The organism is Nitrososphaera sp. (genome assembly GCA_039938515.1).
Taxonomy (GTDB): domain Archaea; phylum Thermoproteota; class Nitrososphaeria; order Nitrososphaerales; family Nitrososphaeraceae; genus Nitrososphaera.
In genome coordinates, this window is record JBDUUL010000015.1 from 170,731 (window position 1) to 228,401 (window position 57,671).

Consider the following 57,671-nt stretch of genomic DNA (forward strand, 5'->3'; position numbering starts at 1 on the left):
ATTGCAGCGTGCACGGGGTCGCTTGAGCGCGGCACCAGCAGCATCGTGATAAACCTGACCGGAGGGCGCGAGTCTGTTTATGACATCCTGGGCCACAGCGGCCAGAATGGCGCCGACGTGCTCCACAAGGTGCTGCGGACCGCGGCCGAGGTCGCCTCCGCAGCCGCAAGGCGCGAGGGCGAGGAGTCAGCCGGAATAGCAATGGTCTCCGATGACAGCAGCGCGCGGTTTGCAAGCCTTGACTCTGACAAGTTCGGCAAGGTTTCGCTCGCACAGCATGGCACTTACTCGCAGGGCCTCGTGCTTGCGGGCAAGGACGTGCTCGCCGACAAGGGCTCGCTGCTGCGCGACTGCGCGTCAACCGACAGGCTGCTTGGCGGAGGTTTTACCGTGACACTGGACGTCACCGAAATGTCACTTGCAGAAATCAGAAACTCGATCGATGCCGTGACGTCTCCAGCTGCGGAACTTCCGTTTATCCGGCCGCGGAGCCGGACGGTTTTGTGCTCGAGCTGCGGCAGGCGATCCAAGGCATCTCTGGAGCGCTGCGAGGCCTGCAAGTCGCCGCACAGGTTTACGACCTCGTTCTAGCCTGACAGAAGCTTTTTCCGGCGCAATTTTTTGCGCGCCGGTCATAGAGTTAGAGCCGCAAAATTTCGCCGGAAAACTTTTGCTGCCGGCGCAGCTGCACTGCATTGCTTCCCGCCGCACGCCGTTTTCACCGGGCGGCAAATCCCGGCGGCCGCCTGGGCACAATGGCAAATGACGATTGGCATTCTGCCAGTGCGAATGCAAAAATCTTCGTGATTTCAGCGTAAACTTGGTGCAACTTTATACCGGATGTGCGACTCCTAATACTGTGGTGTATATTTTCACTACTCAACAATGTACTATTCTTCTCATAAAAGGTATAAGTATTAGTCCTATTGTGTATCGGTGGGATGGCGGCACTTGACTACAGTTGACTCGAAAGAGAGCTTGATTTCACAGATACGAAAACGCGACGGCCGGATTGTCGACTTTGAACAATCAAAAATTTCTAACGCAGTATACAAGGCGCTTGTCGTAAACGGCAAGCCCGATTACCCGCTTGCCGAAAGGCTGGCGGCAAAAGTAGTGGGCAAGCTGATGGCCCACGGGTATGCAGCAGAAAAGCGGCTGCAGGTTCCGAGCGTAGAGGACGTGCAGGACATGGTAGAGTCGGTCCTGATTGAAGAGGGGCTTTCAGACACTGCCAAGTCGTACATTCTCTACAGGCACGAGCGCCGCAAGGTCCGCGACGAAAAGATGAAGATTCTGAACAAGAGGGACCTTGATGAGGTGGACAAGGCGTTTGACCTAAACTCGCTGCGCGTGCTTGCCGCGCGCTATTTGCTGCGCGACGACAGCAACGAGATTATCGAGGGGCCAAAGCAGATGTTCGAGCGCGTGGCTACGCTTGTGGCAGTCGCCGACGTGATGCACGACCCGGCGGTGTTCAGCGTTTCAGGCGGCTACACGCAGGATATTTCGGAGGCCGAGCGATATTACTCCAAGATTGCCGACTTTGACGGCAAGCTCAAGATAGGCGAGTACTACCTTAACAGGTACCACTTTGAGGCAGTGATCCGCCACTATATCGACTGCGCCAGAAGGGGCCAGATGAAGCTCGGCTTCAAGGAACTCCTGAGGCTCATAGTGGAGGGCAAGATGTCGGCATACGGCGAGAAGGTGAGGGAGTACTATAACCTGATGGTCTCGCGGGACTTTTTGCCAAACACGCCGACGCTGATGAACGCCGGCGCCAGGCTTGGCCAGCTGTCGGCCTGCTTTGTGCTCAGCATGCCGGACGACATGGAAGGCATCATGAAGTCGTCGACTGACGCCGCAATGATATTCAAATCGGGCGGGGGCGTGGGCATAAACTACTCTGACCTCAGGCCGGAAGGCGACATTGTCGCGTCCACATCCGGCGTGGCGTCCGGCCCGACGTCGTTTATGCGCATTATAGACACCATTACCGACGTTGTCAAACAGGGCGGCAAGAGGCGCGGGGCGAACATGGGCATCCTGGAGGCGTGGCACCCGGACATTGAAAAGTTTGTGACTGCCAAGACAAAGCCGGGCGTGTTTGAGAACTTTAACGTAAGCGTAGGCATCTGGGAGGACTTTTGGAAGGCGCTTGTAAGCAGGGATGGCAACCACAAGTACACGCTGCGAAACCCCCGCACCCACGAGCCGCTGCGCCACATCGACGCGCAGCAGCTCATAGACCTGATTTCGCTCAGCGCCTGGAAGAGCGCCGAGCCGGGAGTGATATTCTTTGACAACATCAACAAGTACAACCCGCTTGTAGCCGCCAAGGGCGGGCCGCTGCGCGCGACAAACCCCTGCGGCGAGCAGTCTCTCTACCCATACGAGTCGTGCAACCTGGGCTCAATCAACCTGGCAAACTTTGTCAAGCGCAAGGCCGACGGCATGTTCGAGTTTGACTGGCAGCGCTACGAGCAGGCAATCAGGCTGGCTACCAGGTTCCTGGACAACGTAATTGACATGAACAAGTACCCGGTAACCGAGATTGACGAGAACACCAAGGCCACCAGAAGAATCGGGCTGGGCATTATGGGCATCGCGGACCTGCTCTTCCTGCTGAAAATCCCGTACAACTCGCAAAAGGGCTATGACTTTATGAACAAGCTGGCAGAGGCGGTGTCGTACTTCAGCATGCAAGAAAGCGTGGCAATTTCCAAATCGCGCGGGCCATTCCCGATGTTCAAGGACACGGACTATGTCAAGGGCAGGATTCCGGTGGCCGGCTATTACGAGCTCCCAAGGGAAACCCACACCTACGACTGGGACACCCTGATAGAATCCATCAAGAAAAACGGCATACGCAACTCATGGACGTCGACCATCGCCCCTACCGGCACCCTTTCAATGATAGCCGACACGGCAAACGGCGTAGAGCCCGTGTTTGCGCTTGTATATGAAAAGCGCGTAACCGTGGGCAGGTTCTTTTACACCGACAAGGTGTTCGAAAACGCGCTCAAGGAGAACGGCCTGTACTCCGACGAGATACTCACAAAGATCGCAAACAACTACGGCTCTGTCCGCGGCCTCCCGGAGATCCCCGAGTGGATGCAGAGGATCTACGTGACTGCCATCGACGTCCACTGGACCGACCACGTTCTTGCACAGGCAGTGTGGCAAAAGTGGATAAGCAACGCGATTGCCAAGACGATAAACATGCCCGGCGACGTGACGGCGGAGGACGTGAAGTGCTCATATCTGCTCTCGCACGAGCTGGGGCTCAAGGGCGTGACCGTTTACAGGGACGGCTCGCGGCACGAGCAGGTCCTGCACATCACCGGCAAGAACACCGGCGAGAAGAGCTTTACGGTCAAGCCGAGCAGGGCAGTCTACGAGTACGTCAACTCGCAGATAAAAGAGCCGTACGTGCACGAGCAGATGCAAAAGATATTCAAAGAGTCCGGCGTCGAGGAGGACAGGCCGGCGATAGCGACAAAGCCCCTGGTACCTGCACAACAGGAGCCTCAAAAGAAGCCTCAGCAACAGCAGCAGGCCGGGGCGCAGTCGCTGCAAATGATGGAAATTGCCGACGAGGACAGGTGCCCTACCTGCAGTGCTAAACTTATCGTGACGGAGGGCTGCAACGTGTGCATCGAGTGCGGCTTTAGCGGCTGCGGCTCGGGCTAGGCCCTCTTTTTCCTTTTTCCGTACAATCTCGTCGTAGAATCTATTTACGGTTTGTTCCTGAAAGGCTGCCAGTTATTGCGTATATAGTGTGTCGTTTTTTCTGAAGCCGGATACAAATTGGGGCGCGCACCGGCGATTGCAATTACCGCTTTACTCTTGTCGCTGCTTGTCATTGCGGGAGGCAGGATGGCGTATGCCATGGGCCCCGGCCCCGGCGGATGCAGCTCGTATGACAAAAACGGCAGGGAATACGACGGAACCATTACTTCGCTCAAGATAAGCAACGGAACTACGACCGTGGACGCGCTGCATTCAGCGGCATCACTGGACGTTTACACCGACAAGACGTACACAGTAGCCCTCACGCTGCATGCACTTGACACAGGAACAGCTTACGACAACGCACATTATGATAAAGTGACATTTAGCGATCCAGCTCCGGGCTCCTTGTGGTTTGACGACAACGGCGCCAGGCTCTTCTGGCAAGGTCAATGCGCCACACGCATCCCGATGTACGGAAATACCACCATCAGCACAAACTTTGGATATCCGGCAGAAGGCAACTCGGTCTACATTGACAGCCAGCCGGTGACCTTTGAAACAACGAAATCCAGTGTCAATTTCAGCATAAACTGGGTAAACAGCGCGGTGACCGGCGCAAAAGCTCGCCTTACAATAATCACTCAAGACGCAAATGGGAATTCGCTGCCAGGCTATTTTACAAGCGTATACGAGTACAGGCCATCGAGTATTCCTGCCCTATTGGATACTGGCTTTTCGCCTGCAGCCTTTTCGCTTCTTTCAGGCCTGATGTACACAGTACAGGTACAAGACTACGGCGGCTACTACTTCAATCACTGGCTTGATACGGGCGGAGCCGACAGGCAGCGCGCCGTCTCCCTTAACAGCGATACTACACTAGTTGCGGTCTACAGCACCTCGCCGTCGGCATCTCCGGACTTTACGATTTCAGCCAATCCGCAGTCGGTAACAGTGCCGGCGGGAACCTCCGCAACAACGTCCATCAAAGTGAACGAAACAAACGGTTATGGGGCAAATTTGGCACTTTCAACCAGTTCTTCGGACCCTGGAATATCTGCTTCGCTATCGTCCAGTACCGCAATCGTCGGCCCATACGGGAGCCCCGCTATGATTACTGCGACAATTTCAACCTCTCCGGGCATTGCACCGGGCACATATCCGTTAACGATAACTGCTTCCGGACCCTATTCGCTGAGCCATTCAGTCACCATCACGATAACAGTACCTCCCAATAGTAGCGGAGGCAGCGGGTCGTCGGCCAGCGTCATTGTCAATTCAGTCGATTCGTCAAACAACCCAATAGCCGGCTACTACACTATACTGTATCAGAATGGCGCGGCAGTGACTTCCGGCTTTACGCCAGCAACCCTCTCAACAACCAGCGGTCAGTCATACACAATAGAAGTACAGGACTATGGCTCCTACCACTTTGACCACTGGTCTGATGGCTCGACAAACAGGGACAAGACGTTTACTGCAACATCTTCAGCTCAAACGTTTACTGCTGTCTACACTACAGGCTCGTCAAGTGGCAGCGGTGGGAGTGGAGGAGGCTCAGGCGGTACAACATCTCAGCTATCTGTACAAACGTTTGGTTCAGCAGGCAACCAAATCAATGGCTACTATGTGACATTATGGCAGAACGGCAATGTCATTGCAAGTGGCTTTTCTCCAACATCGTTTACCATAAACAACAACGAGCAGTACCAAGTAGCTGTGGCAGACTATGGCAGCGAATCGTTCAACCACTGGGAAGGCGGCAGTACAGACAGAATGTATCCAGTAGACATAACCGGAAGTGCAAGCACCAGCGTAATAGCGCATGCATATTACAGTTCCTAGATTGCAATCTATCATCGAGTGGCTTGCTACAGGCTTTGCGCGCTAGCAAGCTTTATTCTTTCAACGTGCAAGAATTCGCGAATCTGGGCAGCGAGTCTCAGCCCTGCTACTCTCTACTATTGTTTTATAATAGTTGTATGTTTTTCGGGTGAAATGATTCATTTCTCAAGTGCCAGGTCGTTGTCAGTCGCACTTGCCGCTCTTTTGGCAATCGGGCTCCTGACACCGCTTCTCGCATATGCAAAGCCACCAACAGTTGACCACACGTCGCTTTTTGTGGGCGATGTCGGCGACGGCACTGTCAAACTATTCAACAAGGCTATCCCTGCTGCACGGTCAAACGTCTCTGCGGACTATCAGGGCGTGTTTGCCAATGCCACAAGTGCCACGACAAGCAATAACGGAGTGAGCGGGCTTATTTTCGTAAACGGCACCCTGCTTGCTGCAAGTCCGTGTTTCTATCCTTGTGCCGACAACGGAACCATCCTTAAATTCGATGCCAGGACAGGCGCGTTCAAAGGCGTTCTTGTCAGCCCAACAGAATTCGGAGCCCCGTTTAACCCGCGCGGAATGGTGCTGGGCCCGCACAACGTTCTCTATGTAGCCGACCTTGGAGACTGCGGATTTCCAACAGGTCCGGAAAACTGCGGCCTAATCAGAACATATGACGCGACTTCCGGGGCATTTTTGAAGGCATACAACGCAACCTCGGTCTTGCAGCCACAGGGCGATCAGTTCAACCCGCGCGGCGTCGTCTTTGGTCCAAACGGCCTGCTCTACATTTCAGTGTATGACACGCAGAACCCGCTGACAGGAAACATCCTGACCCTAAATACCCACACCGGCAAGTTCAGTATCTTTGCCAGCAGCCACACCTGTGCCTGCAACCTCCACCGCCCAGAAGGTCTGGTCTTTGGCCACGACGGCAAGCTCTGGGTCACAAGCTTTAGGGCAAACTCGACCGACGTTGACAGGCTGCTTGCGTTTGACTCTAAGGGCAAGCTGGTTGACTCGATTAGCCTGGAAAAGCCCGGCTACAGCGTCAGAACATATGCGCAGGCAATCCTGTTTGGCCCCGGCAACCTGCTGTTTACGCCAACGTCTGCCGGTGAGCTTCGAGGCTACAACGTCGTGACTCACTCGTACAGCACTATCGTCAACTCGACTTCGACTCCGCTGGTAGCTCCGTGGTACCTGACCTTTAGGGGCACGGACCCAAGTACGCTAGAGTTCCACTAGGCCAGACGGCCTCTTTTTCTTTTTTAAGCGCTAGATGATCCCGGTAGAATACTGCCAGATTAATTAAATAAGTCGCCCCAGAAGCTTGCATATTTGCCTTGCACCTGCTCTTCAGAATCTGACTGCATGAAATTGAAAGACGCGCTAAAGCGGATGTTCAATGACAAACCGGTTATGGTGAACCTGCTGGAAAGAGCGGGCATGAGCTTCTCGATGCCGTGCTCGAGCCTTGAGGAAATCGAGACAAAACTTGAAGAGATGCTTGGCAAAAGGCCTGCCGAGACCATTATCGAGAGGTTAAGGCAGGAACTTGCCTAGCTCGGAAAACACGGAAACAGTTTAAATCGGCCGCCGATGCATAATTAATTAAAATGTCTTCCCAGAACAGGGTTGACGACAGCCCGAACCACTTTATGGTGATGGATGCGATTGCTAGAGGATTAAAGAGCCCCGACAAGATTTCCCGCGCGACCAACATCTCCAAACCAGAGGTCGAGTCTATAACAGACGACCTTGTGACCCAGCGGCTCGCGGTGCGCACCGAGAAGAAAGGATTGCTGGGCGGAAAAAAGGTAGAGCTTGGCATAACCGATATCGGGCTCAAGCTGCTAAACTCCAAAAAGGCGGAGCTCCAGAAAGAGGCTGAAAAGATTCAGCGCTGGTACAACAGCGGCAACACCGACCAGCTGCAGGGGTACATGGACAGCAACCGCGCCTGGATACCCATGATGATGTTCTCCGGCATAATGAACGCCATGTTCTTCATGTCAATGATGTCCATGATGGACATGGCCATGCTGCCCACGGAGAGTGCCTTCGCAGGCGACCCGAGCGGCGGTGCAGACATGAGTGGTGGCACCTATGACGCAGGCAGCGGCGGGGACATGGGAGGCGGCGACTTTGGTGGCGGCGGAGACGTCAGCTTTTAGTAAATGAACGTAAAAAAGATCGTCGAGACCTGCGTCTATCACACCGACCTGCACGCCATGAAGGACTTTTACACCCAGGCTCTCGGCCTGGAGTTTATTTCCGGCGAGCCGGGAAGAAGCGTTTTTCTGCGCGCCGGCCAGAGCATGCTCCTTATCTTCAACCCCGAGGCGACAAGAAGCCACCCAAAGTTTCCGCCGCATGGCGCATCAGCCCCGTCAGAGATCCACCTGGCCTTTGAGATACCCGACGGAGAATACGAGGCGGCAAAGGAAATGCTTTTGCAAAGCGAAGTCAAGATAGAGCGCGAGCTGACATGGGGAAGCGCAAGGTCGATTTATTTCCGAGACCCGGCGAACAACCTGGTGGAGCTGATAACGCCCGGCGCGTGGCCGGTTGACTAGAGGTATCATCCGGCTATTAGTTGTCAAAACCCTTGCCTATGGTTACGACGGAATTGCTAGCAGGCCTTATTCCGCTCCCCGGGCACTGGTAAGGCATGGAAACACTTGAAGCAATCATCTGCGTCGCGATTGGGTTTGCGCCAACGCTAATCGCGCTAAAGATAGGCGAAAAGATTGGGAAAAAGCGCGCCAGCCTGTCGATAGGCCCGGTACAGCCGGCCTTTGTCATGCAGGGAAGTGGCCTTGACCAAGCGGATTTTGAGGGGTTTGGAGATCTGCCAAAGCTGTGATTTATGCTAGCGCAAATCTTCAGGGAGCCAGCCTTTTCCGCCGCAGGCCATGCATCTGGCGAAATGTGCCGAGTCCAAAAGCCGCGCCGGCTTCCAGCCCGTTGCCCAGACACTATGGACAGAGCTTTGGCAATACGCCTTGATGCGTTAGGGCCCCACTATAACATTGATGGAATAGGTTCTGACAGGATTGTCGGGTTCCCACGGCCGGACGTACTGCAGCTCGATGGTGGTGGTGCCCTGCTTTAGCGCCTGGAACGTCAGTACCTGCTTGCCGCCGGCTCCCAGCGCGCTCGAGGTCGCGGGCATGTACTCGTCCAGAACCAACCTGGCCATTGAACCGTCAATCCTCTTTACCTGCCACGAATAGCCGGTCGTCGGGTTTGAGTCGAGGGCAACGGAGAAGCTGCCGCCGGCAGACGCGGATGCCGTCGCATTTGAAGCATGCGCACTTTCGGAAGAGCCGCCAATTTCAAAGGTCACATGCACGCTTGCAGAAACGTCCTGGCTGCCAGGTATTATAGGCGTCGTGGGACCGGCTCCGGAGGAGTACTGAAATCCCACCTTAGAGTACACGACCGGATAGCCGTCGATCTCTATGCTCTGCACGTCTGTGACGCTCATTCCAAGCGGCGCAAGCGCAGCCTGGGCCTTTGCCTGCGCGTTCGCAATAGCCTCTGAAATCAGCTCATTTCTTATCTGATCCTGCCTCTGGTCTGAAACGGAAAAGTACAGCGAGTCAATTCTGCTGACGCCGGCCTGACCTGCAGCGTCGATCCATTGCCCGACCCGGTCGAGCCGGGGGCTTTCAACCACTATCGAGTTGACCGCCTTGTAGCCTGACAACACCTGCTTTAGAGCCGGAGGGCAGTATGCCGGGCCGCTGTACTTGAGGCAGTCATCGGCTCCTTTCACATAGTCATAGACCGGATAAACGCTGTACTGCGACGTGCTTATCTCAGACTCTTTGACCCCGGCCTGCTCCAGGGCAGCGATTACCATGCTCGTGTTCTCGGCGTTTGCCCGAATTGCAGCAGACGCCGTTTTTTCCTGGCTTTCAACAGCAAAGGAAATGCTCAGTTGGTCAGGAGACGCCCTGCTGCTAGAGACGCCTGTAACTGAAAGCGTCCTTGTCCCGTTATACTGAAAAGCCGCACTGTGAGGCGCCATGCTCGCCAGCACTCCAAATGCAAGAAAGATGCAGGCAGCGCCTCCCAAAAGCGCCCCAAAAACTATGTTTGTTCTCATTTCAAGGCGATTGCTGGCGCGCATCTATAAGAGCGCCTAGCATTGCAAAGAGTGGCACTGCATTTTGCGCCGCCAATTCCCTAGAATGCAATTGCCTCGTCGACAGCCGACACAAAGATTATTCCAGTCGAGGAAGGACCAGCCGCGGCGTCCCTTATCACGTCTACAGCCTCCTTGAGCCTGGCGTCGTCGACTACGGTCACAACGGCCTTTCTGTCGGAGTAGAGCATCTTGGCACTGCCTGTGCCTAGTCCGTACTTGATCGTGTATTTCTCGCCCTTGCCCACTCCCTTTGCCTCATAGATTGTAGCAGGTATGCCTATCTTTTGGAGCGCAGTGACAGTCGAGTCCAGCTTTTCCGACCTGATTACGGCTTCGATTCTCTTCATGAACCTAGCAGCTGGCTGCGCTCGATATATTTTTTTGACCGGGCGGCAAAGCATATCTCTACTTCCCAAGAGCAGGCAATCGCGCCATTGTCAGAGCAAGTGATGTTTTTTGTCAGCCCAATCGGCCTTGGCCACGCGACGCGCAGCATCGCGATTGCCCGCGAGCTGTCATGCAAGGTGCATTTTGTCAGCGGCGGGCCGGCCGCAAGGATGATTGAAAACCACGGCTACCCTGCGGAGGACGTGTATCTGCCAAACAAGTTCGAGGTGGAGTCTGGCAGGCTGCAAAATTCCTTCAGGTGGCTCATGAGCTATTACTCGTATTACCGGAAATGCAGGGAAATTGCGGGCCGGATTCTTGACGGCTCTGACGCGCTGGTGGTAAGCGACGAGGACTTTGCATCGATTGGAGTCGCGCAGGAGGCAGGACGCAAGAGCGTGCTTGTCACCGACATCTTGGAGACGCACTTTACAAAAGGCGCCGCATCGATACTTGAAAAGAAGATGAACAGGGCGATGCAGGAGCTTATCGGCCGCTGCGACTCGGTGATTATCCCGGACCTGGGGCGCGACGTGAACAACCTGGTCCACGTCGGACCGATAGTGAGGCAGGCTAGCGCCAGCCGCGAAGAGCTGCGCAAGAAATTCGGCTTTACAAAAAAGACAATCCTTGTGAGCATCGGAGGGACGGATGCCGGCAGGTACCTCATAGAGCAGGCCGCAGCAGCTCACAAGAGACTCGGCGAGCTCGACTCTGACCTTGTCGTGGTTTCCGGCCCGTCGCTCAAGCTCGCACCGGGGGACTATCGCGACCTGGGCTTTGTCGACAACCTTCACGAGCTTGTCCTTGCAGCCGACCTTGTAGTCTCGCTTGCAGGCAGGTCAACCATGGACGAGTCGATCGCATACGGGACGCCGGGCATTTTCATTCCAATCAAGGGGCATTTTGAGCAGGAAGACGGCGCGGCGCGCCTTGGCTTCAAGTACGAGGACATCTACCGGCTTGAGGAGCTTATCACGGAAAAGATTTCCAGCCCGCGCGGCGCGCAGGCAAGGCCCGACGGCGCTGCCAGAGCCGCGGCCGTCATATCGCGGTACCTGTAGCCTCAGCCCCGCGGCTTTTTCAGCTGGAGCTTGGCGACTTCTGGTATTGCAAACGCAAACTGCACATGCTCGCACGTCTTTGACCGGTCAAGGTCGCAGTACAGCTGCTGGTCGTGAAGGTAAACCTCGGCGGTCCGGCCACTGCGCTGGTCCCTTATGAAAAGCATGGCAGGGCTTACGGCGGAAAGCGAGAGATGCGGCGCCATCTTTCTTACCATGTCATCCTTGTCCAGGACTTCTGTCAAAAGCTCGTTTACATAGCCGCCGAATTCTTGGCTGGTGTTTGGCACGACTTTCTTGGTCTCGTTCCAGCGTTCTGCCAGCCTGAGGACGAGAGCCGGCCTCAGAGGCACGTTCTTGGAGCCTTCTTTGAGTGGCATGTGAGAGTGCCTAGGGTAGGCCTAGGCGATCTTATAAGATCTAAGGTTTGGTGCGTGAAAACAAAAAAGAGGGGATTTTTGCCTAGCCCTGCGCGATTGCGGAAGGCCCGTCTACGGTGTCGTAGCTTTTGCGAGCAGCTCTCGGCTTGTGCTCCTCTTCGGGCCTTTTTTCCGAAGGGTGCATCAGGTGCTCTATCTGGTTTGCAATGGTGTGCTCGGGCTTGACAAAAAGCACCTCCTTCATCTGGTGGATGGTCTCATAGAGGCGCTTCTTCCTGCCGACGTGCACAATGCCCGCAGCCTTTTCTCGGGTCAGCAGAACCTCGTAGCACTCCCTGCAGATTCTCCGGCCGTCCCGGTCCCGGCGCCAGATCGCATAAACCCGGCCACTGTGGTGGTTCCTTAGCTCCTTGGGATCCTCAGAAAGGCACCAGCTGCAGAACCTTTCTGCAAGGTTTCCGTGGTGTGTTCCGCAGACGCTGCATTTACGACCTGCCATTTGCCCTGTCTACCCGCCTTGTGGATCGCAAGAAGCCCTTCCGTCCATACTGCTCTAAACCAGATTGCTTTGGACAAGATCGTCCAACTGACGAACTTGAGAATTGTTCCATCGGGGAAGGGCTGAATCCATGATTTTTAATTCCTATGCAATTCGCCTCTAGGACAAAGAGCCGCGCGAATTCACTATGATTTTTCAGCAGCGTATGCTCAGGGCGCCTGTCCAGAACCCCGGGCACGACTCGACGTCAACGCAGCGCAATTAATAACATTATCGCGAGCTTGGTTCTGTAAAGTCTGCCGTTGCTCACAAAGACCTTGATGTGGCGCTGCGCCTGGAGAATGCGATGACTGCAAAAATGGCCGGCCCTGCTAGAGCAGCCGTTATGCCCAAGGGAAACTCGGGCACCACGGTCACTATGCGGTCAAGGTTTGCGTCAACTGCACTTATCTTTGCGGCAAACTGGTCGGCCGGCACCCTGTCGCTTATCATCTGCCTAAGCTGGACCCTTATCATCTGCTCTGTCTGATTCTTGAGGCCCTGCGCCCCTTTCTGTACGAGTACCGGCTCTACGTTTTCAAAATTATCAAGATAGCCGGTGGTCACCAGCGAGTCTGCGGCCGTAAAGTTTCCTGCCCTGTATGCTTTGAGCGCGTCGTCGAGAGCCGCCCGGGTTTTTTCAACATATCCGACGGTCGCTTCGTCCGGGTTAGTCGCACCTTGCACGCCATTGCCTGCAAGATTGTTCAAGGCCTGCGCGAGGGCACCTGCATCCGCGCCGACCAGACTCGGATCGCCGACGCTGGCCATGTCTGACTTGAGCTTTGAAAACAGAGCGCTCACGCTGCTATTTCCAGCAAACGACGTACTGTTGAAAACTGCCTCGGCACTCTCTGCAAATGCCCTGGCGTTCCGGTATTCAAACTGCTCGCCTATGTGTCCGGCCGCCGTCACTGCCTCCTTGTACTCGCCACTTGCCTTTGAAACAATGCCCGAAGACACGCTCGCATTAAAGCGGGCATCAGAAGAAACGCCAGGAGGCAAAACCTTCAAGCGCGCAGAGTCGAGCTGATAGCTGATTTTCTGGACGCTTGAGCTAAACTCTTCAAGGCTGGAGCTATTCACCGCACCTGCAAGGTTGGCCAGACCCTGCATTAGCGTGGAGTTCAAGCCGGAATCGACTGCCTGTATTCTGGGCTCAAGTATCGCGGAATACCGTTCCGTCAGCGCTTCGGACACCTGGCTGGTCGCCAGTCCAGAATCGCCCTGCTTTTTGTCAGCTACTGCCTGCGAAAGGTGCGCCTTTACAAGCTCCACATTTGAGGCAAAGTCAATATCGGCCGAAGTAAATGCAGAGGCGTTGCCGCCCGCCTGGGCTGCGGCTGATTGAGAGAAGTGAAATGAGAAAGTGGCAATTACCAGAAATAATGCAACCGCTGCTCCGGCACCGGACCCGATAATCTGAATCTTTTTGCGCTTGGACTGCAGGTTTCGCATGAGCCAAGGGATATTTTTTCAACTTATAAACGACAGGGCGATTTTCATGTCTGGAAAGCATCGTTCTCTGTCATTCTGCCGGACTGTGCCAAGCCGGAGTTACCGGTACGGATAAAGAAGGTCGCTGGGTTCGCTCTATCCTGTCAAGCGCGTCAGTACAGTATTTTTTGAATCCAAACGAGCTTGCAGAATCTGCTACCTCGGCAAGGTAGGGAACAGCGTCCTTGCCAAACCGGGCAAGAGCCCTGACGGACTGAAACCTCGCGTGCTCTGAATCAGAAAAGAGGGCCGCGTCGCGCAAAAGCTTCATGCGTTGCTCGTCGGCAAAGAGGTTCTGCTTGGGCACCAGCCAAGGTTACTGGGGCAGAATAAAAGACTTTCCAGAACTGCGTCAGTACCTTGGGGTACAGGCCAGTTATTTTCGCGCTAGTCTGCGGATCAGGGTGCACTTCTCAAGTTCCAGACAGTAAATGTACCGGCAGCGCAAACAGCAGCGACTGTCGCAATGCGGATGCTTCTAGCGAGGCAAGAAGTTCATCGGGTGTCGGAAGCCTTGGCAACGGCGTCGTCTTAAAACGGGTGGCCAACTGTGGCACGCGGGATAGAAGAAAGATGATTCTTTAATCCATGAAGAGGTTAGGCGTTGTCATTTTTTTCCCGATGATCTTGACAGCTCTTTGAATATGGCGTCCGCCGAAACTCCGAGCATCCTTCTCAGGGTTCCCTCAAACCTTTCCGGGTCAGAAAGAATTTCGTCCTCGTCCATGTGATATACCAGCTTCAGGGTCTTGAAAACCAGGTCGGCTCCTTCCTGCCCTAGCATCTTTTCCAAGCCCGACCGAACTGCGGCTATCCTCACACTCTTGTCGGGCCCTTTCATGCTCATGGGGCTCAATGCAGTATCTTAAGCATGGAGCATTGCAAAGTAGTGCACTGCACAAACAATCCGATATGGCTGAAGGGCTGCTCGCTCTCAATCGATTTCTCAATTAAAGCCCGAGCGCTTTTTCATGTCGTCTAGCAGTGCTTTCAAACTGACATCTTGCCTGTAGGCGACAGGTTGAATTCCCAAGGATACTGATACCTGGCGAACCAGGTTGCTCAGGAGAAATCCGCCTGCAGAGCTAAACGCCGTCCAGAGCACAGGCGCAATCTTGTCAGCGTCAAAGTAAGCATTCTTGAGCGTTGTATCCTGCATCCTCAACTTGCTTTCTATCCACGTGTAAACATCGGGGCCGAGCATTTCAGAAATAAAACCAATAAAGACCGATGAAATGTGGCTGTTGAATTTTTGGTCTGGGGTTAGTTCTCTGACTGGTGATCTTGGGCCGGTTACATGTCTTTTATTTTCATCTTCTGCGAGTGCTTCGAGTTCCAGCCACATGTGCTCAAGCAATAGGTGGCCGCCGTCGGGGCCAAACAGGTCGTTGATGGCGGCCGTGACGCTCTCGAGGGTCAGAGTCCTTGATTTTATCGAAAGGCCGTATTTTTCTTCAAGCGTAAACAGTACCGCCTTCTTTGGCCCTTCTCCCAGGACGGAAAGAGCATTCTCAAGCGCATATGGCAGCATTACGCTAGCAGAAATAGAACGAGATCCCGAGTCTTTCACTTGGCATTGTCACCCTGTAGTTACGGAAATTGGCAATTCATGTAAAGAACCAGTGTATGTAGCTTGCAATAATCATTCTGCAATTACAGATGTGCTCGGGCAAATCCGCCAGCCGGGGCTTTAATCTTTGAAGGGATTGCCACAAGGGCGAAATCTGCACGACTCGTATGGAAGCTAGGCTAGATGCGGACGGAAATGACCTTCGCGACCAGGCAGAAGGGCCCCGCGCGTTATATCCCGGCCTTCAAAATGAAAGCCAGACTTTTGCAACCGCGGTGGCCGGATGCGTTATGTATCGAGATTTACATACAGTCGCTTTTACATCGCAGTCCGCTCATATCTTCATCGTGGTCTTGGTTGGCAATACATACAGGTCAGGACTCCAGCAAGGCAATTGATCTAATACTTCCAATGGCGCTTGACGAGGCTCTGGAGTGTGTTGGAGAGCCAGCAAAGCGAGAGCTACTAGCCCGATTGAAACTTCGGCACAGAATCTCCCTGCAAGGAGGCGCAGGCAAGCTCACCCTGGCCACAGTTGCAGAGATTTCGGAGGAAATCCTTGGACCGGCCGGAAGGCGACTTGTTATCGAACAAATCTGGCTGGTAATGGAAAAGATCGCCCAGGGCAAGTATGAAACGAGTATTCGCGGGTTGAAGGTAGCCGGGCACAGTCATGCGGCTTGATTCAACTAGGATTTCATAAGACTATAGAGCGAGATTGAAAACCCGGCCTGACTTGCAGCCGTAATGCCGTGTCTAACATGGGATCCACTGCCGCTAAAATGCGCCACATCTAAAGACGTTTTGCAAAACAATTTGGATAACACGGATGAGAAGCAATTTTGTTGTTAGGCAGGATAAACACTAGAGGAGGCTGGGATTTCAGCTCGCTTTTACTAGTAACGCTGCAAATCTGTTAAATCTGAACTACTCCTGTCGTGAGTCAGTTTATCTCTTCTCTTCTTAGTTCGTCTTCTACGATTGACATAATCGCTTTGGGAGTGCCAATACAGGCTGCATTTCTTCACTCCAACCTAGAACCGATCTTGGTAATGCCAATGTACATGAAGGCCGCCAACGAGTAATCTATCAAAAGTGAATTATGTGTACATTAGGAGTAGCGGTCGTCGGAATACAGGTCAAAATTGTGTCGAGCTTCTCGACTTTATCCTTGGTTCTTGGGTTCAAATGCTGAGAAGTGACCAATCCAGTCCATTCATCCTCCATGTTTAGTACCTTGGATTTTCAGTTAAGATTTGCAATAGTTGTCCTTGTAAATACCGGGTGTCTTAATCCCGCGCTTGTTTTATAGTACATCCTATATCTCAGTGCATGGCTGCTAGCAAGAACTGGAAAATCGAAGGCGATTACTTTGAAGCATGCAACTGCGACGTCCTGTGCCCATGCGTTTTCATGGGAGCTCCGGACCAAGGTGAATGTGACCTTACGATAGCATGGCATATTGAGAAAGGTCACTTCAATAACACCGCGCTTGATGGGCTAAATGTAGTTGGCGTGTTTCATACACCCGGTCACATGTTCACTGGACCGAAATGGAAAGTCGCACTATACTTGGACGAGCACGCAAGCAAAGAACAGGCCGACGCACTAGGCATGATTTTCTCCGGCCAAGCAGGCGGCTTCTTTGGGGTTATCTCTGGATTGATTGGCGAGGTTGCAGGCGTTAAATCTGTACCCATAAAATTTGTCATTGATGGCAAGAAACGAAATTTGAATATCCCATCAACCATAGATGTCTCTATTGAAGCAATGGAAAGTTCAGTAAATCCGGGGCAAGAAACTGTTCTGACCAATCCTCCGATGACAGTAACACCGGGATTTCCTGCAGTCGTGTCCAAGTCCACAAGAAACAGCTATAGCGATCACGGCATGAAATGGGACAACTCGGGCAAAAATGGACTTTACTCAAAGTTTGCGTATGGCCCATAGTGGCATACTAAATTAGAACGGTTGCGGCGGCCATTTGGATAAAGTTCAGAAGGTTATTCTGGCTTCGATTTTGTTAGTATCAGCCCTAACTTGGGGAGTCTCTGCGATTCAGCAGGACAACATGATGCATACAATGTCCTTTGGGACAATGACCTTAAGTCCAATCACGATTTCCCTGTTCACAACAATTTGGACAATTGGCATGGCTGCAATGATGTTTCCTGCCATTTCGCCAATGGTGCTACTCTACAATCGACTGATTAACAATGGTGGGATGGGCAGCCAGTCCAGTACGGTGGTTGTGGAGAGTCGAGCTCAGCCTCATTTGTCGTCTGCGGCAGTCAAGACAATACTTTTTGTCGGCGCATATCTTGTAGTTTGGGCGCTAACCGGAATTGCGCTGTTTCTTGGCTGGTCGGTTCTCATGGATCGAATAATGGCAATCTCAACGACGCAAACCAACCAGAACATGATCTACATCTACACTGCAATTCTAATCATTTCTGGCGTTTATCAATTTAGTCCGCTGAAAACTAAATGCCTTGGATACTGCGAATCACCATTGAGCTTCTTCATGCGCAGATGGCAACAAGGAAAATCCGGTGCTCTCAAAATGGGACTCTTCCACGGTTTGTATTGTCTTGGATGTTGCTGGCCTTACTTTCTTTTGATGGTAGCATTAGGATGGATGAATCTGCTTTGGATGGGATTATTTGCTGGGATAATATTTGTTGAAAAGATATGGTCTAGGGGCATTTGGGTTGCCAGAGTAGCGGGCATCGGTCTTGTAATTACGGGCTTGTCGGTCATATCCGGTATGGCAGGGGGTATTCTGCCTATGCAGTCTTCCACGGCTATGCAACCGAACTCAGGCATAGGAGGCATGAGCGACGGTCAAATACAGACCCCAAGCCCACAATCCTCTGTAAATAGCACTGTAATGCAAAATTCCAGTTCGGACTCTATGCAACCTATGAATATGAACTAGTGACGCGCCTAGGACGACGTCTCCTCGTACCCTTTTCCTCTGAATAAGGGTGTCGAAAAGCAGACAGGATGAGCGTTTGAACGAAAAAAATGGAAAGGCAGGCTATTTACCTGAAAATTCTTCCATCGCGTCAGGCTTCCAGACGCACTTCAACCGGCGTGGCATTGGTGATCATGTCAAAGACCGGTGATCGGGACTGTGCAAGTTCAACCAGCTTCTCCAGTTCGTCTCGCGGGACACCTCGTGCTTCGATCTTGAAGGATACACTGATCCGATTAAAACCGTTCCTGATTTTTTCCGAAAGACCGAGAAATCCCTGCAGATCAATATTTCCACTCAGCGTCGACTCCACCTGATCTATCTTAATTCCTCGGGCTGCGGCATGATAGATAAGGCTAGTCGTAAGGCATCCTGCCAACGCCGCCAGGGCATACTCGGTTGGATTTGCACCCTGGTCTTTTCCCAATAAAACCGCGGGCTCATCCTCCATATACTCAAACGACTTTGCATGGCTGTGCTCCTGGCATGCTCCGTAGAACTGACTTACGGTTGTTCGGTTGTTGCCTCCGCTGATCCAGTTGTTGCTGGCCTTGAAGGTGAATTTCGCTATCTCGGGATTTCCCTTCACCGCCATGATTGTGTTGAACAGGTTGTCGACGTTTACGCCATTTACGATTTTTTCAGTTGACATGTTTTGTGTCATACCAGTTAGCATACTGTCCGGGCGATATAGTCAGGACGGGAGTGTGACACCCGTGTTTTACAGCGTTGGTCTAAATGCTTATTGATTGGATAGGGGCGATGTAATTTGAGGCCAAATTGGATGCCAAGGATGTGAGGATATTCTGTGAAATGGCGTTCAAAGGCATAGAATATGAAACGTTTACTGACAGGCGAGTTAGCCCGCTTTCAATTGCCAGAAAGTTAGGATTGGACGAGAAAACGGTCAGATCAAGAGTTAGTAAAATGGAGGAGGAGGGATTTATCAAATACTACCAGGCGATTCCAAGTTTGTCATTTCTCAATGTGACTCTCATCTGCTCCTACAGGTTTGAAACCGTGAACATTGCCACAAAGCATAGAGTTATCGAAGATATCCGGAAGATACCGTTCATTGTAGAAGCTATTGATTACTTGGGGCATCATATCTCTGTAAACATTGCAGGCAGATCTGCCGAACTTGTTGAGGATACAGTTGCCAAATTGGCTAACAAATTTGAATTGAGCCGGATGTTGCTTGCCAAGTGGTCACCAAAACAAAACCCATTTCATCCAGATAGATTGGACTGGCAAATAATCCAGAAGCTTCGCTATGACGCCCTCTCCAGCACAAAAGCGATCTCCGAATCTCTATCTCTTACTCAAAGGATGGTCGATTACAGGATCCAGAAACTTCTTGATTCCCGCGTACTTTCCGTCAGGGCAGTAATCGACCCTCAAAAACAAAAGGGGCTAATCTTCTATGAACTTGAAATGGCCATAGTTGAGTCAATGCAGTTTGACGTTGTAAAGCGGTTGGGAGAAATTCACGGGGAAAAACTTTGGTCTGTTAAAAGTTCAGCAACAGTAGGCGTACTGATAGCAAATTTCTTCGCATTTAGTCTGGCAGAACCTGAGCAATCAGTAGTCAGTGCTCTGGGCATTGAGGGAGTCAAGTCTTGCTCAATGTTCATTATCAAGGAAACTATTGAGCCAGACAGGCCCAATTGGCTAGATGGTTTGATTGACGAAAGAATTCTCTCTTCTAATTAAGGAGTGACGTTAGGTGAAAAAGGGCTATACGCTCTTTATCATCTTTGTAAGGTCGTCTTGCGTCATTGTCATTCCGGGATGTGTATCTTGAACATGAATCATCGTGTGCTTCTTAATATCCTCATCACCTTGTGGAGATATTAAGGTCCATCCACAAGGGCAGCTGACCATCTTTGCCATTATCATATGTTCAAGCACGGTTTGCTATATCCTTTTATCGATTGAAGCCCGTACACTTAAATGATAAATCACTCATCCTCTGAACTACAGGCTCTTTAATCGAGCGCACATTGTGCACCTGGTGCAACGCCTGCCGAGAACTTATGGGTCAGGTATCCGAAGAAGAACTACCCTGATCAAGACGGCATCGCCTGTAATAAATGAAGTCGAGTGTGGGATTTCAACTCGTTTTAGCCCGCGTGTCACGCCTAGGGCTTCATAATTAGAAATAGCAACGTTTCCAAGAATGCCACTGAATTTCGAAACGGCAGATCTCTATTTCTTGCGCGTGTCGATTCAAATTCTTTGTGAAAATCTGATTGCGATGATGACTTGCATGATAGATTCAAAAAAATGGAAGGGCAAGTGGCCCCATTATCGTCGTATTTCTATCCGCTCATCCTATTCTCGCTGCTGTAAAGATGTCAAACAGATCGCACTTTTGCGTGACCTTGTGGCCGTTTACGTAATAGTAGCCTACGTCAACTCTCCAGCTGCCTGTCGAATTGTCCACGAACTTGAACATTATGGTGTTGCCCGGTGTGTACTTCATGAGCTTTGAGGTAAAGACCACGCCGTTTGGTCCTGTAATCCAGTACTTTACTCCATTGATGCCTGGCTGGTTGTCAGATGACTTGCACATTATCTTGCTGTTGAGCGGAACTATTGTGTTGTTGATGTTCTTTGATGTATAGTCGCTGCAGACCAGTACCTTGTGGATGTGTGTCGTGCTGTTGGTAAAAGTGTCTGTGATTGTACAGGTAAGGTGTGCGCCTACCTTTGCGCTAGATGCTGATATCACTCCGCTAGGAGCACAGTCGCCTGCAAATGTTGCCGTGTACTGGCTTGCTAGTGATGTCGGGTTGTATGATTCTGTTATTGTGTGTGTCTGGTTAGCGTTAACTGTTGTTGCAGTATTGTTGGCTACTGCGTTGCCGTCAATCATCAGGGTGATGTTGGCAAGTGTTGCTGTTCCACCGACAATGTGCTTGATTACAGTCACGTCAGGTGGTGAGCTTACTGTGCGCTCGCCTAGGACTGCAAGGCCTGCCAAGGCAGTGTTGGGAGCCGAACCAAAGCTTGCGAGAAGTGCTCCTGTGGCAATGTCAATGTGATAGATCATTCCGGTGCCAAGGTCACCCGTCCAGAAGGTTGTTCCGTCTGGGTCGACGTTGAGTGCAAACAGCTCGCTTGCGCCTCCTGCTGGCTCTGGATATCTTTGAACTACTGTGCCGTTGCTTGCAACTCTGTCAACTTCTGACGAGCAAGCTACCAGTTCGCCGCCGTCGCTTGTTATGCGATGGGCATAGCATGGAGTGTTAATTAGGCCGCCAAAAGTAGAGTTTGAAAAGTCTGGCATCTGTGTATTTGTGCATACGTTGAATCGGTGGATTGCGCCTGATTCTGATGTGTAGTGCATTGTGCACTGGTCAGAAGCTAGATCAATCCAGTCTGTTCCCCTGCTTCTCTCACTTACGGTAAAGTTAGCGAGTTGCTTCCCGGATGGGTCGAACTTGTAAATATAGGCAGTGCTGTCTGCGTCACCTACGTAGATGTTGCCTGACGCATCGACAATGCAGCTTTCCGGATCTTGTTGCAGGCCGCTTGCAAAGCTAGCATTTGCAAGATTGCCTGCGCTGTCAAACTTGCTAAGAATGCCGCTAGAGAATGTTGTGACATAGAGGTTATGGCTTGCGTCAAAGCACATTCCTGTGGTATAGGTGGAGCCTGTGGTGGTGTCGAGTGTCTGTACCAGAGCTCCTGTTCTATTGAACTCTTTTACTTGACCAGAGCCAACCGCTGCGAGCACGTCGCCGCCTTGGATTGGTGCATTAGTGGTATGCGTCTTGACTATGCCAGAATGAACTACTTGAGTGCTTTCATTCTTGGCAAGTAGAGATGTTGCTGCTGCAGATTTGGCTATAAGCGAAGGTGTAACTAGAGCGGACAAGAAAATTAGTCCAGCTATCATAGTTACAGCACCAAGCTTTGAGCCAAGATTGCTGTATCTATCAAACATGTTGAGAGTCTACAGAAATAAGTAGTATAAAAGAATTACATGTTTGAGCTGATGGTACGAACTAATCGAGCTATCTCTATTCTTTTGAATCAAGGCTACAAATTGCGACTGACCATGAGGGTGAGTACACAGGGAGATGCTCCGTAAACGCAACCAGCCTCGACACCGCGCCTATGCAGGTCTGCATCGATAAGAAGTCTGGACCATGAGCTCATAATGGGAAAGTGCGGATCTCCTCAGCCGACAATGCTGCACGGTATTGCTGGACGGCTGCAAACGCCGCATGAGTCGGTTATCGAAAACTTGGCAATTCGAATTTTCTTTACTAGATGCTTCAACTTCCGGTGTCGCCCTTTGCGTAATTGGCCCGAAGTATGAATTGATAATATATCATTATGAGCTATAGTACACGTGTCAATAACCGACGAAAAGGGTCTCAGGTATTATGAAGAGGTCATCAGGCTCATGAATGAGATGGTTGCATTGCTCAAGGAGAATAACAATATGCTTCAGCAGCACAATAATACAGTGACGGAATTAAATGAACGGGTTCGCAAGATCGGGATAAATACGAGCAATATCAGGTAGTAATGACACATTCTGAAATTGTGTTAGTATGCAGATTGGGTTCCTGTAACATAGCGGCGCTTTTGCACAAGTTAAACTATGTAAAATTTGCTTTGTCAAAAAGTCCGCTTCATCTCTCCGTAAGCTCGCGGTTTACCGGGTTTTAGGCAAAGACTGCTAAAGCTGCTCATATTTGGACGAGGGACCAAAGGGTATTTTCTTGAATTTTACCGCCGCCTAAACGCAATGTAAGCGGTGGGGTACATCGCCAAGTTGGCCACGACGAGTATGACGATTGTCGGAAGCCAATCTGAATCATGACCCGAACCGTCATATTTTAGTACGTGTCCAAGGTAGCTCAGAACTCCAAAGTAAAGGACAATTAGGCTCCAAATGCCAAGTGCAAGTATCGGTAAATATCGCCCATGCTCACCAACCTTGAGAAACAGGTATGTCGAGACAGCAGACGGGAGTGAAAAAAATACAAAAACGACTAAAAAGGCCACATCTGAGCTCGTCGTCGAAGGCCCAACCGGCGCCAGGGGAGCGAGCAAATAGAACCAGAATGTCACAGTCATCGCCGCGAAATAAGAAAGTAAGATTATCTGCGGAAGAGTGAGTTTGCGGCGAGTATTTTCGATACTAGGCGCCCTTATCGCCAATGTCGACCTAGCATAAGATACTCCGCGCTTTTAGTTAAGGATTCTCAACGACCATAACAACAGGATGGAGAAGCTAAATGCCGAGGCAAGCGACAGAGAAGGTATTGAGGGGAATGAAAAAGATGGACTCGCAAATCTTCAAGAGCTGGCAGCAATACCACGATTACTTTAGAGCATGAAGGGCTAGAGGAAAAACACCTGCAGAAGCGGCTATCATCAAGATTGAAGGTAGGAACAAGTGGATAACAGTGATTCAAAACGCCGTTCAACTGTCTATGAACTGACTCTATTTTCCTCTCGACGGACGATTTATAACAAACTCTACCTTTTGGTCGAGATTTTTTCTAAAGAGGTTTTCGCACATGGCAATATCCTGCCCTGCAAGAATCCACAGGTCGAGGTCTTTAGTAGGGGACCCAAATGAGTCATGCTTCTCCCTCGAGTACCCAATATGTAAATCACCGATTATGGATTCGTCTCCCGACAGCTTCCTGTTAATGAAATCGTCCTGTCCAACCTCCTCAAGTCGTATCGAATAAATTTTGTCATACATAATCTGGTAGTTATTATTGTCCCAACTTAGGACAGAATCAATTGTCTTATTGAAAGCAACCTGATCACTGCTGTCTGAAATCAACTTGATCTCCTCCTCCAATTTGTTCTGACTCCGCCTGTCGTGTCTGAACTTCAGCTGTTGTGCGAATATAAACAGGAATGCTGACACCACAACCAAACCAATGCCAAAGCCTGTAATTCCAAGGTCTTGAAACTTCAGAAAGGAGGCAATGAACCCCATGCCGATTGCACCCAGCAGTGCGCCTAGGAGACGTAACGGACCTACGTACAACGCTTGTTTGTTAAACGCTACTACCAGCAGTCGATCGTGAAGAAACATTATTGAAAATTGCATATTTCTTTTCACATAATGAAATTGTTTAACACGAATTGACGGGACTGAACTCAATCGTTAGCTTACAGGAACACAATTTAATAAATATTCTCACTTTGAGTACAACCGCAGGAAAGGCAGATAATACGTTGAATTAAGATTATGAGGACTAGGAGGAATTTGTAAAAGCGCCGCGAGTTAACACCCAGCCGAAAAACAGGGAAGCGCCGGCATGTTACGGAACCCAAATTCGCGTTTTGCCTAAATTCTCAGGCATGCAATTTGTCAATGACCGGCATGACCTTCTCAGTCATTATGCCATCAATGTTCTTGGCCTGCACATCAAATGACAGGAGCAAGAGATGATTATCGGGCAGCGGGACAGTGACTCTTGTCAGCAGTTCGTAACGCGTAATGGTATACCGGACTTTGCCGAGCTTGCTCTCCCAGGGAAGTCTTGTAGACTGGCGTATGGTCGCGTGCAATGCGTACCTCTCCGTCTCTTCGACTGTCATCAATGGTTTGAGGTCTTTTCGGAATCTATTTGCAATCATGTAACCAAGCTTGTTGGTTACGCCGCAAAAGCGGATTGAGTTGTCTAGCGGTAATACCAATTCAGGCAGGCCTGCGTAATCAGAATAGCCGCTTTCCGTATTAGTGAGACAGCAGCCGGAGTTAATAGGTTTTATCGAACTGGTCTATCGCAAATTCAGGTTAGCGCCCGGCGCATTAACACAAGTCTTGAAACATAGCCATGGGATTCAATCAATTTAGCGCCCACCAGTTGAACAGTAATCCAAGCAATGTGCAGAAAGTACCGGGATTCTACAATAGTGTAGGACGGGAGTGTGCCTCAGCCAGTGCGTGGGCTAGGCCGCCTGTGCCTGCCTTGTTGGCAAATGCCGCCTTCTGTACTGGATTTCGTTTCTCAAGACGAGGAAGAGTCCAGCGCCAGTGATTACGAGCGCAGTTATACTGAGCGCAGTCATGAAATCGGCAAGGCCCGTTAAACTCATAGCAAAACCGTAATCGGCAATCTGGCTATTAAGGGGAACTTATTCAAGTTCTGAGAAATAGATGCGAGTAACCATTGCGCATCTTTCAAAGCTACTTCGTGCCCCGTATTATTTTCTATCTGCGATCTCTTGTTTGGATTTGCTAGACACCTAGCTGGTGCCGTTTCGAAGCTTCAGTTCAAACGAGCTCATAATAGCTTCTGCACCGTCCCCAAAAAGATGTTCAATGGCATGTTGTATCTCTTGCCGCGTCAGTTCGCGCGTTCCGGTTAATGAAATATCGAACTCTTGTTCTAGATGCCGCCATGTTGCAAACCGGACGGATTCACCGAGTGTCCTCAATGCCTCATCGAGTGCAGTTCTGACCTTCTGAGGCTCGCCACTGGCAGGCATGGAACATGCGTTCCGAGTATCGGACAATTATAAAGGTTGTCCCGAGGCTTCGACACAAGTAGATAGTTTGACCTGACCGGAGAACAAAGAGCATTTTTTATGCAAGCAGATACCCGAGAGTGTTTTCAAAGCGAAGCCTGGTCAAGTGTTAGAAGCACACTTTCTAGGCATCGCTAGCCGGGCCGGCCGCGATATCGCGACAGTCGTGTAGTCTAAAAACCTGCTTCATAACGGCTTATTCCCGGATAAACCAGAAATTCTATTTGTGCAACATATTTGGCTGCTGGGCATTGCTGGAGCCGTCCTTGTTTCGGTCTTTGCAGTATTGACAAACGGATTTTCTTTCAACAACGATCCGTACCAGTACTCCTATCAGCAGTCAAGTTGCAAATGCGTTGCAATAAGGCTCGATGACGTTCAGGACTACTTTTTGACGTCTTCCCAGGAGGCAGTAATCAATACAATCCAGTCAGCGAATGCCCCGCTTACAGTGGGCGTCATTGCAAACTATTTTGGGAACGACACAAACATTGTCAAATTTATCCGAAACAGTGAATCACCAAACCTAGAGATTGCGAATCATGGCTGGAATCACGAGGACTTTACGAAACTGAGCAGAGGCGAGCAAATGATTCTGATTCATGCATCAAGTGCCAAGATATCTGAGCTGTTAGGCGTCAAGCCAGTGACTTTTATTCCACCGTTCAACGCCCTCAATAATGATACAGCCTACGCTGCCAGAGATGCTGGCATAAAATACATCAGTGCAAACACGACGACGGCTCCACAGCCGTTTGCCACTCAATCCCAGTCAGGCATTATCCAGGTCCCCGGAACGTCAAGGGATGACTATGACAACGGCGTATGGTTCCCATTCTCCCATGCAAAGGCCATGGACCAGATTGACAGAAGCATAAAGGCCTACGGCTTTGCAGTTGTAGTCTTGCATCCGCAAGAATTTGCAGTCAAAGACGCGAGCAATAAATTCAAGAATGAAGTAGATCAAACCCAGATATCCGAGCTCAGGCTGCTACTTGAGCAGCTGCACGATAACGGATACAAACTCGTGACTGTGTCCCAGATTACCTGACTGTAAACCAGCTCCATGACCGCGGCTTAACCTTGTTGTCCCGGCGAATGCGGGGCTTGCGTCACCAAAGGGCCCGAATAAATGCCAGCCCAAGGCGACACTGATTTGAAATTATCCAGGCATGATCAGGCCTTGGCGCGATTTTGGGCATCTCGATAACTTGCCTTGTTCTTAGCGCTCCTTGGACCTAGCCGCAACTTGCTTCCGCAGCACGGGCAGTTATGGAGCGGCCAAACAAGATAGATACCGCAAACCTGGCAGCGCTTCTGTCCAGACACATACCTGCCGACTTTTTGCAGCTTGCTGACCTTGTACCTCGTGCATATACCCTTACACGCCACTTGATACCATCTTTGATGGACTGTAATATGGAGAATGCGGAACTGGCAGGTTCGATGGAGTTAGCGACGGACAGCCTCCTTTGAGTTTTCCCCTGCCCCGTCGGCTTATACTTCACTAGCGGTTTTCAAACAATAACCGGAATTTCAAAGACAAAAGACTCAGACTTGAGGACGGGGAAGGAGCCGTTTACCCGGGCTATCGGGAATATACGATTTCAAGGGGCCGCAGTGTTAACACTGTTACGTTTTGCTAATATACTTGAATAAGTAGCAACCATTCCGTCTTGATTACCAAGGGTGAAACCGTAAAACCCGGTCATGCAATTTACTGCGCCGCCGCGGTTGCCGTTGCCTTGGCCGGCGTAATTCATCTCATGCTCGGCGCCGGGTCTCTGCGCTTCAATGGCTCTGGAATGGCAATCCTTTTCACAGTAGGCGGACTGCTCCAGATCTTTTGGATTATCCCCATGGCCCGGAGATGGGGACCTATCTGGTACATTATCGGGATTGCCGGAAACGTTGCGCTCTTTGCAATGTGGCTAATCACCCGCTATCCAGACAATCCGCTCAATGGCCGGGGCTTTGGGTTCCCAACGGGATTTAGCATACAGTGGATTGAGGAAGCGGCACAGCTCGTCTATATCGGTCTCACATCAGCAATCCTTGCTCTGGAGCGGAAGAGTCGCCGGCATAATCTCTCTGAGCGCGACGAAAAGCATCCTGTCAAGAGTCGGAAGGGGCTAGCGATACTGGGCGCTATCGTGGCTGCTTTGATTCTTTTTAGCCTGTTTGCATTGCCTGCACTGATGCCACGCCCGCCGGGTGGCCAGAGAGGGCCCGCTCAAGGAGGCTTCCCAGCCCCCGGTCAAGTGAACCAGAATGCACCTACAGGCCCCGCTCCAGCCCAGCGGCCTGTTCCTCCCTAATAGTTTCTTCACTTCCGTGGACCGTGCACGAAAAGCTCTTGCAGGCTAGTCTCCGCCAAAGTACTGATGGCCAGGGGGAATGCCTTGCAATCCGTCTGCCAAAGTAATCACAACTGCTGTAACTGTGCAGATGGCAGGGTAATTCCAGCCACAAGGCCGTGGCTGCAGCCGGCTTGAATAGCTGGCGCCTCTAGGCTGAAAGTGAACCGGATGACAGGTCGTTTAGTTTGTGGCATGAGGCTATCACCTGCAGCCCCTTTGCAGTAGTTCTGTATTTCTTTTTAGCCTCTGAAAACTCGAGCAGTCCATTTTCAACAAGGGTGTTCAGATAATCCTTGAGCTGGGCATAAGACAGAAAAACCTCGTACATTATCCTAGTCTTTGTCGTCTCGCTCTCCGCGGCCTGGAGGATTTGCAAGACAATATCAGTCCGGCTTCGGTACTTCATTTTCCTATGGAACTTGAATATACTATATTTAATCTATGAAAGATGCCACCAGAACAAACCTCTATCGCGGCAGTCTTGTGTTAGCAACCAGGTTGGATTATTGTTCCGCGCTTTCCGTTGCAGCTTCTGCATAGGCTCTTTTCGTTCGTGATTTGCTTTGGCAGAATGAGGGAAGAGTTTTTTTAGACTGAAAGAATTTTGCTTGAGGTCGTTTCTGCTCGATCGTCAGGGACATTTTCAGAGAGCCCTCTGACAAGTGTTAAGGCTATGAGATGCCAAAACTAGCCGCTTTCCCGGCTCTAAATGGCCTGACAGGATATCAATCCGCGTTCACAAGGTATTGCGTTCATTAGTAGCCAGCCGTTTGACACCGACCTGGTGGGGGAGTTTGAACCCCTCCTCTTCTAGGCCTTTTTTCACTCTGCCCTTATGACTTGTCAGAGAGGTCAAGTTGACTTGATATAAAATAGAAACTAGGCAATTCCTGCAAGTGGCATGCCTACTCGATCGGAAATTCCCTGATGTTCGAGTGACCTGTTTGCTTTGTATGTTCAGTTGTCTCGTCTGAAAAGACAAAAAACTTGTTGCAGTCAATGCAGCGGTATATTCTGTCAATGACTCTGCATGTCTGGGCGCTCAAGTCTTTCCTGGCCGCCGATTCTTCAAGCTCTTGTATCCGCGACTTGGCGGGCGCTGCCCTCTCCCAGAGGACGTCAAAGATCATTTGCTTGAAAGTCACCACCTCGGGCGAGTCGCTGTAAAGGAACTGGATGTTCCGCTCGCCCTTGGACCGTGAAGTCGGAGAAATTGCAATTGCCTCAGAATCGCTTATGCCAAAGTTTGCGCGAATTCCTTCCAGATGCCGGAGCTCGTCGATTCTTGCCGCCTGCTTTTTTGCGTAGGCTAGGTTATCTTTTGTAATGCTTGTAATAACTCTGCACCTGACGTTTCTCTGCCTGGCAGCGAATTCTTCATTTCGCAGCCAACCAATACCAGCGCCAATCTCAGGCATGGAAGCGTCTGTGACTGCATTTATGCAGGTCCTTGCATTGCGGTAGAAATTGGTTATGGTCTCTCGGTTATTTTCGTACCCCTGTATCAGGTAGACAACAGGTATTCGACCAGGCTTGGATGCTGCCACTTTGACATGAAGAAAACTTGGCTGATAAGCGTTGCGATTGTACCTGGTAGCACCGCACCAGATATCGCTACCCATGCAGGCATGTTCTGCCGGACGGAGAGGCATATTCATATGCCCATTATGGTAATTCCTGCTTGTGGGCTGGCTCCTTACCGCAATAGCGCTAGGCGTCCTGGTACTTGCGATTATTGGAATTGGAGTCGTGCCGTTCTTCCGGGGAGTCTATAATGGCGCTCAGGTCATTGTATCGAATCCAATGGTTCACCGCGCGGTACAGCAGGTGCAGACATTTTTCGTCCAGCACTTGTCAAACGTATTGCCACACTAGTTGGTAGGCCTGATGACAGTCCTTAAATGAGTTCATCAAATGAGAGTTCGCAAATAATTGTATACGTGCATGCCATGGAATTTTAAGCCGCCATATCAATAATCGCTTAGCAGTGGCGAATTCAAAGAGCCGGCAGGCAGGAAGTATTTCGTCAGGATATTCTACACGCTTCTTAGCGTTTGATCTGTTTCGAGCTGAGGCTTGAATCTGTCCCACAACAAGCCTGACGTTAATCCAATCACTGCCCATAGCATACCCATGTCAAGCTCGCTTACAATCCTAAAGCTGTCGACAAGGCTTTTCATTTCCGTTGTGACTTCGTATCCGTTCGGCGGTAGTGCAAAATATGCGCCGGCGATTATCGGCACATAGATTAACGGAATGAGCACTATAGGCTTTATCCGTTCTTTGTATCGCATTGCGGCATAAGCTGCGCCAAACAGCCCAAGGCCAGAAATTGCGAGAAATGCGACGTACAGTTCTTGCCTAAAATAGATTGTTGTGCCTTGAGCTTCTACTGCTGGCGGATTTGCAGGATACTTGAGAGATGTTACAAAGAATAAAGCGAACCAAATAATTCCAGCGAGCACAATTCCCTTTCTGACGTTGTTTTTTCCCGGTAGTGCTTTTCTGGTGTAGGCAAATACAATGCCAAAGATGGCTGACAGTGCCATGCCGAGAACGACTGCTGAAACGACTTCACCACCTTTCTGCCAGTTGCGATAGTCTGCCATCTGAGCATAGTCGACTGGATGCCCTGCGTTTACCTGCCGCGCTACCTCAAAACTAATCGCTTTGTCAACAAGAGGCTCTGCAATTGCGAGGTTCATGATGCCAAAAAATGTACCAGCAACTACTCCAGCTGCGAGAGTGACAAAGATTAGCCAGATTGCCTTCAACTCCTTCTAACCTCTCAAGTCAAAGCAGAGAAAAATAGAAAATGTGTGTGATCAATGGCACATGAATCCAGCTACGTGGCGTGCGTCATGCGCAAACTCGTGCAGAAACGTCATTCCGGGGTTATTGCCGTTCATGTCTGCCGTAACGCCAAAAGCCTGCTCTATCTGGCCAGAATCAAAGCCAATAGCGAATACTCCTAACAAGGCAATAGCTGCCAAAATGCCAACTGCGACCTTTGGAACATTATTTGCAACGATAACAAGCTGCTTGCTAATCGTAGACATGATGCAGGGGGATAGTTTTTGCATTATATAAACTGCTGGTTGGTTTATCCAACCTAAATAATAAGTTCGGTTTTATCCCGTATTACCATTAGTAACGTATCCGGTGGAAGCGACTGTAGGTATCGTAATTGCAACGGCGGGCTATCAGAGACCACCGATTGTTATCCGTCGAATACCAGACTTGGGTTTCAGTGCCGGTATTTGTGCTCTGAACTTAACAAGGACCCGCCGAATTCCCAAACAATGAACCATAGTATAACGTTGGTTGCCTCAGCTACGGTAGCTGTCACCTTGGTGATGGCACTAATTTTTGTGCCAAGCTCAGGGATTGCAACCATGATTCAAGGACAACAACCAACAAGCAGCCAACTATCCACTGCTGTGGGATATTCCCATGACCACAGTCTATCAATCGACAATTTGAACCTCCAGATGGGCTCGACGTTTGCGGCCATTAGCCCACAACAAGCGTATGCAGAGATGTCTGGAGGGGCGCACGTTGTGAAAATGAACCTAGTCGCAATCGAAAAAACAATTGCAATGCCATCCGGAATTTCTGGAGCAGACGGATGCTCTGATTCTGCAGCAGAAACAACATCATGCCTGCCAACTCAGGTAATAGCCTACACATTCAACGGTACTATTCCTGCCCCAACAATAAGGGCTCAACAGGGCGATATTATTGCGGCAAGAATAACAGACCCGACCTCTAACGGAGACCCCCATGGCATTGATAATCACGCGTCCATAGTGTCAGCGGCCAACTTTCTTCCAACCCCTCCAGGAACGAGCAAGACATACTTTTTCGTGGCCACTAGACCAGGAGTCTTTGAGTATCATTGCGAAGGCAACGTAAATGACCTTGCAGAGCACGTATTTCGAGGGATGCATGGCATGGTGATAGTAGATCCGAAAGACGGATACAGCGGATACACACTACCAACCAATTCAACAGGTAAGCTTGTCGAAGAACATGTTTCACCGTTGGCAAAAGAGGTCAAGCTTGACTTTTCAGAGTACTACCTGGCAAACGATCCAAACGGAGATTTTGATTGGAAAAAGATGTACGAGCATAACGCCACTTACAGTTACATCAACGGAATTCCATTTGGATATCAATCACTGTCCTTGAACCCCGAAACAGGAAATCTGCCGACACCCACAAATGCAATGCCACTTCACTTCCAGGTTGGGGACCATGTGAGATTCTTTGTTCTCAATAGCGGTGATCTGCCAAACAATTTCCATATTGTGGGAGGCATGCTCGACAGGGTGATGCAGGGCGGAATGGAAGAGGACGGCGTCCAGACATTCAACATAGGCGGCTCAAATAGCGCAATAATTGACGTAAAGTTCGACAATCCTGGACTATATGTCGCGCTTAATCATGACTATTCACAGCTCTTCAAAGGCCAATTTGCTGTAATAATGGTGGACAACAATAGCACAACCCCGAATCCATCCAATGCGGTGCCTCCGATGGGTGCTCAGAGTATTTCGCAGCCAACAGCAATGTACTCATTTGGAACACCTCTTGTTTGGAATGGACATTCTAATCTGACAGGCACAGTGCAATCGCCAACCGGTTCGGTAGACACAACTAACTAGTCAAACGACGCTCCTTCCTTTTTTTTGAGACCATGTCAAGATCCTATTCTCAACTGCCTGTCGTTTTTGCATCGATAACTATGGTTATACTATCAATAAGCCTTCCAAGTATGTCATACGTTTATGCCGATGGCGTTAATAATTCCCAATTGCATTCCGAAAAGGACTCTGCAAATGCTAGAGATAACAGTTCAGAAAACGCTTCCGCTGAAGCAGGAGTCATTGAATTTAAGAAAGTCGTCGCCGATGCTCAACGAAAACAATATCTGCTAGGCGAAGTTGACAATGTAGATTCTAACGCGAGTATATTCTCATCCATTTACTTTGGAAAGGATATCAATTCAGCATACTACATCAAGGAAATTGGAACCGTAGCGCCAGGAATGGGGATGCCGTTTAAAATCCCACTTAACGATTCGAACGTTCAATTCAACGTTTCAGACATTCACGCGCAATCTGCCCCAACAAGCCTTGGGCCGAACAGGGGCTTACAAGTGGATTATGACAGCTTGGTGTTTTCAAATTCTACTCATTCGATCGCTGGTTTACTAGTTAACAAATCCCCGTATGATGCTTCCAATATCCGAGTATTTGCACTTGCCCTTGATAACAACTCTACAGTTCTTGACGTAGTTCAGAGTGATGTCATTGCAAATATCTCTTCAAACCAATCAGCCAAGTTTACACTCGAGCCAATGCAATCAATTGCAGCCAAGGTCTCCCACTACAGTTGTTTTGTCCCCGGCGAATCAGGAATGAATGTTACCTTACCGGCTGAAGGCGGAAGCACACTGCAGCTGGCAATAGGCGGTGATGGCAAGATAAGAAACATCAAGTATGATCATTTGACTCATATTATCAGCCTTGATGCTCAAGGTGTATTTCTCGGTGGTGGCACAGTAACTTTGATGATTACTGAGGGACCAGACTCTTTAATGAAGTCAAACCTTGCAATTACGTTAAACGGTAAGAACGCAACAAAGTTTCTTGTCTCTTCGGTTCCTGCTGCTCCGGGCAAGTACTACAGGCATATTGAAATTCCATTTTCATTTGGCAAGAATTCTATAACCATAGCGCCGCAAACGGTCGTTCCCGAATTTCAATTTGTCCTTATTCCGCTTGCTGCATCACTGAGCGTTGTGTTTCTTGCGCTGCGCCTCGGATTAAAACGGGAATGAAGCACTATGATGGTATACTCATTTGTACTTGTAACCGTAGAAGACTACGAAATCGGTTTCCTTCAATGTAGACACTAGGTCAGTACTATCGGAAATTCTTTCCGCATTGAAATATGTTGAACGCACCACTACCTTTCGATGAATATACTGTATCTTACCGAATTCTTGTCCGAAATAGGAGGAGGGGGAGAACTGGCATTTTCGAGCTATGCCTTGGAGATGGCAAGAAGAGGTCACAAAGTTCATGTGATTTGTCACAAATCTGGAAACGATAATTCCCCGGTGAAAGGCAGGAATCTGACAATTCATAGAATCAGCCCGAGAATTGATCTTGCGCATGGTTGGTTCCCTACTATTGCTCAGCAGCTGATCTATGTTGTTAACATGATTATGAGGGCAAAGGAGATTATTGTAGCAGACCGGATTGACATAATCCATGCGAACACGCTCAGTCCTGCGCTTGCAGGCGGTGTCCTTAACCTGCTTTGCAACGTACCTCTCATAATCACTTTTCATCATGTCGGCGGTGTTAGCTCAATCCAGCAAATTGATACTGGCATTAGAGAATGTTTGGAACGGAGATGTCGCCTTGTATATGAAAAGTCAATTCTTTCGTTCCCCATCTCACGCATTCATGCGGTGAGTGAAGCGACGGCATCTCAGTTGAGGAGAATCGGATCCAGAGGGGACATCGAGGTAATTCCAAATGGGCTAGACCTAATTGAAGTTTCAAAGTTCAACGATTGCATTGGTTTTGAACCTTTCTTTCTCTTTATTGGAAGACTGGTACGCTCCAAGAACCTCGGAATAGTAATCGATGCATTTGCGGATACTTTGCGGCCTTTTCCCTCTGCAGAACTAGTAATAATTGGCGATGGCCCGATGCGGCACGAATGGGAGCGCCGAGCGAAAAAACTGGGCGTTGGTTCAAAAGTACGGTTTCTTGGATATGTCAGCGAGGCGAAAAAATATGATCTTCTTCGCCGATGCATTGCGCTGTTGTTTCCAAGTGAGATAGAGGGATTTGGCCTGACAATACTTGAGGCATTTGCATTCGGCAAGCCAGTCTTGGTCTCAGATATTCCAGCTTTCAAAGAACTGGTTGATGCCGACGTTGATGGTTTCATTATCCCTTTGTCGGAACCACGTAACTGGAGTATTAAAATGGCGCAGATTCTTTCGGACTTGACTCAAACCGAAATAATGGGAAGAAGGGGCAAGGAAAAACTAGTAAGGCAATTTAGGCTGGAACAGGCGGGGTCATCTCTTGAATTACTCTATCGAGTTGTAATCCGCGGAGAGCCTCTACCAAGACTGTCAGACCTGCGCAATTCAGGGGCAAGTAAGGCATAATGCTCTATTGCTTCTGAAGGCATACGCCAATGCGGTTTTATCGACCCTCGGAACATTGATTTTGGCTTTTTTAACTCAGAGACATCATCAGCTCTTCTATAAGGTCTAGGCAGATTATCCAGCTACCTTTGCAAACAAAAGTTATGCTCAGGCTAGAATGCATTTTGCGATAATACTACAATTATTATAAATTGCTTCCAAATTCCGCAAACGGTATTTGTCTCATAAATTATAAAGAATCTACATTTTGCATTGAAATTGTGCAGTATAATTCTATGAAATCTCTTAAATTCTAAATCACAACATGCGGTTTGATGCTAAAAAGCAATTCAATAATTGCAGCTTCCATTGCAGTGGCAATAGTCGCTGCAATAGCGACTCCGGCGTTTGCGCAAACAACGAGAGCAAATTCAACATCCAATCTGTCTTTACCGACAGGAGCATCGTTGAAAAATCAGTCGAACACGTCTGCCGACGTCATTTCGGAATCGACAAACTCTACGACTGGTGCATCACAGTTCAAGATGGCAATGCGTGACCTGTGGATGGACCATATCGTGTATACTAGGCTCGTAATCGTCAGCTTTGCCAACAATTTGCCCGACTATAATGCAACTGCGGACAGATTATTGCAAAACCAAGTAGACTTAGGTAATGCGATAAAACCATATTATGGAGATTCGGCAGGCAGCCAACTAACTGCGCTTCTAAAGCAACACGTACTAACTGCTGTCGACGTACTAAAGGCAGTAAAATCAAATGACACTCAGGCACTTGCGACTGCCAACAAGACATGGTATGATAATGCTGACCAAATAGCGACCTTCTTCAGCAATGCCACTGACCTGCCAAAGCAATCAGTATTATCAATGATGGATAATTATTTGACACTGACTACACAAGAAGCCGTAGCAAGGTTACACGGTAACTATACTGCAGACATAGCAGCGTTTGACGCAGTACACAAACAAGTCTTGATGATGTCTGACTCACTTGCTAATGCAATAATAAAACAATTTCCAGATAGGTTTACAGGCGTTGAGACAACAGTCGCATCCAGTAATTCAACTGCATCGACCGGATCTGTTCAAAATACAACTACATTCCATGTTTCTATAGTTCCAAACGCTCCTTTAATGGATGGCAAGGCATTTTCTCCAAGTCCCTTGAACATCACAGCTGGGGCTACGGTAGTTTGGACAAACACTGATAATATTGCTCATACAGTCACCTCAGACTCGGGCTTATTCAATTCAGGACCGATTGCACCACACCATACGTTCCAACACACCTTTACTACAGCAGGGAAGTTCCCGTATCATTGTGAAATCCATCCGCAGATGAAAGGACAAGTAGTCGTGTCGTAACCTTTTTCTTTTTTTGTCAGAATGATGACATAAAGCCTAGTGCAGCGGTGGAAAGATTGCATTTGGGATTGGTCCGAAGTAGCAGACAGCCCGCCTTTATCTTAATTTACTAATCCAAAAATGCAACTGTCATTTCTTGCAGGGACGAAGGCAAATGGAGAGGATGTCTGCAGAATTTCCATCGTCGGCTGGCACTATATAACCATCAGTGACAATTACCTAGGATTTCTCTAGCTGTGATACAAGATGATATTGCTTAGCAGGTGATTATGATATGGCTACTAGTAAAACCGAGCTGAAATGCCCGCTATTGTGTTGTGAATTTCGATCCAAGCCGTAAACTTGTTAATTTTCACGATTATCGGATAGTCCAGCACGTAACGTGTTCGGAGAGCAGAGTTAAGCCAGCAATCGATAATAAGTATGACACTTGATCAAAGTTAATCTGTACTGCTGGTGTCAAAAAATTGCTATGCTATGTTTGTTCAGTCAATGAAATACCAAGAGGTCACTCAAAGGCCTTTACAATCCTAGCGCCGAATGGCAACTCAATTGAAATAGCTGTCTTTAACGTTGACGGCCAATTTTATGCCATCTCAAATACTTGCCAGCATCAGGGCGGTCCTCTCAGTAAAGGGACTCTAGACGGTTTGACAGTAACATGCCCTTGGCATGGATGGAAGTACTCTGTTCTGGATGGCAAGTCTCCTGATCAGGGAGGTGATAGCGTCGATGCCTTTGAAGCTGTCATCCAGGATGGCAGCATATATGTCAAGCCTACTCCAAAGTTCAAAGGCGAGCGAGTCTCCAATCCGCATAAACGCTACGTTGAAGTCGACAATTCAGTCAACGAACATCTGGACAATTTCTCAAAAGGCATACGCAAAGAGCACAAAATCAGGATCCTTGGAATATCTACGACCAATGCTAATGACAAGATTGCGCCAAGAAAAAGCACATCAGAATTTGCACTTGAACAAGCACTAGAATACTCGAGAAATAATTTTGGAGCAGAGACGGTATTGGTAAAACTACGGCAGCTATACTTCAAAGATTGCGAAGGCTATTATTCGAAGGACTCTCGAGCCTGCATATTTCCATGCTCTATTTCAGAGATGGACAAGGACGACCAAATGCTTGAAATCTATGAAAAAATGATTATCTGGGCAGACATTGTACTTGTCGCGACTCCAATCCGCTGGGGAAGCGCAAGCTCGCTGTATTACAAGATGGTCCAGCGACTAAATTCAGTTGAGAACCAAATGGTATCTCGAAACCGAGTGCTGATAAGAGATAAAGTAGCAGCCTTTATCATTACTGGCGGCCAGGATAACGTTCAGCACGTGGCAGGAGAAATGATGTCTTTCTGGGCGCAACTAGGCTTTGTGTTTGGCAAGTTTCCTTTCATAGGTTGGAGCAGAGGCTGGTATGCAGAAGACACCCAGCATAACTATGAAAAGATGGAGACTAGTTCACAGTTCAGAAAAGACATCGAAAGAACTGTTTCAGGGGCAATAGAGATGTCGGGACTTGTAACTTCGAACAAGTATGACCACAGGCTATCTCAAAGTCCCGCTATGGCTTAGCAGAAATCACTTCAAGTTTCAACAATCTTGCCGTGTTCATCAATGGTTCAAATATCGAGCAGATACCGATGACGCTATAACATGAAGTGGGTTACCCGCGAGCATGCAAAGGTAGACAGAATAGCCTGCCCTTGGCTGATACAGAATTTTGTTGATAAAGATGCCGAGTTCTTGTTTGTTCCAGCTCACAGAGTAATTGAGGTTGCCAGAGAGCAGAGTGCCGTTCCGTTTGATGTTCCAAATGCCGAGCTTGGTCACCATGGAGAAGAATGCTCCTTTGATGCGATAGTAAAGAAATATCAGCTAGACCAGAAAGAGCCCGCCCTGTTAGAGCTTGCAAGAATAGTCCGAGGTGCAGATACCCCAAATAGAAGCCTGACGCCTCAATCAGAGGGCTTGGTTGCTGTCGCAACAGGCTTTAGTCTGATCTCAAAGGACGATCATGACAACATGGCAAAACAGTTTCATGTATATGATGCGCTTTTGGCCTATTGCAAGTCTGACAAGAAGGCGACTTCCAGCAGACACTAGTGCTTGAAGCGATTTGCTGTTACCCGACTGGCTATCTGCTGATGGTAGGTTGATTCTTGCAGCCAGAATAACAAGGACATTTGGGTACGGTTTTCTGAGCGTTATACTTGGAATTTATCTAAAGCTGGCCGGACTCGATGACGTTCTAATCGGAGCAGTACTTGCGGCGACGCTTGCAAACAGCTTCATTTTTACAATTTTCGCAAGCTTTTACGCAGACAGGATAGGCCGGCGCAAGATACTAGTCATTTATGCGGCTCTCATGTCAGTCTCTGGAGCAATATTCATTGTTACAGACAATTACATCGCGCTGATTGCGGCGGCGCTTATCGGCACGATCAACGTTACGGGATCAGAGACTGGCGCATTTCTGTCGATTGAACAAGCATTGCTTCCTCAAACCGTTAGCAGCAAGGCAAGGCAGAATGATGCATTCGCCATTTATAACATGGCCGGGACATTTGCAATGTCCGCAGGTGTCCTTATTTCGGGTTTGCCGGAGATTTTGCAGCGCCAATTTGGACTAACCCAAATTGATTCAATAAAGCCACTATTTGCAATGTATAGCCTACTTGGGATCGCGGTAGTTGTAATCTATTTCTTCCTTTCAAAGGGGGTCGAGCTGACACCAGCTGAAAAAGGAAACCCGGCAATCCGATCCCTTTCCCCGGAAACCAAGAGATTAGTGGCAAAATTATCCGGATTGTTTTCGGTGGACGCATTTGCAGGAGGATTTGTTATCCAGAGCATGGTGGCTTTTTGGTTCTTTACCAAATTTGGTCTGGATCTGACGAGCTTGTCTTACATTTTTTCTGTGGCCGGTGTTCTGACTGCTTTTTCATTTTTGGCAGCCGCAAGAATTGCAAGCAGTATCGGACTTGTAAATACTATGGTTTTTACGCATATTCCATCAAATATACTTCTGATTCTCGTAGGATTTGCACCAACACTACCGGTGGCTATCGGACTTTACTTGGGCAGAATGGCTCTTTCTCAAATGGATGTGCCAACAAGGCAATCATATATTGTGTCTGTAGTGGGCGCAGGAGAAAGGACCGCTGCGTCAGGCATTACGAATGTATCGAGAAATCTATCACAAGCTGTCTCTCCCTCACTTGCTGGCTACATATTGCAGGCTTTGCCCGGACTAGCTGCGCCTTTTGTCATAGGCGGAGCGCTCAAGATTGCATATGATATCGTGTTGTATTTCAATTTCAGAAGTGCACGAGCTTCACATGAGGCTCCTTAGCGTAGTTTCTTCTATCTGCGAGCCAGTATGATATAACAAGATTCCGCGGCAGGCCGGGCCACGATGGCCTGAGATATACCATATAGAACTTACATGGCGCGAGCGTAAGCGTCAAGCCGGTCAGCACAGTGGTGTCAGTCATCGAGCCTTGGTTTTGGTCTAGCAGCATCTTTCTACATTTGCTGCTCTTTGAAGGACTCGTTTAGAATGAGAGGTCTGTTCTTCGCATTTGCGTTCTTTCTCCTGTGTCTAATTGTTATCGGTTCTGCGAGGCTTCGCAGTCCTCAAGCCGCTAAAGAGTCCTTCAGGCTTTTTGCGGCCTGCTCGTGGTACTGCATGTTTGCCTGGTCGACAATGATGGCTTTTGTCGGGCAAACGGTGACGCAGGCCATGCAAAAGATGCAGCCGTGCTCCCTTATCGGGTCTGATTTGTCAGTATAGTCGGCCCGTCCATTCTGTGAGGTGTCGCCTGAACCTGCGCTTGTTGCATTTGCCATCTCCTTGGCAGGAACATCGTTTTCTGATCTGTACCACTGAAACACCTGAACCGGACAAGCGGAAATGCACGAGCCATCAGCTATGCAGGAATCCCAGTCGACAGCAACTACCGTCCCATGAATCCCCAAAGGCACTTGCTCCTCGCCTCTGCTCTCATATGCCGCCTTGACGTCGGAATTGTCAGCCGCTTCCTTTGCAGCGCCCGGGCCCCATACAATGTGGAAGTGCTCGCCGTCGGAAAGTGAATGCTTGCCGGTCGGCTGGAAATTCTTGGGAAAGCTCGAGTCGATTGTCATATTGCCTGAATGTACGCGACATTGCTATTATCAATTGCAAACGCGTTCGGGCGATGACAAAGAATAGCTGCGCATGACCGGTGAGCGCGGTTATCTTTTAATACACGAATTATTTGCTACTGTCTTCCTGACGGTACTTTGAAATTAAAAAGAAATCAAGTTGATGTTCCCGTAAACCCGGCCGGTGAGCCCGTCTCTCCGCATTCCAGGTTTTTCTTTATCCTGGGCGTCTTTATTGCGAGCATATCTGTGCTTGCGGCATATTCTAGCACTATCGCTGCAAACTATAGCGGTCTTGCAAGCGGCGCGGGAGCCGAGGCCACGAGGCACCTCGTGCAGGCCGAGGACTGGTGGAATGACTATCAGGATCACAAGCTGCGCGAAAAGGTGTGGGAGACGGAAATAGACAACCTGAGGATAAGCCTGGCAAGCCCGACAATCGCGGATGCGCAGCGCGCCAACATCACCGCGACTATTGTAAAGTACCAGTCGTACATGGACACGCTGCACGCTGACAACTCAACAACCGATTCTCTGGCAAACCTTTCGGGAAAGGCGCAGGCCGAGCAAACGCAGTATCTGCGACTCCTAGACACTGCCACCAAGGATTCAAAGTATTCTGACAAGTACGGCTTTGCCACCACGATGCTGGTAATTGGAGCCGGTCTTGGCGGCGTTTCAAACATTGCAAAAAAGAGACTGCTTGGCTACCCATGCTTTGGCATTGGCAGCGTCGGCGTCGTCATGATACTCCTCATAACACTAGTTCCTTCGGTGCTAGGGCTCTAGCCGCATACCGACCAGCAGATTGCTGACGTTTTTGCAGTCCAGATAGTGAGGCCGATTACGCAAGACTTGGCACCACTTCGATTTTGCCCTGCATCCATGGGTGTGGTTCGCAGTGATAGGAATAGCTGCCCGTTTGCGTGAACACGAAGGTAAATGACTTTCCTGGCAGGATGTATCCGCCCGGGACGCTGTCCTGCTGGTCAAGGCTGTTAAATGAGCCGCTAAACTTGTCGACGTACTTGTCATCTGACGTAACTGTATGAGGCACATTGTCGTTGTTTGTCCAGGTGACCCTGTTTGACTGCCCAAGAATGGTCTGCGGGTCCTTTGGCACGAAATTTCGCACGCTATTTTGGATGTTGGCGCCCGGTACTATGGTAACTGGCGTAGTATCGGGGGGTTTGGTATAATTCGGAGGCAGGACTGGCTTGGCATTTGCCTCAGGGATATAGACGAACTGGTAAAAGGCGATACTGACAGCGACTGCGACAATAAAGCTGGTCATGGCAATGCCGGCTGCATTGTTTGCCATCAGGTCTTAGATCGGCTCGCAGGCTTTTATTTGTTGACTGTGCAAGACGCGGCATTATGAACGGTTTTATCCAATAACGCCACCGGCAAATTGTGGAAGAAGAATCTGGCTGCTCCGGATATAGTGGGCTTGAAACTCTTTGCTACCGATGCGGGTTAGAATATCCTTTGCTTGCGAAAAGATGCCTGTGTTGTGGCGGAAGGCTTTATTGCGGTATGAATGCTAGCTGATGCAATCAGCGCTAATTCGACTTACCAATGCAAAGCCTTTGATTAGATATGCCTCCTGGCATTTAATGCTGGTTGTACTTTCTCTGCCGCATCATTCAGCAAGGACTAGATGTGTTGATAACCATTTTTCGCAGTTTCTCGTCTATGCTGACTAGCAGCCGGTTGTTTTGTTTTAGCAGCTCGTTGTTTTGCCAGATTAATTGTTCTAACGAGTCATCGAGTGTACTCTTGGCCATAGAGCTAGGCAAACATCACGAGTATTTAACAAATATAGGTCGCAGTGGCATAGTGCTAACGCATTAGTGCACTGTCAGGGCAGAAAAGCGATACACGGCTTCATCTTGGTTGCTTTCAACATGAAGGTTTTTTTTGTTCCGAGGCGCGGGTGTCGCATGATAATAGAACCATAATGCGGTCTTTATCAAATTCTCTGGATTTATTATCAAAGAAACAAAATCCTTAATAATCTTCTAGAAGCAAGTTATAGCAGATATCCTGTATTGCGTAACATCCCGGGATCATATGTATTTGTCATGTTGGCACTTTCGTCTATGCTTGTCCCTGTCAGCATAATTTCTGGCAGCAAAAGCGTCATGGCTGATAGCTACAGAAAATACGATCAGTCGGACCTGACAAATCCCATAGCAGAACTTGACGCGACCTGCTGCGATGGAACAGGCACGCATTATAGCGCCCGCCTGTTGCCCACAACACAGCACCAGTGGCAGTACGTCTGGGGGGCCAAGCTGGAATGCGGTGAATTCTCAAGTAGCACCCCCGGACTTGATGAAAATTCAGACCCTACCGCTTTCTGGTACCACCCAACGCCCGCGGAATGTACCACAGAAACTCATACAGGAAACGTAACCCTTACGGCCATTTTCACCGTGCCTACGAACATCAGGCATGTTTTTGACCAGTATGCTTATGTTTGTACGGACTCGGCCGGCTCTCCCGCCGCTACAGTCTATGCATATCAGTGCAGCTTTGAAAGGCATTTCGATACGGCTCCGATAATGGGAGAATCTCTGGTTTTTAGCAGTTCACATGTCGTCATCTCCAATCCGCCGCAAAACCTCACCGCTGTTCTGTATTCAAAGTTCTTGCCATCGCAAATTGCAAACGGGATGGCAGTTCTCTCGTCGCCGTCCCTGCCGGACTTTTCCAAATGGAATGGCACAGTATACTGGCAGACCGACGCCCAGGACGCAGTCTCTCCCATTACTGGTCAGCACTACCCGTCGACTTCGGTAACGGATCTTAATTTCAACGTGACCACGCGTACGCTGACTCTTGGCATAAACGGAACTTCTGGCAAACACGGCTTCATTAATGTGGTAATCCCTAAACAGCTGCTTACGGGGCCGTTTAACGCAACGCTTGACGGAAAGACGTTTCCGATAATCACGACGCCGGAGAACAATGATACAATTGTGACGGCGCCTGAGCTTCACTACAGCTCGCATATTCTCACAATTACTGGGGCGACCTCGCCGACTTTTGACAACGCGATCGCATCTCTCAATTCAGGGTCCGTTTCAGCAGGTGCGACCCCAACGCCCGAGTTCCCACTGCCAGCTCTGGCCCTTGTCGGAGCTATTGCAGTGGTAATCGTCGTTGCCCGAAGGAAGTTGCGCCTGATAGGCTGAGCTTTGGATTCTGTTGCGTTTTTTGTGGTGACACGGCTAAATGTCCGGTGGTCACAATTGTGAATAATTGCAAGTTGACACTTGGCCAGGCTTTGTAACATATCTTGTCATACTTGCTGCCTTTGCCTGCACGTGCGAATTTCTCGCATTTTCGGCGGAATGATTTTCCATCAAGAAGCGGCTAATGTCAGGAATAGCTGTTGGCGCTTCCGTACTGGCTCTAGTCGGGTATTACCTGCGCTAACCTGAGTCTGCTCAAGTTTTAGTACCTGCAAGCTATCTGAAGCTGGAAATATTTGGATATGTTTTTTGAGCCATCCCAAAAGACACAGCAGAATCCATTTAGCAATCCAATTCAGCCCCTTCGTTATTTCCGAGTTATCCAGAGAAGGATTGAAAGGCCTGCCGTCTGGGCCGAGTTGATGGCAAACAGGTACGGTGATGCGGCCTCGACAACGTTTGCGATAGCAGGTCCAGCGGTATAGAGGTTGAACCAGAAAACTACAATCACGATATTCTGTGCAATGAAAAGCGATGCCACGATGACAAGGCCGTAGGTAAAGTATGACCTGATCAGCCTGGCGTTTTGAACGTACGTGGCGATGATAACTGCCAGCAGAGCAATATTCGTGATCGCCGCGACCGCAGCAGGTATCATAAAGTCCATGTTCTGGTATTGTACCCTTTCAGGAGACTGCGGGCATGGTCAGTTAATTTACTTTCTCCCAAATTTGACCAGCTTTACTTCTTTGTAACCCGGATTTTTGCCAGTATCTCGACAAAGGACTGGTAGTTTTTTTCCATCATTGGCGTCAGGAAATACACCGCGCCGTATGATTCCTTGTTGTCAGTGATTATCAGCCCGTTTTCCACAAGGACCTTGAGGTGGTGGAGTACGGTTTTATAGTCCATCTCAAGCTCTGTCGCAAGCTGGTTCGGGTTTGACGGTTTTTCGTTTAGCATGTCAATAATCCTGGCCCTGTTTACTCCGCCCTTTGTGCTTCCTATCAGGTACCATAGCACCCGCTTAAAACGCGGATCAATATAGTTGCCAGAGCCCGAGGGACCGCTTCCTAGTCCCAGGATCAGCCTTGCGAACGGGGAGATGATGCAGGCGATACGGTCCAGGCTGGCATCCAGTGCTCCGGGAAGAGGGTTTCCCGGCAGCGGCGACACGTTTTCTTGTTTTTGCGGTTACGATATAAAGTTGTCTTGCTATCCGGCGTGATTCAGATCTGGGAGAGATTTGGGAGTGAGTTGGGAAAAAGTCCTTTATAGATAGTTCGAACAAACCTGCGATGAAAAAGTTCAAAGCACTACGCGACGAAAACGGGAAGCTCAGGGGAAATGCCGTTCTTGGTATCACCCTTGCAGCCATTCTTGCCGCCATGGTGCCTGCAATTAACGCCATTGCCGGCGTGGCGGCAGCAACAGACAACCATCCGTTCACCGGAACCGACCTGGCCCAGCCAAACGATAGCGGAGCCATAATAAAGGCACGCGCGTCAAATGCGCTGTTCGAACCAGCTGCAGGGCTTAGCAATGTCTTTGGCCCCGGCGGGCTATTCCCGATGAACAGCACTTTCTCATGCGCCAACTCACTGACCTGCGGTGTCTCTGCTGGTGACAATGCAGCGTTCTTTGGTCATTTTGAGAAGGGCAATGCGCACTCGCTGACCGGCTACGAGGCAACATACACGTCGCCGGTGACATACGGCCCGCAGCAGGTTGCCGACCACACCTACAAGATAATCCTGACAGACACTTACTGGAACAGCACCGACTCGGCGATGCCCACAAGGCAGGCAGAATTCTTGAAGCTGGTAAATAATGTCGGGTTTGACCAGATACAGCATGGAGCCTCGATGGTCGACAGGTCTGACGTGCCGCAGCTGCACGACGTCGCATTCCTCTACGGCCATGCCAAGGTGGTGGATGTGACTGCGGGCAACAAGGTCGTGGCAAGCGACGTGTTCACGCACGTGATGGTCGCCCATGTCATGAACGAGACAAGGTTCTACAGGGACCTTGCGAACGAAGCGACGAGTCCGACCATGGTCTTCCTGTTTGCCGTCAACATCCCAAGCGGCGTAAATCTACCCGGTGTAGGAACACTTACGCCCGCGCAGGCCCAGTCTTTCACTCCGCTGCCTTCAGACCCGTCACTGACCCACACGCCGCAGGTAAACTATCCAGTGCAGATTTCGCCGCCACGGACCGGCTCTATCGGAGCACCGCTTTCGCAATCCACGACCTGGCCGGTAGACAATCCAAAGCAGCCACTGTTCTTTACCTTCCTGGTGTTCAATGAGGCGCAGGTAAAGGTCAGCTCGATAGACTAGGCAAGAGCGGCCCCCTCCACTTTTTTTGAAAGACAGTTCAGCGGCTTTCAAAATCTCTTGGTTGTTTCCACTCCCATGTTCGTGCATGCCGTGCTCGTTGGCGTTTCTAAAAACCAATGTAACTGTTCAAGCTTGAAAGCTCGGAGTGGTTGTCTGAAACGACTTTGCGCTTGTGACGTTTTACAGCCATGCCCTGCGCGTTGCTGTGCCAAATTAATAGAGAAGGTGAGGCCGGTCTGATGGGGATTCCATTAGATACAGCAAAAGTGACACAGTTTATTCAACCGCGATAGAAAGTTCAGGCTTGCTTTATTCCATCAGACGGCGGCAGGTCTTGATCTGGGGCAACAGGAACCGTGAAAGCAAATTCTGCTCCCTGCCTGTCGACTCTGTTTTGCCCGTAAATTGTCCCTCCATGCGCCTCGACAATACTCTTGCAGATGTACAGGCCTATTCCAGTACCCTGGTCCGAGCCTGTCACGAACTTTTGAAACAACCTTGGCAGAATTGAGGGGTCGATGCCAGCCCCTGTGTCGGCTACGACTACCTGTGCACCGACTGCGTCTTTTTTGCTCGCAGTTACGCTTATCGAGCCTTCCTTGGTAAACTTGGCTGCGTTTCTAAGCAAATTCGAAATTACTTGCGTTATCATGTCCTTATCTGCATAAATCATGATGTCGGTAGGAGAGTAGATGACCTTTACCTTGGGGCTAAAGTTTGGACTCGAGGTAGCGTCCTTGACAGCCGCTGAAATTGCCTCGTCCAGGCTAAAGGTCTGCTTATGAAGCTTTAAAGATCCGCTCTCAATTCTTGCCACTTCCAATATCTCGGACGACAGCCGCTCGAGCCGCTTTGCATTGCGAACAATCAGGTCGACTTCTGGCCTCGTTATCATGATGCTTTCGCTCTCTTTGAGGGAATCGTTCATGAGCTCGCTTGCCACCAGTATCGGCTGTATTGGCGTCCGAAGCTCATGAGCAGCAATATTGACAAATTCCCTTTGCATCTTGTCGTGCACGAGCAGCTGCTCGTTTGCGTCAGCAAGAAGTTTGTTCGAGTCCTGCAGTTTCCTGTTTGATTCTTCAAGCGACCTGCTGTAGGACTTGAGCTGGGAAGTCTGAACGTCGACAGTTGTGGCCAGGCGTTTGTTCCAGGTAACAATAATCGCAGCAAGGACAGCAGCAATGACGGCTATGGCCGCCAGAATATACAGGTTGAACGTCCTCTGCTGCTCTATTAGCGAAACCACGTTACCCGCAAGCTGGTGAGGAGTCAGAATGTATAGCATTGCAACAGTGTTGTGATTTACAGTCACGGGAGAGTATGCAATTGTGCTAGTGCTGTTTTGCGTGCCAAAGTCGCCCGAACCGGCCATCCCACTTAACGAGTCACGAACGATCTTGTCAAATGGCTGCCGAATTTCTTGTGGAATAATGGATTGTACTTCCTGGCCAAAGATGTTCTTGCCCACGTACTGCGGGATGCTGCTGGAATACAGTACGACGCCGTTTGAGTCAAGCAGTCCTACCTGGCTCTGGTAGTTGCCCGCCAGCTGGGATTGCACAAACTTGCCCAGCTCTTTTAGGCTGACAGAGCTGGTTACAACGCCCTTGAAGTCGCGTACGCCATTGGTATCAAAGATTATTGGGTATGCGATGTTGATCCTAGGGGCGCCGTCGATGCCCAGATAATACGATGAATAGTAAGGCGCCTGGGTGTCCCTTGGCACCTTAAAGTAGTCCCTGTAACTCAGGTCAAGGCCGACGAACTTTTTGTAGTTTGAGACGTTGCCAAAGTTGCTGGCCCAGTAAACCTTGCCGTCCCTGTCAAACCATGTATATACGTCTGTTATTTGCGAGGTAGAACTCTGGGAGGATTCGAACAGATGAGAGCTCTGCGAGGCATTGCCACTCTCTACTACGCGCGAGCCGGAAATCTCTTGCAGGTTGTCGTCAACGTGTTTTAGCTGCTGGCTCAAAAGGGCAGCCAGGTCATAGGCCTGAATATTTGCGTTTGATCTTGCGTCGTTGGAGGCCACAAATGTTATCTGGTCTATGACAGAGGAGGAGTGCAGATATGAAGCAATTGCAAAAGCAACAGCCGCGCCTATGATAACTAAGACTAGGAGCAGGCTCTTGTAGGCTTGCCACAGAGACACTTGGTCTTTACTTTTTGAAATAGTATTAAAAAATCTGTTGAATTAATCTTAGCGAAGAATTCTACCAGTGATTGTTATGCAGGCAGCTGTCCATGCTGCTGGCTGATTATTTCCTGCAGTCGTTAATGTCCAAAGTCGCCCCGCCCCGCCTGCTTGTCGTCATGAGGATTATGACTCTCTACAACAATCGCTTGACTGTTTCTCCTTGACATCGCAACAACAAGCGATAGGGCTACTGCCGCAAATGAAATCACCGCCGCGGTGATGAATATAAGGTTGTAAGCCGTGCCGGTCGGAAAGGTGCCCTGCACGCCGGGGACCGAGGACTGGTTGGTTTGCTGCAGCGCGCCGGAGACAGTCGGCCCAAGGGACATCCCGACCAGATTCAGCAAGAGGGTCATTCCAAGTGCAATGCCGGTCATTTGCATCGGAACTGAGGTGATTATGACGTTAAACGCGCCGGTGATAGAGAGCGAGAGGCCTGCAGCAAGTATTGTGAGGCCCGTCTGGACAGCGTATTCGGTCGAGTGGGAGCCCAGAAGAATGAGAAACCCGACCGCGCTTATCACAGTCCCAGCCAGCGTGAGCCGTGAATTGCTGATTCTTTTCAGGACAAAGCCCGAGGCTACGGTTCCTACGAGAAAGACTATCATAAATGGCAGTTGAACGGTCGCAACTGCAAGTGCATCCCCGCCAAAGCCAAGGGGCTGGGGGCTCCTGACCATGACCGGAACCGTGAGGTAAACGGTAAATATCGACAAAAAGGTCAGCAGTAGAATTATGGTGGGCGCAAGAAAGTTTCTGCTCTTTATGAGCTTGAAATCAAGCAATGGCGAGCGTGCTTTTCTTTCTGCGACCAGGAGAGCGGCAACCGAGGCGGCTGACATGGCAAAGAGCCCTGCCACAAGATAGCCAGGAACACTTTGGCCGCTTTGAACAAAAGTAATTCCTGCAAGAAACGAGATTATCGCCGATGCCAGAGCCAGTATTCCCTTAAAGTCTATTGATTTGTCAAACCCTTGCGGCCCGGCCGGGTTGCCGGGCATTTGGGGGACTGCAGGCACGCGGACGAGCTTTAGGATCAGAAACCAGAGGGCTATCGTCGGCGGAAGAATCGCGACAAAGGTAAACGGCCAGCCGTAGGCCTGAATTATTGCCGCGCCGCCTGCCAGGCCTATGATGGCGCCGCTTGGAAACGTCGCGCCGAATATGGTCTGGCCAATAGCCATCCTCTTCGGGGGCATCACGTCCCTGATTATTCCAAACGTAATCGGGAACATTGCCATGCCCACGCCCTGCGCCGCCCTTGCCGCAAGCATCAGGTCAATGTTGGTAGCGAGCCGGCCTGCAAGGAGGCCGGCTGCATATACGCCCATTATGATTAGCAGGATCTTTTTCTTGCCGTAAATGTCTGACAGCTTGCCTCCGATAGGGGTCATGACGGCTGCCGCAATGATGTAGGCGGAGAGGAGCCATGCCGAGGTGCTGTATGAAATGTTGAACTCGCGGATAAAGTCCGGAATTGCCGGCAGGATCATGGTCTCGTCAAACATCACGATAAGCCCGAGGCCGCTCAGTATTGCAAGGGTCAGCCAGGCTGCCCTGCCGGAGTCAAGCTTGTCCACGACAGTCATTTAGCGATAGCCTGCCTGCAAAGTATCCACGGCTTGAACAAATTGACAATTTAATTCAACCGGGGTTTTGTGCGACGATTGTCTGTCTAGTGGGCAGGATACCGCACTGCTTTGCAGGCCTTGCGAGCTCAAGCCTGTTATGCTTCCCATGCCTCAGGCAAGTGATTCCAAAATCATTGATGGGAAGATGGGTGATATGTTGACGGGGCTTATTCAAGGTGGAAAAAGGAAAATAAAATAGAATAAACTGGTGCAAGGTGGCAGGGGCCGAGCAGGAAGGCCGCTCATTGACCGAAGTTTCTTGCTTTGAAAATAATGGATAGCATGTCAGCATACGACGGCAAGCATGAAAAGATAAGGGGACCGTATGCTCACTAGGCTGTTCAGACAAGAATCGGCTTTAGGGTCTCCAAGCGAATTGTGCAGCGCATCAAGGCACGATCTAAGGAATGGCGCAACGAAAAAGCCGGGGCAGAAAAAAGCCTGAAAAGAAAACTACTATAAATACTTTTAATGGAGCCGTCAATGCCGCGCTGTTCTGAAGCAATTAGACAATTGTCGGGCGGATGGCGTGATCGACAGCTTTAATAACCAGGTTTCTTATGGGGCAAAACACCATTCGAACGACTACTTCTAGCTTCTATCCCAGCGTCAGATACCTGCATTTTCGACCTCTGCATTATGGCTCTTCAAGGAAATTGTTGACGGCTGACTGGGTGGTTCCCGTGTCCCTAAGGCAACTTCAAAGCAGTCGATTTGAAAGGCAAAGACCGACGAACGATGACTACCGACACGACAGACATAAAGCAGCCTTTGAGCATTGAAATATCGAGCTAGGGCTTTTGGAGCCAAATGCACAGACGCCATCAGAGCGTGCTTGTTGCAGTCCATTCCGTCATGGCAGGCACTGATAGGGCAAATCATCAAAACACAAACGGGGCGCTGTGGCATGGAAGGCCAACAAAATCAACTTACCACCGCCTGGGCTTTGTCAGGGTCGGGAGAACTAAGGGATATTGGAGGGATATTGAGCGGTATAATAGAAGGATATCTAGAGGGATATCGAAGCCCAATAATCGTGCTTAATCTGTGCTCAGAATCAAGACTACGTCACTATGAATATAGCCTATCATCTGCGTGTCATTGGCTCAAGCGCTAGAATGTAATTCCAGGACACTAGCGCACAGAATATCCACTTTCATTATCCACCTGCGCGCTTTAGGGACTGCTGCCTGCAGGGCCCTAGAAGTCGCATCCCTTACAAACGAGATTCGATTTCAATAATCCCGGAGCCTTGCCGGGCCAGCTAGGGCGCCCCCGCAGCGAACCATAAATACTAGTGTTCTCTCCCGCCGAGCCGAATGAAAAAGATTCATTCAGTAAGCGTAGCAGAAGCGATTGGCAGGCTATCGCGCTATGCAGAAATCAAGAAGGATAGGAGGCTTGAACAAGAAGAGGTTAACGATGTCAAGCATTGCATGAGCGTGCTTAGGGACCAGGGATGGACTATTGGTGATGTCTACAGACTAACTAAACGTGTGTGGTCAAAGGTCACAATAAAGGCATACTGGCGCGGCCCGAGTTCAGGGCAGGAGGACGGCATAGATAGCAACGCCATTTCCGGGCCAGCTGCCTCGGGGAAGGGCGGCGTCAATGAACGACCAAGGACGAAATCACCTCGCGTAACTATGCAATCCTTACCTAGATTGCTGGATAGTGGACAGATTACTGAAGATGGACTTCGATTTATTGAATTATTCGGGCCCCGGCTGAGTGAAAATAATTGTTCGATTGATGATCTGTACTTCATTCTCACTCAATTACAGGCATCGGGTTTGCCGACCCCATACATTGTGGAGCGCTTCAAGATGGCAGCCGCATCTGACATGTCGCCAGAGGAATGGATGTTGTGTTGCGAGCGCATTGCATACCTAGACAAGAAAAACATAGGGGGCAATGAAATCGCCGAGGTAATCGAAGCTGCCATAAAGTTTGGCGAACCAAGTAAGATAATGAAGGCTCTAAACGAGCTCGGCTCACTGCGGGCTATTTCAGCGAGAAAAAGGGCGGTACAGGCAGAGTTGGACGGACTTGAGCCAAAGGCAAGCCAGACTAGGCTGGAAATTGAGAAAGCCCAACCGCTACTTGCACAATACAAGAGGCTAAAGGCAATGGGCTTTACTGAGGAGAAACTCGGACGGCTTGTAGCAGAGGCCCAAAAGTTCGGAGGTTTCGACAACACGCTGGATGCAATTTCAGAAAAAGCTTCAGTCAAGGAGATAAAACGGGAACGAATGCAGGAGCAAGCAAAGCTGGATAGCGTAGTTGCGGATCGCAAAAAGTTTGAGGAAGTACACGCCAGGGACGAGGCAAAGTTAGCCGTTTGTGGCAGGCTTGTAACTGAATTCAAGTTTAAGGATGCGACGTTCGCTCGACTGTCAAAAGTGATGGACAAGGTTGACAATAATCCAGATTCACTAATCGATACATTTGAAACATGCGGAAGCCTTTACCGGCTTAAGCAGGTACTGGAGATAAGATGGAAAGAATATTCCGATCAGTCAAAGCAATTAGATCAGCTGCAACATGAGAAATCAAGCCTAGAAGCAAAGAACCAAGACCTCGAGGTTCGCAACGAACAATCTAGAGCTGACCTTGAACAAATGATTACAGCACAAGCAAAATACTTGGGAACTGCTATAGACGTCGCTGTCGCCCTCAATTATGATGACGTGGGTTTACTGAGCAATATTCAAATATTGCGCATATTCCAGGTCGCCCGGGAAATCATCCAACTAAAGAAGCTTGACACTCCATATCCTGATCTTCAAACGCAGTTATTCAAAATCGAGTATCGGGTAATGTCCCGCTACCCCCAGATAGAAAATTACCCCACACTTCAAAAGCTCAAAGAAAAGATTCAAGCTAACGTCAATAAGCCTAGCGAAACATCTATCGAATACCTTACCAGTGTGCTAGTCGCCATTAGCAATTATCCAGAAGAGTACTGGAAACGCCGTTTACTTGAAGAGGAATTGGAGCGAATAAGATCAGAAAGGGACGAACTCCGTCTGAGGGTGCCGAACATGCCGGCTACCGAGAAGGAATGGACGGAGTTCGTTTATGCAGAATTGGAAAATGTGAAGAATCCCGGCACGAAAGAGCAGTCACCGATCCTCTCTAATAGGCTTGGCATTAGGAAGAAGGTCCATGAAACTGTTAATTCGATGCTCAAGGCCAGAATGGACGAAGAGTTCAACATCACAATCAAGGAGCAGTTTAAACTCGCAACGCTGAAGCGTAAAGACTTTTGGGCCGCAAACTGGCCTACAGAGTTTGGCGAGAAGACAAACGAGAAGATTATCATGCTAGAGCAACTTGCCGAGGCGCGTCCATTTCAGGCACTATGCGGAGAATGGAAAAAAACCTGCAGCATTTGCGGCCAGGTAAACGAAATAAGGCTCGAGAAGCAGCAAATCGTAAACCTTCTCAAGGGCGAGTCCTTTATCTGGAGAATTCATAACATGGCTTGCAGGAGCGGAGGTCAAGTAATCAAACTCGAATGGGTTATCGATCAGTACATAATGAGAGAAGGCTCAAAAGCCGAAAAGAAATATTTTGGCTGATCTCAGTGCAACGCAATAGTCAACCCATGAAATTGTCGAGGAGGCTGAAAAAAGTTTCCGGGAAAGAGCTTGAAGTGTTTGGGAGCGACCGCCAAAATTTCTTGGAAAGGCAGAATTTCGAGAGACTGCCTAACCGCTGGCCGATCCGGTTAAGAACGTCTACAATTGAAATGCCAGTGTCGAAAAAGCATATCCAGATACATGTTACCTAGGGTAACACCTGGGATTTTCTGAATGGTTTTCTACAGCTATCCGTGACACGACTATGTGATTTTGGGAGAGCCCAAACGACTGGCCACCCAGCAGAGCTACCTGTCAAATATGAAATGACCCACTACCTCAAGCATCAGTGCTATCGCGAACTGTCATTAGAAGGAGCAGGCGGCGCGTTAATTCCGTTCGACATCATTGCATTCAAGGGAGAATCGCCGAATGATCAGCAAATTGCATTTGAGGTAAAGGCCGATATTCTGCACAAAGGTGAGAGCGATGGAATGTACTTGCTCGGAGCTGCCGAAAAAGAAGGAAAAAGGACGAGATACCTGCCAAGACCTATCACACAAAAGAAGACGCAGCGGCAGCAATTGACGTGCTCTACTGCATGTTTTCGCCGCAACGGTTTGCCAACAAGCAAAACTATGCAAGCATAGGCTGGAAAATTGAAAAATCTAGCAGGTGAGCGGGAATACTAGGTTGGTCTAGGTAGCCTAGGGCACCCTCCCCCAAAGGTGACAGGTCGGTTATTTGTTCTCAAGTTATAGCAACATCCGATGTTAATAGGCATAATCTGGGTTCTCTTGGCTCACGGGTTCTTTGACCCGCCAAGCTTGTGGCAGATCGTTGTTTTTGCAGCGCCCATGATACCGGTGGCCTGGAAGAAGAGAAAGCAGATCAAGGGCTTGTGCAGATTTCTTTGCTCAAGGACGTATGCATAACGGCAGGAGCATCTGGGGCCTTAAGCATAAATTCTCTGGAGGCTACATCCTGTCAAATTTGGGCACTGTCTTTATCTCGGTTGACGTTGAGGCCAGCGGGCCATTTCCTCCGGATTATTCGATGCTCAGCCTCGGCGCCTGTGTGGTGGGAAATGCGCCAGAGAAATTTTACGTCGAGTTTCAGCCCATAAGCGACAATTACGTTGACAAGGCATTGCAGGTTTCCGGTTTTACCATGAAAGGCGCAAAAGAGAATGGCAAGGCCCCTGCCACTGCGATGGCAGAGTTTACTGACTGGATAGAGAAGCACATCAGAGGGAACAAGAAGCCTTCTGACGAGACTAGGCCCAAGTTTGTAGCCTTTCCCGCAGGGTTTGACTGGATGTTTGTCAATTATTATATGTTAAAGTACGTCGGAAGAAATGTCTTTGGACTTGCTCCCTTGGACATTCGCAGCGTATACTTTGGATTGTTTCCAGATCAGAACGGGTTCGTCATGTCCAAGTCTGAAATGAAGAGAAAGCTTGGCGTAACGACAGAGCATACGCATAACGCATTGGATGATGCGATAGAGCAGGGCGAGATGTTTGCTAGGATGCTAGAGATTAGAAAGTCGCTCAAAAGGAGCGCGGAATAACGGCAAAGTTGCCCGGAGCTATTTCGAGCGCTTTATGTCAGCTTCCCACGTGCGTTCTCCGAAGGATGGGATAGTTCAGGCCCTATTGAGTTTTGCAATGCGGCCTCCTTGTATTGATGGATTTGCTTCTTGGAATGTCGCGATTTTGAACAGCAACACTTTCCAATGCTCTAGTCAAGCTCGCTGCATGAACCTTACATCAATCAATTAAGGACTGTAGATCATTTAGAACCATATTGAAAATATGCTATGTAGTTACATTAGCAATAACTGCTTTTGAAATTAGCAGTAATCTCTATTGTTTGTATTTGCGCTCTGGATAATAACTTCAGCATAATGTGCTAGAACGATGGTCTCTAACAAGACATCAAACCGACGCGCAGTTTCGCCAATCGTTGCGGTCCTCATTCTTATTGTGGTCGCAGTCGTAGGCGGTGGCGCAGTTGCCGTCCTTATGGGCAACATTACATCACAAACATCACAGCAGGCTTCAAGCCAGGCTGTTGCCAACAAGTCATCAAGCGTACTGAACATCGGTGGTTCGACAACAGTATTCCCAATCACTGAAGCAGTCAAGGGCAACTTTACTGCTAGCAGTGGCATTGCAATCAACGACGCGCAGGGCGGCTCTGGCGCAGGCATGGTCGGCGTTGACCAGGGTGTCCTCGACATCGGCGCAGCTTCTAGCATAAAGGCATACACCGACGAAGTAGCAAAGGACCCAACCGCTAACCTGAAGAACTATCTTATCGGCGGCTCCGGCATCACAATCATCGCCAAGGGTTCAAGCGCTAACGTAACATTCCCAGGCGGAATCCTTGCAGGTGCAAATACATGCGCAGTTATGCCATCTGACATTGCCAAGACAATATTCACCGCAAACGGTGGAACATTCAACGGCCACTCTGCATACTGGGACCTTACCTGCAACGCACAAGGCTTGGTAACCGCAGCAGTTCCAACTACAGTACTTAGCGCAACATCAGTCCACGTATATTCAAGAAGCGACCTTCCATCTGGCACAGCAGACCAGTGGGCTATCTGGATTTCACAATCCAACTCTGCAAAGGGCGATGCAACCAACTTTAACGACGGCCAACCAGGAAACCCGAACGTATTCACAGCAGTTGACACAACCAACACCGCAACCGAGCAGGCACTAGGCTTTGTAGATGTAGGCTTTGACAAGACAGGCAACAACGCAAAAGACTTTGTAATGGGCCTCCAGACCTCAAAGGCAGCAACAGGCATGAACGCCAACCACTCACCGGTAGTCGGTGCAGGCCAGGCAATCAAGCCAGTTGAAGATGCAGTCAAGAACTCACTCAAGGGCACTTCACAGTTCCCAGGCGACAACACTGACGCGACAACACAGGCTTCAAGAACCTTCTACTACGTAACCAAGGGTTCACCAAGCGCCTCAGAACAGGCCTTCATTGACTTTGTTAGAAGCACAAGCCCAATCGTAACCGACGCGTTCCACAACCTCGGATACTACAGCATATACGACTTCAAGTAGGAACAACTGAACCCGCAAGGGTTCTTCCCTTTTTTTGGATCAAGTTATCTGTTTAGTAATGTCATGCTTGAACCATATAGATCAATAACAGAGACATTATATTCACTGGTGTGCTGTGCCTTGGCATCAGGGTTAATGTGCCGAATGGACAAAATATTACATCTATACGCTATCGACGAATTGGATATTACTCTGGATAATAGTTATTCCGGCGTTTCGCGGAGGCGCAAGAATTGAAGGCTGCTTCAAAGTCCAAGTCGAAACGCAAGATTAGCAAAAAGGGCTACAGTCAGAGCCTAATGCAGATTCTGACAATACGATACAACATCCCCCGTGCTTACATTACGCTTGGAATACCGGGTGGAATAGCCCTCTTGTTTATACTCACATTCTTTCTCACTGGAATCATAACCCCTGCGGATAGCGGCACGTCATTTACAAACAAGGCAGGTGGCACTAATGTAAATGCACTCAAAGAAAAAGCGAGGGAAGCCTTGCTTGAGCAGTACGGATTGACTGCTTCTGGTGCTAAAAAGAACACCACTGCAGTTGTCGCGCCTCCGACCGGATTTGACGCTGTAAAGCAGACCATTAGAAAATACGTAAACTTTGACGAAGTTATGGTCGCGGGAATCATTATCGGGCTGGTTCCATATTCTGCAGACATTACTATGAAGCAGATCCAGCTCAAGAAACGAGAAAGGGATTTTGTCAAGTTCCTGTTTGAGCTTTCAGAGCTTATCAGGGGAGGCATTGATCCATTGCGCGCAATTCTCTTGCTATCTGAAAGAGATCTTGGTTCCATAACCAAATTAGTTCAGATAGCGGCCAAACAAACTACGCTTGGTTACAGCTTTGAGCAAGCAATGAAGAA

59 protein-coding genes (2 of these 59 only partly in view) are annotated in these 57,671 nt (G+C 49.5%); 33 read left to right on the forward strand and 26 right to left on the reverse strand.

Features of this window, described 5'->3' with window-relative positions; genetic code table 11:
- From nrdD to ABI361_09000, 8 genes are all read left to right on the forward strand, one after another.
- Positions 1 to 591, forward strand: the final stretch of a protein-coding gene (nrdD, locus tag ABI361_08965) for an anaerobic ribonucleoside-triphosphate reductase (GenBank protein ID MEO9320789.1). Its footprint begins 1,575 nt before the window's first position; only the last 591 of its 2,166 coding nucleotides appear in the window; its start codon lies beyond the left edge, outside the window; it ends in the stop codon at positions 589 to 591.
- A gap of 360 nt (positions 592 to 951) precedes the next feature.
- Entirely contained in the window at positions 952 to 3,696 is a 2,745-nt protein-coding gene (locus tag ABI361_08970) for an adenosylcobalamin-dependent ribonucleoside-diphosphate reductase (protein MEO9320790.1), read from the forward strand.
- A gap of 117 nt (positions 3,697 to 3,813) precedes the next feature.
- The gene (locus ABI361_08975; protein MEO9320791.1) at positions 3,814 to 5,580 is read left to right on the forward strand and encodes a hypothetical protein; all 1,767 of its coding nucleotides are present in this window, start codon (positions 3,814 to 3,816) and stop codon (positions 5,578 to 5,580) included.
- Between the two features lie 153 nt (positions 5,581 to 5,733).
- A complete protein-coding gene (locus ABI361_08980; protein MEO9320792.1) occupies positions 5,734 to 6,819 on the forward strand; it encodes a hypothetical protein in 1,086 nt (361 codons plus the stop codon).
- A 126-nt stretch (positions 6,820 to 6,945) separates the two neighbouring features.
- Entirely contained in the window at positions 6,946 to 7,137 is a 192-nt protein-coding gene (locus ABI361_08985; GenBank protein ID MEO9320793.1) for a hypothetical protein, read from the forward strand.
- Between the two features lie 53 nt (positions 7,138 to 7,190).
- Positions 7,191 to 7,748 carry a MarR family transcriptional regulator gene (locus ABI361_08990; GenBank protein ID MEO9320794.1) on the forward strand — a complete coding sequence of 186 codons (558 nt, stop codon included), beginning with the start codon at positions 7,191 to 7,193 and terminating at the stop codon, positions 7,746 to 7,748.
- Between the two features lie 3 nt (positions 7,749 to 7,751).
- A complete protein-coding gene (locus ABI361_08995; GenBank protein ID MEO9320795.1) occupies positions 7,752 to 8,150 on the forward strand; it encodes a VOC family protein in 399 nt (132 codons plus the stop codon).
- Positions 8,151 to 8,245: 95 nt separating this feature from the next.
- Positions 8,246 to 8,440 (forward strand): hypothetical protein, encoded by a 195-nt coding sequence (locus ABI361_09000; protein ID MEO9320796.1) that lies wholly within the window; start codon positions 8,246 to 8,248, stop codon positions 8,438 to 8,440.
- A gap of 147 nt (positions 8,441 to 8,587) precedes the next feature.
- On the opposite strand, the gene ABI361_09005 is transcribed toward ABI361_09000, so the two are convergent.
- Together ABI361_09005 and ABI361_09010 are read right to left on the reverse strand one after the other, a co-directional pair.
- Positions 8,588 to 9,688: an SIMPL domain-containing protein gene (locus tag ABI361_09005; GenBank protein MEO9320797.1), complete on the reverse strand. Its 1,101-nt coding sequence runs from the start codon at positions 9,686 to 9,688 to the stop codon at positions 8,588 to 8,590.
- 80 nt (positions 9,689 to 9,768) lie between these two features.
- Complete coding sequence (locus ABI361_09010; protein MEO9320798.1) at positions 9,769 to 10,077, reverse strand: P-II family nitrogen regulator; 309 nt, start codon at positions 10,075 to 10,077, stop codon at positions 9,769 to 9,771.
- 87 nt (positions 10,078 to 10,164) lie between these two features.
- Here ABI361_09010 and ABI361_09015 point away from each other — a divergent pair, with 87 nt between their 5' ends.
- Positions 10,165 to 11,181 (forward strand): glycosyltransferase, encoded by a 1,017-nt coding sequence (locus ABI361_09015; protein MEO9320799.1) that lies wholly within the window; start codon positions 10,165 to 10,167, stop codon positions 11,179 to 11,181.
- A gap of 2 nt (positions 11,182 to 11,183) precedes the next feature.
- On the opposite strand, the gene ABI361_09020 is transcribed toward ABI361_09015, so the two are convergent.
- The 6 genes from ABI361_09020 to ABI361_09045 all read right to left on the reverse strand — a co-directional run bounded on the left by ABI361_09020 (position 11,184) and on the right by ABI361_09045 (position 15,166).
- Positions 11,184 to 11,561: a hypothetical protein gene (locus ABI361_09020; GenBank protein ID MEO9320800.1), complete on the reverse strand. Its 378-nt coding sequence runs from the start codon at positions 11,559 to 11,561 to the stop codon at positions 11,184 to 11,186.
- 82 nt (positions 11,562 to 11,643) lie between these two features.
- Positions 11,644 to 12,060: a hypothetical protein gene (locus tag ABI361_09025; protein ID MEO9320801.1), complete on the reverse strand. Its 417-nt coding sequence runs from the start codon at positions 12,058 to 12,060 to the stop codon at positions 11,644 to 11,646.
- 306 nt (positions 12,061 to 12,366) lie between these two features.
- The gene (locus tag ABI361_09030) at positions 12,367 to 13,557 is read right to left on the reverse strand and encodes a hypothetical protein (protein ID MEO9320802.1); all 1,191 of its coding nucleotides are present in this window, start codon (positions 13,555 to 13,557) and stop codon (positions 12,367 to 12,369) included.
- Positions 13,558 to 13,627: 70 nt separating this feature from the next.
- The gene (locus tag ABI361_09035) at positions 13,628 to 13,903 is read right to left on the reverse strand and encodes a hypothetical protein (GenBank protein MEO9320803.1); all 276 of its coding nucleotides are present in this window, start codon (positions 13,901 to 13,903) and stop codon (positions 13,628 to 13,630) included.
- Positions 13,904 to 14,203: 300 nt separating this feature from the next.
- A complete protein-coding gene (locus ABI361_09040) occupies positions 14,204 to 14,437 on the reverse strand; it encodes a hypothetical protein (GenBank protein ID MEO9320804.1) in 234 nt (77 codons plus the stop codon).
- Positions 14,438 to 14,542: 105 nt separating this feature from the next.
- A complete protein-coding gene (locus ABI361_09045) occupies positions 14,543 to 15,166 on the reverse strand; it encodes a hypothetical protein (GenBank protein ID MEO9320805.1) in 624 nt (207 codons plus the stop codon).
- A gap of 357 nt (positions 15,167 to 15,523) precedes the next feature.
- Between ABI361_09045 and ABI361_09050 the strand changes: the two genes are divergently transcribed.
- The 3 genes from ABI361_09050 to ABI361_09060 all read left to right on the forward strand — a co-directional run bounded on the left by ABI361_09050 (position 15,524) and on the right by ABI361_09060 (position 18,104).
- The gene (locus ABI361_09050; protein ID MEO9320806.1) at positions 15,524 to 15,850 is read left to right on the forward strand and encodes a hypothetical protein; all 327 of its coding nucleotides are present in this window, start codon (positions 15,524 to 15,526) and stop codon (positions 15,848 to 15,850) included.
- Between the two features lie 648 nt (positions 15,851 to 16,498).
- Positions 16,499 to 17,116, forward strand: a complete 618-nt coding sequence (locus ABI361_09055; GenBank protein MEO9320807.1) for a DUF1326 domain-containing protein — start codon at positions 16,499 to 16,501, stop codon at positions 17,114 to 17,116.
- A 34-nt stretch (positions 17,117 to 17,150) separates the two neighbouring features.
- Complete coding sequence (locus ABI361_09060; protein MEO9320808.1) at positions 17,151 to 18,104, forward strand: DUF2182 domain-containing protein; 954 nt, start codon at positions 17,151 to 17,153, stop codon at positions 18,102 to 18,104.
- Positions 18,105 to 18,234: 130 nt separating this feature from the next.
- Here ABI361_09060 and ABI361_09065 read toward each other — a convergent pair whose 3' ends face one another.
- Positions 18,235 to 18,807 carry an OsmC family protein gene (locus ABI361_09065; protein ID MEO9320809.1) on the reverse strand — a complete coding sequence of 191 codons (573 nt, stop codon included), beginning with the start codon at positions 18,805 to 18,807 and terminating at the stop codon, positions 18,235 to 18,237.
- Positions 18,808 to 18,923: 116 nt separating this feature from the next.
- On the opposite strand from ABI361_09065, the gene ABI361_09070 reads away from it, so the two are divergent.
- On the forward strand, positions 18,924 to 19,856 hold the full coding sequence (locus ABI361_09070; GenBank protein MEO9320810.1) for a winged helix-turn-helix transcriptional regulator: 933 nt from the start codon (positions 18,924 to 18,926) through the stop codon (positions 19,854 to 19,856).
- Between the two features lie 616 nt (positions 19,857 to 20,472).
- On the opposite strand, the gene ABI361_09075 is transcribed toward ABI361_09070, so the two are convergent.
- Complete coding sequence (locus tag ABI361_09075; GenBank protein MEO9320811.1) at positions 20,473 to 22,095, reverse strand: hypothetical protein; 1,623 nt, start codon at positions 22,093 to 22,095, stop codon at positions 20,473 to 20,475.
- A gap of 411 nt (positions 22,096 to 22,506) precedes the next feature.
- On the opposite strand from ABI361_09075, the gene ABI361_09080 reads away from it, so the two are divergent.
- On the forward strand, positions 22,507 to 22,683 hold the full coding sequence (locus ABI361_09080; GenBank protein MEO9320812.1) for a hypothetical protein: 177 nt from the start codon (positions 22,507 to 22,509) through the stop codon (positions 22,681 to 22,683).
- A gap of 206 nt (positions 22,684 to 22,889) precedes the next feature.
- Here the strand turns inward: ABI361_09080 and ABI361_09085 are convergent, their stop codons facing one another.
- From ABI361_09085 to ABI361_09105, 5 genes are all read right to left on the reverse strand, one after another.
- Entirely contained in the window at positions 22,890 to 23,216 is a 327-nt protein-coding gene (locus tag ABI361_09085) for a hypothetical protein (GenBank protein MEO9320813.1), read from the reverse strand.
- A gap of 394 nt (positions 23,217 to 23,610) precedes the next feature.
- Entirely contained in the window at positions 23,611 to 24,288 is a 678-nt protein-coding gene (locus ABI361_09090) for a hypothetical protein (GenBank protein MEO9320814.1), read from the reverse strand.
- Positions 24,289 to 24,482: 194 nt separating this feature from the next.
- The gene (locus tag ABI361_09095) at positions 24,483 to 24,827 is read right to left on the reverse strand and encodes a hypothetical protein (GenBank protein ID MEO9320815.1); all 345 of its coding nucleotides are present in this window, start codon (positions 24,825 to 24,827) and stop codon (positions 24,483 to 24,485) included.
- Between the two features lie 255 nt (positions 24,828 to 25,082).
- Positions 25,083 to 25,229, reverse strand: a complete 147-nt coding sequence (locus tag ABI361_09100; protein ID MEO9320816.1) for a hypothetical protein — start codon at positions 25,227 to 25,229, stop codon at positions 25,083 to 25,085.
- A 150-nt stretch (positions 25,230 to 25,379) separates the two neighbouring features.
- Positions 25,380 to 25,649 (reverse strand): hypothetical protein, encoded by a 270-nt coding sequence (locus ABI361_09105; protein ID MEO9320817.1) that lies wholly within the window; start codon positions 25,647 to 25,649, stop codon positions 25,380 to 25,382.
- Positions 25,650 to 25,887: 238 nt separating this feature from the next.
- Between ABI361_09105 and ABI361_09110 the strand changes: the two genes are divergently transcribed.
- The 3 genes from ABI361_09110 to ABI361_09120 all read left to right on the forward strand — a co-directional run bounded on the left by ABI361_09110 (position 25,888) and on the right by ABI361_09120 (position 27,979).
- Positions 25,888 to 26,712 carry a polysaccharide deacetylase family protein gene (locus ABI361_09110; GenBank protein ID MEO9320818.1) on the forward strand — a complete coding sequence of 275 codons (825 nt, stop codon included), beginning with the start codon at positions 25,888 to 25,890 and terminating at the stop codon, positions 26,710 to 26,712.
- Positions 26,713 to 26,933: 221 nt separating this feature from the next.
- A complete protein-coding gene (locus tag ABI361_09115) occupies positions 26,934 to 27,137 on the forward strand; it encodes a hypothetical protein (protein MEO9320819.1) in 204 nt (67 codons plus the stop codon).
- Between the two features lie 200 nt (positions 27,138 to 27,337).
- Complete coding sequence (locus ABI361_09120) at positions 27,338 to 27,979, forward strand: hypothetical protein (GenBank protein ID MEO9320820.1); 642 nt, start codon at positions 27,338 to 27,340, stop codon at positions 27,977 to 27,979.
- Positions 27,980 to 28,169: 190 nt separating this feature from the next.
- Here the strand turns inward: ABI361_09120 and ABI361_09125 are convergent, their stop codons facing one another.
- Positions 28,170 to 28,427: a winged helix-turn-helix domain-containing protein gene (locus ABI361_09125; protein ID MEO9320821.1), complete on the reverse strand. Its 258-nt coding sequence runs from the start codon at positions 28,425 to 28,427 to the stop codon at positions 28,170 to 28,172.
- Positions 28,428 to 28,926: 499 nt separating this feature from the next.
- A complete protein-coding gene (locus ABI361_09130) occupies positions 28,927 to 29,568 on the reverse strand; it encodes a hypothetical protein (protein MEO9320822.1) in 642 nt (213 codons plus the stop codon).
- 136 nt (positions 29,569 to 29,704) lie between these two features.
- On the opposite strand from ABI361_09130, the gene ABI361_09135 reads away from it, so the two are divergent.
- Positions 29,705 to 29,896, forward strand: coding sequence for a hypothetical protein (locus ABI361_09135; GenBank protein ID MEO9320823.1), 192 nt, complete (start codon positions 29,705 to 29,707; stop codon positions 29,894 to 29,896).
- 161 nt (positions 29,897 to 30,057) lie between these two features.
- Here the strand turns inward: ABI361_09135 and ABI361_09140 are convergent, their stop codons facing one another.
- Entirely contained in the window at positions 30,058 to 30,795 is a 738-nt protein-coding gene (locus tag ABI361_09140) for a CbtA family protein (protein MEO9320824.1), read from the reverse strand.
- A gap of 51 nt (positions 30,796 to 30,846) precedes the next feature.
- The gene (locus tag ABI361_09145; GenBank protein MEO9320825.1) at positions 30,847 to 31,080 is read right to left on the reverse strand and encodes a CbtB-domain containing protein; all 234 of its coding nucleotides are present in this window, start codon (positions 31,078 to 31,080) and stop codon (positions 30,847 to 30,849) included.
- A 243-nt stretch (positions 31,081 to 31,323) separates the two neighbouring features.
- Between ABI361_09145 and ABI361_09150 the strand changes: the two genes are divergently transcribed.
- The 7 genes from ABI361_09150 (at position 31,324) to ABI361_09180 (ending at position 39,952) form a co-directional block, all read left to right on the forward strand.
- Positions 31,324 to 32,688, forward strand: coding sequence for a multicopper oxidase domain-containing protein (locus ABI361_09150; protein MEO9320826.1), 1,365 nt, complete (start codon positions 31,324 to 31,326; stop codon positions 32,686 to 32,688).
- Between the two features lie 149 nt (positions 32,689 to 32,837).
- On the forward strand, positions 32,838 to 33,866 hold the full coding sequence (locus ABI361_09155) for a hypothetical protein (protein ID MEO9320827.1): 1,029 nt from the start codon (positions 32,838 to 32,840) through the stop codon (positions 33,864 to 33,866).
- A 165-nt stretch (positions 33,867 to 34,031) separates the two neighbouring features.
- Entirely contained in the window at positions 34,032 to 35,219 is a 1,188-nt protein-coding gene (locus ABI361_09160) for a glycosyltransferase family 4 protein (protein ID MEO9320828.1), read from the forward strand.
- Positions 35,220 to 35,533: 314 nt separating this feature from the next.
- Positions 35,534 to 36,586, forward strand: coding sequence for a cupredoxin domain-containing protein (locus tag ABI361_09165; protein MEO9320829.1), 1,053 nt, complete (start codon positions 35,534 to 35,536; stop codon positions 36,584 to 36,586).
- A gap of 467 nt (positions 36,587 to 37,053) precedes the next feature.
- Complete coding sequence (locus ABI361_09170) at positions 37,054 to 38,172, forward strand: Rieske 2Fe-2S domain-containing protein (protein MEO9320830.1); 1,119 nt, start codon at positions 37,054 to 37,056, stop codon at positions 38,170 to 38,172.
- 81 nt (positions 38,173 to 38,253) lie between these two features.
- Complete coding sequence (locus ABI361_09175; protein MEO9320831.1) at positions 38,254 to 38,703, forward strand: chromate resistance protein ChrB domain-containing protein; 450 nt, start codon at positions 38,254 to 38,256, stop codon at positions 38,701 to 38,703.
- Positions 38,704 to 38,716: 13 nt separating this feature from the next.
- Positions 38,717 to 39,952: an MFS transporter gene (locus tag ABI361_09180; GenBank protein MEO9320832.1), complete on the forward strand. Its 1,236-nt coding sequence runs from the start codon at positions 38,717 to 38,719 to the stop codon at positions 39,950 to 39,952.
- 284 nt (positions 39,953 to 40,236) lie between these two features.
- On the opposite strand, the gene ABI361_09185 is transcribed toward ABI361_09180, so the two are convergent.
- A complete protein-coding gene (locus ABI361_09185; GenBank protein ID MEO9320833.1) occupies positions 40,237 to 40,746 on the reverse strand; it encodes a ferredoxin family protein in 510 nt (169 codons plus the stop codon).
- 138 nt (positions 40,747 to 40,884) lie between these two features.
- Here ABI361_09185 and ABI361_09190 point away from each other — a divergent pair, with 138 nt between their 5' ends.
- Complete coding sequence (locus tag ABI361_09190) at positions 40,885 to 41,535, forward strand: DUF4337 family protein (protein MEO9320834.1); 651 nt, start codon at positions 40,885 to 40,887, stop codon at positions 41,533 to 41,535.
- 55 nt (positions 41,536 to 41,590) lie between these two features.
- Here ABI361_09190 and ABI361_09195 read toward each other — a convergent pair whose 3' ends face one another.
- Together ABI361_09195 and ABI361_09200 are read right to left on the reverse strand one after the other, a co-directional pair.
- Positions 41,591 to 42,067 (reverse strand): plastocyanin/azurin family copper-binding protein, encoded by a 477-nt coding sequence (locus ABI361_09195; protein MEO9320835.1) that lies wholly within the window; start codon positions 42,065 to 42,067, stop codon positions 41,591 to 41,593.
- Positions 42,068 to 42,392: 325 nt separating this feature from the next.
- The gene (locus ABI361_09200) at positions 42,393 to 42,533 is read right to left on the reverse strand and encodes a hypothetical protein (protein MEO9320836.1); all 141 of its coding nucleotides are present in this window, start codon (positions 42,531 to 42,533) and stop codon (positions 42,393 to 42,395) included.
- Between the two features lie 357 nt (positions 42,534 to 42,890).
- Between ABI361_09200 and ABI361_09205 the strand changes: the two genes are divergently transcribed.
- Positions 42,891 to 43,946 (forward strand): hypothetical protein, encoded by a 1,056-nt coding sequence (locus ABI361_09205; GenBank protein ID MEO9320837.1) that lies wholly within the window; start codon positions 42,891 to 42,893, stop codon positions 43,944 to 43,946.
- 367 nt (positions 43,947 to 44,313) lie between these two features.
- Here the strand turns inward: ABI361_09205 and ABI361_09210 are convergent, their stop codons facing one another.
- Positions 44,314 to 44,613, reverse strand: coding sequence for a hypothetical protein (locus tag ABI361_09210; GenBank protein ID MEO9320838.1), 300 nt, complete (start codon positions 44,611 to 44,613; stop codon positions 44,314 to 44,316).
- Between the two features lie 74 nt (positions 44,614 to 44,687).
- The gene (locus tag ABI361_09215) at positions 44,688 to 45,122 is read right to left on the reverse strand and encodes a winged helix-turn-helix domain-containing protein (GenBank protein ID MEO9320839.1); all 435 of its coding nucleotides are present in this window, start codon (positions 45,120 to 45,122) and stop codon (positions 44,688 to 44,690) included.
- 122 nt (positions 45,123 to 45,244) lie between these two features.
- On the opposite strand from ABI361_09215, the gene ABI361_09220 reads away from it, so the two are divergent.
- Entirely contained in the window at positions 45,245 to 46,288 is a 1,044-nt protein-coding gene (locus tag ABI361_09220) for a hypothetical protein (protein ID MEO9320840.1), read from the forward strand.
- Between the two features lie 298 nt (positions 46,289 to 46,586).
- Here the strand turns inward: ABI361_09220 and ABI361_09225 are convergent, their stop codons facing one another.
- Together ABI361_09225 and ABI361_09230 are read right to left on the reverse strand one after the other, a co-directional pair.
- Complete coding sequence (locus ABI361_09225; GenBank protein ID MEO9320841.1) at positions 46,587 to 48,446, reverse strand: sensor histidine kinase; 1,860 nt, start codon at positions 48,444 to 48,446, stop codon at positions 46,587 to 46,589.
- Between the two features lie 122 nt (positions 48,447 to 48,568).
- A complete protein-coding gene (locus tag ABI361_09230; GenBank protein MEO9320842.1) occupies positions 48,569 to 50,080 on the reverse strand; it encodes an MFS transporter in 1,512 nt (503 codons plus the stop codon).
- Between the two features lie 1,361 nt (positions 50,081 to 51,441).
- On the opposite strand from ABI361_09230, the gene ABI361_09235 reads away from it, so the two are divergent.
- The 5 genes from ABI361_09235 to ABI361_09255 form a co-directional block, all read left to right on the forward strand.
- Positions 51,442 to 53,706, forward strand: a complete 2,265-nt coding sequence (locus ABI361_09235; protein MEO9320843.1) for a hypothetical protein — start codon at positions 51,442 to 51,444, stop codon at positions 53,704 to 53,706.
- Positions 53,707 to 54,476: 770 nt separating this feature from the next.
- Complete coding sequence (locus ABI361_09240) at positions 54,477 to 54,641, forward strand: hypothetical protein (protein ID MEO9320844.1); 165 nt, start codon at positions 54,477 to 54,479, stop codon at positions 54,639 to 54,641.
- Between the two features lie 58 nt (positions 54,642 to 54,699).
- On the forward strand, positions 54,700 to 55,278 hold the full coding sequence (locus ABI361_09245) for an exonuclease domain-containing protein (protein ID MEO9320845.1): 579 nt from the start codon (positions 54,700 to 54,702) through the stop codon (positions 55,276 to 55,278).
- A 349-nt stretch (positions 55,279 to 55,627) separates the two neighbouring features.
- A complete protein-coding gene (locus tag ABI361_09250) occupies positions 55,628 to 56,797 on the forward strand; it encodes an archaellin/type IV pilin N-terminal domain-containing protein (protein ID MEO9320846.1) in 1,170 nt (389 codons plus the stop codon).
- Positions 56,798 to 57,030: 233 nt separating this feature from the next.
- Positions 57,031 to 57,671 carry the 5' end (the start) of a type II secretion system F family protein gene (locus ABI361_09255; GenBank protein ID MEO9320847.1) on the forward strand. The gene runs 793 nt beyond the window's last position, so 641 of the gene's 1,434 nt are visible here — the first part of the coding sequence; its start codon is at positions 57,031 to 57,033; its stop codon lies beyond the right edge, outside the window.

What these genes read in the sequence shown, in the direction of transcription:
- ABI361_08980 (MEO9320792.1), top strand. Translation starts at nt 5,734, where the DNA reads ATGATTCATTTCTCAAGTGCCAGGTCGTTGTCAGTCGCACTTGCCGCT.
- ABI361_08985 (MEO9320793.1), top strand. Translation starts at nt 6,946, where the DNA reads ATGAAATTGAAAGACGCGCTAAAGCGGATGTTCAATGACAAACCGGTT.
- ABI361_08990 (MEO9320794.1), top strand. Translation starts at nt 7,191, where the DNA reads ATGTCTTCCCAGAACAGGGTTGACGACAGCCCGAACCACTTTATGGTG.
- ABI361_08995 (MEO9320795.1), top strand. Translation starts at nt 7,752, where the DNA reads ATGAACGTAAAAAAGATCGTCGAGACCTGCGTCTATCACACCGACCTG.
- ABI361_09000 (MEO9320796.1), top strand. Translation starts at nt 8,246, where the DNA reads ATGGAAACACTTGAAGCAATCATCTGCGTCGCGATTGGGTTTGCGCCA.
- ABI361_09005 (MEO9320797.1), bottom strand. Translation starts at nt 9,688, where the DNA reads ATGAGAACAAACATAGTTTTTGGGGCGCTTTTGGGAGGCGCTGCCTGC.
- ABI361_09010 (MEO9320798.1), bottom strand. Translation starts at nt 10,077, where the DNA reads ATGAAGAGAATCGAAGCCGTAATCAGGTCGGAAAAGCTGGACTCGACT.
- ABI361_09020 (MEO9320800.1), bottom strand. Translation starts at nt 11,561, where the DNA reads ATGCCACTCAAAGAAGGCTCCAAGAACGTGCCTCTGAGGCCGGCTCTC.
- ABI361_09025 (MEO9320801.1), bottom strand. Translation starts at nt 12,060, where the DNA reads ATGGCAGGTCGTAAATGCAGCGTCTGCGGAACACACCACGGAAACCTT.
- ABI361_09030 (MEO9320802.1), bottom strand. Translation starts at nt 13,557, where the DNA reads ATGCGAAACCTGCAGTCCAAGCGCAAAAAGATTCAGATTATCGGGTCC.
- ABI361_09040 (MEO9320804.1), bottom strand. Translation starts at nt 14,437, where the DNA reads ATGAAAGGGCCCGACAAGAGTGTGAGGATAGCCGCAGTTCGGTCGGGC.
- ABI361_09055 (MEO9320807.1), top strand. Translation starts at nt 16,499, where the DNA reads ATGGCTGCTAGCAAGAACTGGAAAATCGAAGGCGATTACTTTGAAGCA.
- ABI361_09065 (MEO9320809.1), bottom strand. Translation starts at nt 18,807, where the DNA reads ATGACACAAAACATGTCAACTGAAAAAATCGTAAATGGCGTAAACGTC.
- ABI361_09075 (MEO9320811.1), bottom strand. Translation starts at nt 22,095, where the DNA reads ATGTTTGATAGATACAGCAATCTTGGCTCAAAGCTTGGTGCTGTAACT.
- ABI361_09100 (MEO9320816.1), bottom strand. Translation starts at nt 25,229, where the DNA reads ATGAGTTTAACGGGCCTTGCCGATTTCATGACTGCGCTCAGTATAACT.
- ABI361_09115 (MEO9320819.1), top strand. Translation starts at nt 26,934, where the DNA reads ATGGAGCGGCCAAACAAGATAGATACCGCAAACCTGGCAGCGCTTCTG.
- ABI361_09125 (MEO9320821.1), bottom strand. Translation starts at nt 28,427, where the DNA reads ATGAAGTACCGAAGCCGGACTGATATTGTCTTGCAAATCCTCCAGGCC.
- ABI361_09145 (MEO9320825.1), bottom strand. Translation starts at nt 31,080, where the DNA reads ATGTCTACGATTAGCAAGCAGCTTGTTATCGTTGCAAATAATGTTCCA.
- ABI361_09150 (MEO9320826.1), top strand. Translation starts at nt 31,324, where the DNA reads ATGAACCATAGTATAACGTTGGTTGCCTCAGCTACGGTAGCTGTCACC.
- ABI361_09165 (MEO9320829.1), top strand. Translation starts at nt 35,534, where the DNA reads ATGCTAAAAAGCAATTCAATAATTGCAGCTTCCATTGCAGTGGCAATA.
- ABI361_09175 (MEO9320831.1), top strand. Translation starts at nt 38,254, where the DNA reads ATGAAGTGGGTTACCCGCGAGCATGCAAAGGTAGACAGAATAGCCTGC.
- ABI361_09185 (MEO9320833.1), bottom strand. Translation starts at nt 40,746, where the DNA reads ATGACAATCGACTCGAGCTTTCCCAAGAATTTCCAGCCGACCGGCAAG.
- ABI361_09195 (MEO9320835.1), bottom strand. Translation starts at nt 42,067, where the DNA reads ATGGCAAACAATGCAGCCGGCATTGCCATGACCAGCTTTATTGTCGCA.
- ABI361_09200 (MEO9320836.1), bottom strand. Translation starts at nt 42,533, where the DNA reads ATGGCCAAGAGTACACTCGATGACTCGTTAGAACAATTAATCTGGCAA.
- ABI361_09205 (MEO9320837.1), top strand. Translation starts at nt 42,891, where the DNA reads ATGGCTGATAGCTACAGAAAATACGATCAGTCGGACCTGACAAATCCC.
- ABI361_09210 (MEO9320838.1), bottom strand. Translation starts at nt 44,613, where the DNA reads ATGGACTTTATGATACCTGCTGCGGTCGCGGCGATCACGAATATTGCT.
- ABI361_09220 (MEO9320840.1), top strand. Translation starts at nt 45,245, where the DNA reads ATGAAAAAGTTCAAAGCACTACGCGACGAAAACGGGAAGCTCAGGGGA.
- ABI361_09230 (MEO9320842.1), bottom strand. Translation starts at nt 50,080, where the DNA reads ATGACTGTCGTGGACAAGCTTGACTCCGGCAGGGCAGCCTGGCTGACC.
- ABI361_09235 (MEO9320843.1), top strand. Translation starts at nt 51,442, where the DNA reads ATGAAAAAGATTCATTCAGTAAGCGTAGCAGAAGCGATTGGCAGGCTA.
- ABI361_09240 (MEO9320844.1), top strand. Translation starts at nt 54,477, where the DNA reads ATGTTAATAGGCATAATCTGGGTTCTCTTGGCTCACGGGTTCTTTGAC.
- ABI361_09250 (MEO9320846.1), top strand. Translation starts at nt 55,628, where the DNA reads ATGGTCTCTAACAAGACATCAAACCGACGCGCAGTTTCGCCAATCGTT.